Below are 55,455 nucleotides of genomic sequence, written 5' to 3'. Positions count from 1 at the left end.
AGGTCAAATAGATGCCCAGACTGTCCGGCGACGACAGCCCCGGCCGTTCGCCGATCAGCATCGCCACCGCCCGAGCCTGCAGGCATTCACCGATCTCATCCCCCAGCGCCACCCGCGCCTGATGCGCCAGCACCACCGGTGCCACGGTCAGCCCCAGCGTATCGAGATAGGGCCGCAGCGCTTGCAGCAACGGCAGCGCCTGGCGGTGCACCGCCTTGGAGGAGAGGCCGTCCGCCACCGCCAGCAGCAGATCGACGCGGCGCGGCGGTAAACCAAGCAGCAGGCTGCGGCTATCCGGCGCCAATCGCCGCCCCAGATCCGGACGGCGCAGGTAGGCGGCGCGGTCGCCAGCCTGGCTGTGCACCGCCAGCGTGGGCCAACCGGCATCGTGCAGATCCGCCGCCAGCCGCTCGCTGTCGAAAGGCTGATGCACCGCGTCGCGCGCCTGGGCATGGGCCAGGCCGAAGCGCAGCAGCTCGTCGGTCGGCAGACTGGCGCCGGTGCGCCCCAGCGCGATGCGCGCGTCGGTAAAGGCGCGCAGCGCATCCCAACTGTTGACGTGAACCGGTTTGCTCATGTCCGTTCTCCCTGCAGCGCCAGCAACAGCGGGTGATTGGCGGCGGCGTCGCGCAGCCGCCCGCGTTCGTCGGTGATGTTCATCGCCGCCAGCCAGGCGGCGAACTCCGGCGCGTGCTTCAGCCCCAGCAGCTCTCGGATATAGAGCGCGTCGTGGAACGAGGTGCTTTGGTAGTTGAGCATGATGTCATCCGCGCCCGGTACGCCGATCAGGAACGTCAACCCGGCGGCGGCCAATAGCGTCAGCAGCGTGTCCATGTCGTCCTGATCGGCTTCGGCATGGTTGGTGTAGCAGACGTCGCAACCCAGCGGCAGGCCGAGCAGCTTGCCGCAGAAGTGGTCCTCCAGCCCAGCGCGGATAATTTGTTTGCCGTCATACAGGTATTCGGGGCCGATAAACCCCACCACGGTGTTGATCAGCAGCGGTGAGAAATGGCGCGCCACCGCATAGGCACGCGCCTCACAGGTCTGCTGATCGACGCCGTGATGCGCGTTAGCCGACAGGCAGCTGCCCTGCCCGGTTTCGAAGTACATCACGTTATCGCCCAACGTGCCGCGCTTGAGGCTCAGCGCCGCCTGCTGCGCCTCCGCCAGCAGCGCCAGACTGATGCCGAAACCGCGATTGGCCGCTTCGGTACCGGCGATCGACTGAAACACCAGATCCACCGGTGCGCCGCGCTCCATCAGCCGCAGCGTGTTGGTCACGTGGGTCAGCACACAGGATTGGGTGGGAATGGCGAAGCGCTGGATCACGTCGTCCAGCATGTAGTTGAGCTTTTCCAGCAGCGGCAGGCTGTCGCTGGCCGGATTGATGCCAACCACCGCGTCGCCGCTGCCGTACAGCAGGCCGTCCAGCATGCTGGCGGCGATGCCCTGCAGGCTGTCGGTCGGGTGATTGGGCTGCAGCCGCACGCTAAGGTGGCCCGGCAGGCCAATCGTATTGCGAAAGCGCGTCACTACCCGGCACTTCTTCGCCACCAGGATCAGATCCTGATTGCGCATGATCTTGCTCACCGCCGCTGCCATCTCCGGCGTAATGCCGGCGGCCACCTGCGCCAGCATGGCGCTGTCGGCCTGCTCGCTCAGCAGCCAGTCGCGAAAATCGCCGACCGTGAGGTGCGAGATGGGCTCAAAAGCGGCGGCATCGTGATTATCGATAATCAGGCGCGTCACCTCGTCCTGCTCGTACGGCACCAGCGTCTGCTGCAGGAACGCCTTGAGCGGCAAATCCGCCAGCGCGATACGCGCCGCCATACGCTCTTCGGCGCTTTGCGCCGCCACCTCCGCCAGATAATCGCCGGAACGCGCAGGCGAAGCCTTCGCCATCAGCTGACGCAGATCGCCAAAGCGATAGCCGCGTTGGCCCACCGTTGCCTGATACATAGCCCCCTCCCTTGCCCCGAGTGACGAGATAACAGCCCTGCACCAAGTGTAGTCAGTGGGAAAAGAAAATTATTTTGCACGCGATCGCCGCCATCACGCCTCTCCCCATTTCACCCGCCGTCGCTTCAGGTTACAGTAGCCGCGAAAACAGGAGGGGTGATGGATCCGCAACGGCAAATTATCGACTGGCTGCAACAAGATAACGCGCGCATGGCCGCCCTGCGCACCGTGCGCCGGCTCGGCCTGAATGACTGGTGCCTCGGCGCCGGCTTCGTACGCAACCTGGTGTGGGATCGGCGCCACGGCTATAGGGAGCCCACGCCGCTCAACGATATCGACGTGATCCACTTCGATGCGCAGCGTGCGGACGCCGAACGCGATCGCATGCTGGAGGCGCGGCTGCAACAGTGGCTGCCGCAGCCGTGGTCGGTCAAGAACCAGGCGCGCATGCACCTGCGCGGCGGCCGGGCGCCCTACCGCAACAGCGAAGAGGCCATCAGCTTCTGGACCGAAGTGGAAACGGCGATCGGCGCGCGCCTGAACGCCGACGACAGCATCACCCTGGTGGCCCCCTTCGGGCTCGCGGCGCTGTTCGACGACACCATTACCTTCAACGTGAAAAACGGCGATCGCGCGGCCTATGCCCAGCGCGTGCTCGACAAAGGCTGGCTGTTGCGCTGGCCGCGTCTGCGGCAGGTAAAGATTTAGCCGCCGCTGCCGATACCCTGATCAGCGATATACCGACTCAGGGAGAGCATCCATGTCGACCACCATCACCATGATCGTACCGATCAAAAATACCGTTCCCGGCGTCAGCAACGTCTTTAGCGCGCCGGGCCATCAGGGCGAATTGCTGATGGCCAAACCGGTCAACAACCAGCCGCAAGGCGGCAAGATGGAGAAAAACGAACGCGCCAACGGCAATGACGAACCGGTTAACCTCAATGAAAGCCGCGCTTCGGCGCGCATCAAGGCGCTGAACCGGCAGATTCAGGCGCTGCAGCAAAAGCTGGTGGAACTGAAGGACTCCAGCGCCGACCCCAAAGAGATCGAAAAGCAGAAACAGCTGATCGAAGCGCAGATCAAGATGTTGCAGGCCGAGATCGCGCGCATCCAGAAAGAAGAAATGGAAAAGCAGCAGCAGGAGCAAATGGAAAAAGCCGCGGCGCAATCCGGCGACGGCGTAAACCGCCCAACGCCGCTCAACGCGGTGGACGTCTATATCTGAGTCAATATGCCGCGTTTTCCCGCCGGCGCTGTTGCAGCAGCGCCGCCTGCTGACGCGCCACCTGCCAGATGGCCTCCGCCGCCGGCGTCAGTGAGCGGTTCTTGCGCCGCACCAGCATCAGCGCGCGGTTAATTTCCGGCACCAGCCGCCGCACCCGGAGCCGCCCCCCTTCCGGCAACGGCAGCGCCAACGCCGGGAAAATGCTGATGCCAATCCCCTCCGCCACCATCGGGAACAGCGTGGCCGGATGGCCGATTTCCTGCACCACCTGCGCCTCCACGCCCTGCTGTCTCAGCGCACTGTCGATCAGCGGCCGGCTGCCCGACGCATAATCCTGCAACACCAGGCGGCAACCGTTCAACGCCGACCAACGCACCGCCGGCTGCGCAGCGAACGGATGATCGTCGCGGCACAGCAACAGGAAAGGTTCATGCAGCACCGCTTCGCACTCCAGATCCACCGCCTGTACCGGATCGACCACGATGCCGAAATCCACCTCGGCGTTGCGCACGCTGTGCAGCACCTGCTGCTGCGCCTGATCGCGCAGCATGATGCGGATCTCCGGGTATTCACGCTCGCCGGCGGCGATGCACTGCGGCATCAGATGGGCGGAAATGGTCTGGCTCGTCGCCACCCGCACCGTGCCGCTGCGCTGTACGCCAAAGCTGCGCGCATCCAGCAACGCGGCCTGCAGCTCGTCCAGCAGCCGTTCGACCCGGTTGGCTAGCCGCAGGCCGGCGTCGGTCAACGCCACCTCACGCGTGGTGCGATCCAGCAGGCGCACGCCGACCTCCGCCTCCAGCTCTTTCACGCTGTGGCTGACCGCCGATTGCGTCAGGCCGATCGCCTCCCCGGCGCGGCTGAAGCTGCCGTGGCGGGCGATGGCGACGAACACCCGCAGCTGTTTGAGTGAGTAATTCATGTGTTTTATTCATGGATGAATTAAATAAATCAATTTTATTATTATATGCCCGCGCGGGAGAATAGCCCCATCGATTTTCTACCCGAGCGCATCGCCATGAGATTCCTGCCCGATCGTTTTACCATGACGCTGATCGCCACCGTGCTGCTGGCGTCGTTCCTGCCGGCGCGCGGCGAGTTCGTCGGCTGGCTCAACGCCCTGACCATCGCCGCCATCGCCCTGCTGTTTTTCATGCACGGCGCCAAGCTGTCGCGCGAGGCCATCCTGGCCGGCAGCAATAACTGGCGGCTGCATCTGTGGGTGATGTTCAGCACCTTCATCATTTTCCCGGCGCTGGGGATGCTGTTCGCCTGGTGGGCGCCGATCGACGTCAGCCCCGAACTGTACGCCGGTTTCATCTACCTGTGCATTCTGCCCGCCACCGTGCAGTCGGCCATCGCCTTCACCTCGCTGGCGGGCGGCAACGTCGCGGCGGCAGTGTGCAGCGCTTCCGCCTCCAGCCTGCTCGGGATCTTCGTATCGCCGCTGCTGGTCGGCCTGTTGATGAACGTGCACGGCGATACCGGCGGCCTGCGGCAGGTCGGTTCGATCGTGCTGCAGCTGCTGGTGCCGTTTGTCGCCGGCCACCTGCTGCGACCGCTGATCGGCGGCTGGATCGAGCGCCATCGGCCGCTTATCGGTAAAACCGACCAGACCTCGATTCTGCTGGTAGTGTACGCCGCCTTCAGCGAGGCGGTGACGCACGGCATCTGGCATCAGGTGGGGATCGGTTCGCTGGCGTTTATCGTCGGCGGCAGCATCGTGCTGCTGGCGATCGTGCTGGTGGTGAACACTTACATGGCGCGTTGGCTGGGGTTCAGCAAAGCGGACGAGATCACCATCGTATTCTGCGGTTCGAAGAAGAGCCTGGCGAACGGCATTCCGATGGCCAATATCCTGTTCCCGGCGGCGACGGTGGGGATCATGGTGCTGCCGCTGATGGTGTTTCATCAGGTGCAGCTGATGACCTGCGCAGTGCTGGCCAAAAGATACCAGCGCAAGCAGCGAGCGCAACAGGCGGTGCCCAACGCCAACGCACAGGCGTCGCGCGGGTAAAAAAAAGACGGGCCAAGGCCCGTCAGTTCAGCTTTTCTTCAGCGGCTTGACCAGGTGGTCAAGCCCTTCGATTTTAATCGCCAGCGTCATCTCCATCAGCATGCCGAGCTTGCCTTTGGGGAATTCGCCCTTGCGGGCGAACCACAGCAGGTACTCTTCGGGCAGATCGATCAGCACCCGCCCTTGGTACTTGCCGAACGGCATCACTGTATTGGCGATCTCCAGCAGGTTTTCTTTTTCCATCACTCACCCAGCAAGCGGATCATCTCCGCTTCGTCGATCACGGCGATACCCAGCTCCTGCGCCTTCGCCAGCTTGGAACCGGCCGCCTCACCGGCGATCACCAGATCGGTTTTCTTCGACACGCTGCCGCTGACCTTGGCGCCCAGCGCCGTCAGGCGATCTTTGGCCTCGTCGCGCGACAGCTGGCTCAGCGAGCCGGTCAGCACCACGGTTTTGCCGGCGAACGGGCTGTCTATCTCTTCCGCCGCCACCACCACCGGCGCCGGCCAGTGGATGCCGATCTCGGCGCCCACCAGCTCGTTGATCACCTGCTGATTGAGCGCTTCATCGAGGAAATTGCGGGTGTGTTTGGCCACCACTTCGCCGACGTCCGGCACCTCTTTCAGCGCCTCGATGTCAGCGGCGAACAACTTCTCGAGCGATCCGAAATGCGCCGCCAGGTTGGCGGCGGTCGCTTCGCCGACCTCGCGAATGCCGAGCGCATACAGGAAGCGGGCGAAGGTGGTCTGTTTGGATTTCTCCAGCGCATTGACCAGGTTCTGCGCCGATTTCGGCCCCATGCGATCCAGACCGGTCAGAATGCCGGCGGACAGCCGGAACAGATCGGCCGGGTTCTTCACGTACTCCTTGTCCACCAGTTGCTCGATGATCTTGTCGCCCATGCCTTCAACGTCCAGCGCGCGGCGGGAAACGAAATGCTTCAACGCCTCTTTGCGCTGCGCGCCGCAGATAAGACCGCCGGTGCAGCGCGCCACGGCTTCGCCTTCCACGCGCTCAACGTCGGAGCCGCACACCGGGCAGTGCAGCGGGAACACCACTTCGCGCGCATCCTGCGGCCGGCGGTCTTCCAGCACCCCCACCACCTGCGGGATCACGTCGCCGGCACGGCGCACGATCACCGTATCGCCGATGCGCAGCCCCAACCGCTCAATTTCATCGGCATTGTGCAAGGTGGCATTGCTGACGGTCACCCCGGCCACCAACACCGGCTCAAGGCGGGCCACCGGCGTAATCGCGCCGGTGCGGCCAACCTGAAACTCCACTTCGCGCACCACGGTGATCTGCTCCTGGGCCGGGAATTTGAACGCCGTCGCCCAACGCGGTGCTCGCGCCACAAAGCCCAGCGTTTCCTGCAGATCGATGTCGTCAATCTTGATCACCACGCCGTCGATGTCGAAACCGAGCTGTGCGCGGTCCTGCTCGACCTGACGATAAAACGCCAGCACTTCCTCGCTGCCGGTGCGGCGCTGGGCGCGATCGCTAACCGGCAGGCCCCAGGCCTTGAACTGCATCAGGCGCTCAAAGTGGCTGCGCGGCAGCTCGCCGCCTTCCAGCAGGCCGACGCCGTAGCAGAAGAAGGTCAGCGGGCGTTTAGCGGTAATGCGCGGATCGAGCTGGCGCAGCGAACCGGCGGCGGCGTTGCGCGGATTGGCAAACACCTTGCCGTCTTTGCGCCGCGCCTCTTCGTTCATCTGTTCAAAACCGGCCTGCGGCATGAACACTTCGCCGCGCACTTCCAGCCGGCGAGGGATGTTGTCGCCGGTCAGGCGCAGCGGGATGGCGCGAATGGTACGCACGTTGGTGGTGATGTTCTCCCCGGTGGTGCCATCGCCGCGCGTCGCCGCGCGCACCAGTTCGCCGTCTTCATACAGCAGGCTGACCGCCAGGCCATCCAGCTTCAGTTCGCAGCAGAAGGTCAGCGGATCGCTGCTTTTGAGCCTGTCCTGCACGCGCTTGTAAAACGCCAGGAAACTTTCTTCGTCGAACACGTTGTCCAGCGACAGCATCGGCACTTCGTGACGCACCTGGTCGAACGCCGCAAGCGGCGCCGCGCCCACGCGCTGGGTCGGCGAATCGGCGGTGATCAGCTCCGGATGCGCGCTCTCGAGCTCGCGCAGCTCACGCATCAGGCGGTCATATTCCGCATCCGGCACTTCCGGCGCATCCAGCACATGATACTGGTATTCATGATGGCGCAATGTGGCTCGTAGTTGATTGATTTGTTGGATTATCGATTCCATGGCTCACCATCAAAGATAAAAAACCCCCGGCTAGCGGGGGCTTTGTTGTTACGGATGTTCAGTGCGCGCGGCAACCCGGTCAGGCGTTGTTTTCCAACACTTCACGGATACGCGCTTTGTAGGTTTCCAGCTTCTGCGGCGTCATCATGCGGCGCTCGTCGTCCAGCACCACGCCGCCCACGTCGTCGGCGATGCGCTGCGCCGACTGCAGCATCAGCTTGAAGTTCTGATTGGCGTCGCCGTAAGACGGCACCATCATGAACATCGACACGCCCGGCGTGGAGAAATCGGACATCATGTCAGGATCGAACGACCCCGGCTTGACCATGTTCGCCAGGCTGAACAGTACCGGGCCGCTGCCGGCCGGGCTGATATGGCGGTGGAAGATGCCCATCTCGCCAAACTGGAAGCCCGCCTGCAACACGCTCTGCAGCAGCACTTCGCCGCCGATCACGCCGCCCTGATGGGCCGCGACGTGCAGCACCAGCACGGTCTCTTTCAGCTTAGCCTGAATTGGCGCAGCCGCAGGCTGCGGTGCAGGTTCCGGCGCAGGCTTCACTTCCGGCGCTTGCTGCACAGGAGCCGGTTCGGCGTGGAATGCCGGTTCTGCCCCCTGCGGCGCCTCATGTTCATGCGGCAGATCGTCGACGCGCGGCTCACGGCGCACGGCCGGTTGCGGTTGCTGCGGTTCGGCCTGTTCTTCGTCCGGCGCGTAGTTGTTCAGCAGGATATCATCATATTCCGGCCGCTGAGACAGCGGAGGCGGCGTCTGATGGGCAGCCGGCTGAACGGCGTGGGGCGCTGGCGCAGCCGCCGGAGCGGGCTTCGGCGCGGCCACGGGTTCTTCGCGTGCGGCATCGAAATGGCCGAATGACGGCTCGTCTTGCGGGTGAGCGGCGCGTACGCGCACCTCACCGACGCCTTCTTCGAGATCGTCGATCGGAGTTTGTTCACGTTCCTTTTGGGAACGTTTGGCTGGGCGATCGCGGAAGAGCGCTGACCGTTCTTTGCGACTGGTCCACAGACCGTGCAATAACAGCGCTATTATGGCGATCGCGCCAACAACGATTAATATCAGACGCAAATCCTGCATCATTGCTATCTCTGTTGTTCCAATACATTGCCACCGCGGCAAACATTCACTCTTTAACTCTATTTGCCCGCGCACACAAGTGCAAGTCCGTGCTGAACTTTATGCCAATAAAGATGATTATACTGCCTTTTTCTGCTGGTTTTTCAGCCAACCCTACCCTAGCCAGTGGAAAATCATCCCTATATGATAATGATGCCTGTTCAGACAACGAGATAACTTAAGATATGTCCTATACGCAGCTCCCTTCCCGATCGACCAGCGGCATTCACTATTTCGCCGAAGGCTGGCGCCTGATTTCGCGCCCGGGGATTAAACGCTATGTGGTCCTGCCGTTGCTGGTCAACGTGCTGCTGATGGGCTCCGCTTTCTGGTGGCTGTTCAGCCGGCTTGGCGATTGGATCCCGGCGATGATGAGCCACGTTCCCGACTGGCTGCAATGGTTGAGCTACCTGCTGTGGCCGCTGGCGGTCATTTCGGTGCTGCTGGTGTTCAGCTATCTATTCAGCACTATCACCAATCTGATCGCCGCGCCGTTCTGCGGCCTGCTGGCCGAGCAGCTCGAAGGCAGCCTGACCGGCAAACCGCTGCCGGACACCGGCCTGCTCGGCATCGCCAAAGATCTGCCGCGCATCATGGCGCGCGAATGGCGCAAGCTAATGTATTACCTGCCGCGCGCGCTGCTGCTGCTGGCGCTGTACTTCGTGCCCGGCATCGGCCAGACGGTGGCGCCGGTGCTGTGGTTCCTGTTCAGCGCCTGGATGCTGGCGATCCAGTATTGCGACTACCCGTTCGACAACCACAAGGTGAGCTTTGCCGACATGCGCCGCGCTTTGCGCCAGCACAAAACCGACAATCTGCAGTTCGGCGCGCTGGTCAGCCTCTTTACCATGATCCCGATCCTCAACCTGGTGATCCTGCCGGTCGCCGTCTGCGGCGCCACCGCGATGTGGGTCGATCGTTATCGCACGCAATTCGTCCGATAATCGCCGTTTTTTACCGCCGACAGCGCGGGAATTTTCGACAGGGCGCGCATTTCGCGCCCTTATCATTGTGCTTAAAACTTATTTCCTAATAACATATAGATATACCAATTCTTTACTTCCCTGCCGGTACTGTTAGCGTATGCTTTCGATGTTCCCCACATTTTCATAGAGTTAAAGGACGGGCTATGAGCAAGATATATGAAGACAACTCATTAACAATCGGCCATACGCCGCTGGTTCGTCTGAACCGTATCGGCAACGGACGCATTCTGGCCAAGGTTGAATCACGCAACCCGAGCTTCAGCGTCAAATGCCGCATCGGTGCCAATATGATTTGGGATGCGGAACAACGCGGCGTGCTGACCGCCGGCAAGGAACTGGTGGAGCCGACCAGCGGCAACACCGGCATCGCGCTGGCCTTCGTCGCCGCTGCGCGCGGTTACAAGCTGACGCTGACCATGCCGGAAACCATGAGCATCGAGCGCCGCAAGCTGCTCAAGGCGCTGGGCGCCAATCTGGTGCTGACCGAAGGGGCGAAAGGCATGAAAGGCGCCATCGCCAAAGCCGAAGAGATCGTCGCCACCGATCCGAACCGTTACCTGATCCTGCAGCAGTTCAGCAACCCGGCCAACCCGGCCATCCATGAAAAAACCACCGGCCCAGAAATCTGGGAAGACACCGATGGGGAAGTCGACGTGTTCATCTCCGGCGTCGGCACCGGCGGCACATTGACCGGCGTCAGCCGCTACATCAAGAACACCAAAGGCAAGGCCATCACCACCGTGGCGGTCGAGCCGACCGACTCGCCGGTCATCAGCCAGGCGCTGGCCGGTGAAGAGCTGAAACCGGGCCCGCACAAGATCCAGGGCATCGGCGCCGGCTTCATTCCGGGCAACCTCGATCTTGACCTGGTGGATCGCGTCGAGAAAGTCTCCAACGACGAAGCCATCAGCATGGCGCGTCGTCTGATGGACGAAGAAGGCATCCTGGCGGGCATCTCCTCCGGCGCAGCGGTCGCGGCGGCGGTGAAACTGGCCGAAGAACCGGCGTTCGCCGACAAGACTATCGTGGTCATCCTGCCCTCTTCCGGCGAACGTTATCTCAGCACCGCGCTGTTCGCCGATCTGTTCACCGAGCAGGAATTGCAGCAGTAATTCCGCAACTGCACAAATCGCTAAAAAAGCACCCTGCGGGGTGCTTTTTTGTGGACTGGATCAAACTTTATAGCAGTCCAAGATTGCTTTTGCCCGTCGCCTTTAGTATTTAACGTTGCATTATTTCGATGCGCAAAATTAATCACTCTCCGAGCACGGTCAAGGCTGAATCGATTTACTCATCTGTCGCCGACGCGGCGAATCGGGCATAATGGGGAGCGGATTGGAACGACGTCTAAAGCCGAGTTTTTTGATCTGAAGTGCCTAACGCGTCGTTTTCTGTTGCATCAACGTTCGCCCCTGTCCATAGTCAGGCGCTATAACCAGACAAGTTAAAGTCAGGCCCCTGGGCTAAACTTTAACTCCACAACATTAATCCAATAAGTTGGGGAAACATCAATGTTCCAGCAAGAAGTTACTATTACCGCTCCGAATGGTCTGCATACTCGCCCTGCCGCTCAGTTCGTTAAAGAAGCCAAAGGCTTCACGTCTGACATCACCGTGACCTCCAACGGCAAAAGCGCCAGCGCTAAAAGCCTGTTCAAACTGCAAACTCTGGGGCTGACTCAAGGGACCGTAGTGACCATCTCAGCTGAAGGTGAAGACGAGCAGAAAGCCGTTGAGCACTTGGTAAAACTGATGGCAGAGCTTGAGTAATCGGCCCGTCTTTTTAGTTAACACCAGTCAAGAGTAAGGTAGGGTTATGATTTCAGGCATTTTAGTATCACCGGGCATCGCTTTTGGTAAGGCTCTCTTGCTGAAAGAAGACGACATCGTCATCAACCGGAAAAAAATCTCTGCTGATCAAGTAGAGCAGGAAGTCTCGCGTTTTCTGGCCGGCCGCGCAAAAGCGTCCGAACAGCTGGAAGCGATCAAGACCAAAGCTGGCGAAACCTTCGGCGAAGAGAAGGAAGCTATCTTCGAAGGCCACATCATGTTGCTGGAAGACGAAGAGCTTGAGCAGGAAATCATAGCCCTAATCAAAGACGATCTGGCCTCCGCAGACGCCGCCGCCTACACCGTGATCGAAGGTCAGGCAAAAGCGTTGGAAGAGCTGGACGACGAATACCTGAAAGAACGCGCCGCCGACGTGCGCGACATCGGCAAACGCCTGCTGCAAAACATTCTGGGCATGCCGATCGTCGATCTGGGCTCCATTCAGGACGAAGTGATCCTGGTGGCCACCGATCTGACCCCGTCCGAGACCGCGCAGCTGAACCTGGACAAAGTGCTGGGCTTCATTACCGATCTCGGCGGCCGCACCTCCCACACCTCTATCATGGCGCGCTCCCTGGAGCTGCCGGCGATCGTCGGTACCAGCGACGTGACCAAGCAGGTGAAAAACGACGACTACCTGATTCTGGATGCGGTTAACAACAAAATTTACGTTAACCCGACCGCTGACGTTATCGATCAGCTGAAAGCCGCCCAGAACCAATACATCACCGAGAAAAACGATCTGGCCAAGCTGAAGGACCTGCCGGCGATTACGCTGGACGGCCATCAGGTTGAAGTCTGCGCCAACATCGGCACCGTGCGCGACGTCGCGGGTGCAGAGCGCAACGGCGCGGAAGGCGTCGGCCTGTATCGTACCGAATTCCTGTTCATGGACCGTGACTCGCTGCCGACCGAAGACGAGCAGTTCCAGGCTTATAAAGCCGTGGCGGAAGCCATGGGCTCGCAGGCCGTGATCGTCCGCACCATGGACATCGGCGGCGACAAAGACCTGCCGTACATGAACCTGCCGAAGGAAGAGAACCCGTTCCTCGGCTGGCGCGCCATCCGCATCGCGATGGACCGCCGTGAAATCCTGCACGCCCAGCTGCGCGCCATCCTGCGCGCCTCGGCGTTCGGCAAACTGCGCATCATGTTCCCGATGATCATCTCCGTGGAAGAAGTGCGCGATCTGAAAGGCGAAATCGAGACGCTGAAGGCGCAGCTGCGCGAAGAAGGCAAGGCGTTTGACGAGAGCATCGAGGTGGGCGTGATGGTGGAAACACCGGCTGCGGCGGTCATCGCTCACCACCTGGCGAAAGAAGTCGACTTCTTTAGTATTGGGACAAACGATCTAACCCAGTATACTCTGGCGGTAGATCGCGGCAACGAGCTGATTTCTCATCTCTATAACCCGATGTCCCCATCAGTACTTAGCCTGATCAAACAGGTTATTGATGCATCTCACGCAGAAGGCAAGTGGACCGGCATGTGCGGCGAACTGGCTGGCGATGAGCGTGCTACACTGTTGTTATTGGGCATGGGGCTGGATGAGTTCAGCATGAGTGCGATTTCAATCCCGCGCATCAAGAAAATTATTCGTAACACGAATTTCGAAGATGTGAAGGCGTTGGCAGCGCAGGCCTTGGCACAGCCAACGGCACAAGACCTGATGAATTGCGTCAATAAATTCATCGAAGAAAAAACGCTCTGCTAAACTTCCACGACACTGGAACGCCGCCCAATTTAATGCTTAGGAGAAGATCATGGGTTTGTTCGATAAACTGAAATCTCTGGTTTCTGATGACAAGAAAGACACGGGCACTATCGAGATCGTCGCTCCCCTTTCTGGCGAAATCGTCAATATCGAAGATGTGCCGGACGTAGTGTTCGCTGAAAAAATCGTTGGCGACGGTATCGCCATCAAACCGGCCGGTAACAAAATGGTTGCTCCGGTTGACGGCACCATCGGTAAGATTTTCGAAACCAACCATGCATTCTCTATCGAATCCGACAGCGGCATTGAGCTGTTCGTCCACTTCGGCATCGATACCGTAGAACTGAAAGGCGAAGGCTTCAAACGCATCGCCGAAGAAGGTCAGCGCGTCAAGAAAGGTGACGTGGTTATCGAGTTCAACCTGCCACTGCTGGAAGAGAAAGCCAAGTCTACCCTGACGCCGGTCGTTATCTCCAACATGGACGAGATCAAAGAGCTGATCAAACTGTCCGGCAGCGTGACCGTTGGCGAAACCCCGATCATCCGCATCAAGAAGTAAGCGCGGATGAGCAAGAAAAACGGCGCCCTCGGCGCCGTTTTTTTATCCCCTTCGTCGTATCCCAATCTCGCTACGTTATGACGACCAGCGCGGGATACGCAGGGTAATGACCAGCCCCTCTCTGTCGCCGTTGCGCGCCTCAACCTGGCCGCCGTGCGCCAATACCACCTTGCGGGTGATCGCCAGCCCCAGGCCGTAGCCCTTGCCCGACTGCGCCGACTTCACGCGTACGAACGGATCGAAGATGCTCGACAGCTTCGCCTCTTCGACCCCCGGCCCCTGATCGCTGACGGCGATCTGGAACTGGTTATCGACGCGCGACAGCGCCACCGTCACCCGCTGGCCGTGGCTGGAAAAGCGCAGCGCATTGCGCACGATGTTGTCCACCGCTCGCCGCATCAGTTCCGCATTGCCCTTGACGGTGTACTCCACGTCCGACTCGGCCTGCAGCACGATATCCACGCCGGGCACCTGCGCCTCGTAGCGTGCATCGCTCACCACCGCATCCACCAGGCCGTACAGATCGAAGTACTCCTCGTCCGGCAGGCTACTGTGTTCGGTACGCGACAACGCCAGCAGCTCGCCGATCATTTTGTCCAGCCGCCCCGACTCGTGTTCGATACGTTTGAGCGAGGCTTCGACGTTACCGGCATTCTGCCGCGCCAGGCCAATCGCCAGCTGCAGGCGCGCCAGCGGTGAACGCAGCTCGTGCGAAACGTCATGAAGTAACTGCTCGCGGGCGCTAACCAGCAGTTCCAGCCGCTCGGCCATGGTGTCGAAATCGCGCGCCACGTCGGACAGCTCGTCATGGCGGCGCCGCATGTTCGGGAACAGCCGCACCGACAGATCGCCCTGCGCCACCCGATCCAGGCCGCCGCGCAGCTGACGCATCGGCCGGGTCAGGTTCCAGGCCAGCACGGCGCTGAACAGCAAACCGCCCAGCCCGCCGACCCACAGCATCGGCGCAGGAATGTTGAAGAAGTGGGAACGCCGCTCCGGCCGATACTCTTCCCGCAGCCCGCGCACGTCATAGCTCAGCCAGTAACCTTGCCCTTCTCCGGTCTGCACCCAGGCGGAAATCGCTTTCGGCATACGACGCCCTTCAAACACCGGTTCTTCCGGCGCGGGCGGCGGCGGTTGGGTCATCGGCGTAACCGACAGCAGACGCCTGTCGTCCTCGGGCCAGTCGCGCATCAGGGCTTCCAGCGCCGGCATACCGCCGCTGCGCAACTGGGTGGCGGCGGAGGTCAGTTGCAGGCCAATGACCCGCCGCGCCATGGCGTTCTCCGGCGGCACATAACGATCGCCATAAAGAGAAAACGCCACCCACAGCGCCTGCGTCATGATGAGGAAGGTCAACCAAAAGCCGAGTAAAATTTTCCAGAACAGTCTTCCGCGCATATCAGGTTACCGGATGCGATAGCCGATGCTGCGCACCGTCTCGATGCTGAGCTTACTGCCGGCCAACGCGCTCAGCTTCTGGCGAATATTGCTGATGTGCACGTCCACGCTGCGGTCATAGGCCTCACGCGGGCGCCCCAGCCCCTTCTCGGACAGCTCGTCCTTCGACACCACGCGATCCGGCGCGCGCAGCAACAGCTCCAACAGATTGAATTCCGAAGCGGTCAGATCAAACGCCTTACCGCGCCATTCGCTGCTGCGGGTTGAAGGGTTCAACGTCAGCTCGCCGAAGCTGATAGCGGCTTCGTCGTCCGCCTCTTGCGGCCGCTCTTCGAAACGGCGCAGCACCGCGCGCAGACGCGCCACCAATTCGCGCGGGTAGCACGGTTTGGGCATGTAATCGTCGGCGCCCATCTCCAGGCCAATCACCCGATCGATGTTGTCACCTTTGGCGGTCAGCATGATGATCGGCAGCCGGCTCTTTTTACGTACGTCCCGCAGCACGTCAATGCCGCTCATGTCCGGCAGCATGATGTCGAGGATCATCGCGGTATAGTCGCCCGACAGCGCGCCCTCTACCCCCGCCTTGCCCGTCAGCACTAGCGTGGCATCGAAGCCTTCGCCGGTCAGGTATTCGCTCAGCATGGTGCCAAGCTCCAGGTCATCGTCGACCAGTAAAATTTTCATGCCTTGCTCCTTCACCGATTTTCGTTATTTTCCCGCCAATTCCGCCGGCCCGCAGCCGGTTTTACTCAATCCTTACACATCGCTCTTTGCGTCTCGCCACCGTTATTGTGGCCGCTGCCGCGCAATTTCTCTACTTCAGTCATGGCATTGGCGCACGAGCAAGCGGCAGCTACCACGCAAGCGGGGCTGCCGTCTGTCGAAAGGAAAGGGGGAAAGATTCTCCCGACGGAACACACCGCCGGGAAGGAGCGATCAGTCGAACACGCCGGTAGAGAGGTAACGGTCGCCGCGATCGCAAACGATCGCCACCACGACGCTGCCAGGGTGGGCCGCCGCGATGCGCAAGGCGCCGGCTACCGCACCGCCGGAGCTGACGCCGCAGAAAATGCCTTCACGCTGCGCCAACTGGCGCATGGTCTGCTCGGCATCGCCCTGTTCGATATCCAACACCTGATCCACCAGCTCCGGGCGGAAAATCCCCGGCAGGTAAGCAGGCGACCAACGGCGAATGCCGGGGATGTTGCTGCCCTCCGCCGGCTGCAGGCCGACGATCTGCACCTGCGGATTCTGGCTCTTCAGGTAACCGCCCACGCCGGTAATGGTGCCGGTGGTGCCCATGCTGGAAACGAAGTGCGTGATGCGCCCTTCGGTCTGGCGCCAGATCTCCGGGCCAGTGGTGGTGAAGTGGGCATAAGGATTGTCGAGATTGTTAAACTGATCCAGCACCTTGCCCTGCCCCTGGCGCTGCATCTCCAACGCCAGATCGCGCGCCCCTTCCATCCCCTGCTCACGGCTGACCAGGATCAGTTCCGCACCGTAGGCGCGCATCGCCGCCTGCCGTTCCAGGCTCATGTTCTCCGGCATCAGCAGCTTCAGCGTATAGCCTTTCAATGCAGCGATCATCGCCAGTGCAATGCCGGTGTTGCCGCTGGTAGCCTCGATCAGCACGTCGCCGGGCTTGATCTCCCCGCGCAGCTCCGCCTGCTGGATCATCGCCAACGCGGCGCGATCCTTCACCGATCCCGCCGGGTTATTGCCTTCCAGTTTGACCCATACTTCGCTGCCCGCCTGGGCGGCCAGCCGTTGCAGTTTTACCAGCGGGGTATTCCCGATGCATTGTTCGAGCGTTGTCACGATCTTTGCCTGTGTGTTGGTGTGCGTAAAGTAAAAAGGCAACCCTGGGGTTGCCTTGAAAAAAAGGGCTGTTAAAACCTATCAGGCGCTTTTGGCTAACGCAACAGGTTGCAGCAGTTGATCGCCGGCATACAGCCGCGCATTGAGGCTGCCGACGTAATAACGGCCGCCGCGCACCGGCGTGGCGTTGCCTTCCGGCAGCACTATGCTGATCGGTTCCTGATGCCAGCCGATCGGCTGCACCGTCAGCTGCCAGAAATGGCCGCGCGGGCTGACTTCCAGCACCTGAACCGGCAGCGGGCAACGTTCGCTGCTTTCGGTCGCCACTTCCATTTCCCACGGGCGCAGGAACAGATCGACGCTGCCCTGGTGCATCGGCTGGAACGACAGCGGCCACTGATGCGCGCCGACGAACAGCTGGGAGCCGCGAATTTCGCCGTTCAGGCGGTTCACTTCCCCCATGAATTCCAGCACGAAGCGGCTGGCCGGCTCGCGCATAATCTCCTCCGGCGAGCCAACCTGTTCGATATTACCCTGGCTCATCACCACGATGCGGTCGGCCACTTCCATCGCTTCTTCCTGATCGTGGGTGACGAATACGCTGGTGAACTTCAGCTCTTCGTGCAGTTGGCGCAGCCAGCGACGCAGCTCTTTACGCACCTGCGCATCCAGCGCGCCAAACGGCTCGTCCAGCAGCAGAATTTGCGGTTCCACCGCCAGGGCGCGCGCCAGCGCCACGCGCTGTTTCTGGCCGCCGGACAGCTGCGACGGGTAGCGATTGGCCAAATGGCCAAGCTGCACCATGTCCAGCAACTGAGTGACTTTCTGTTTGATCGCCGCGGCGTTCGGCCGCTCGCGGCGTGGCAGCACGGTCAGGCCGAAGGCGATGTTGTCGAACACCGTCATGTGGCGGAACAGCGCATAGTGCTGAAACACGAAACCCACGCGCCTGTCGCGTGCATGCATGTGGCTGACGTCGGTGCCGTGGAAGCCCAGCTTGCCGCCGCTCTGGCTTTCCAGCCCGGCGATGATGCGCAGCAGCGTGGTCTTGCCGGAACCGGACGGCCCGAGCAGCGCCACCATCTCGCCGGAAGCAATATCGAGCGAGATATCGTTCAATACCTTGGTGCGACCGAAGTACTTGTTGATGCCGTTAATCTCAATGCTCATGATTTTCCTCCCGCTCGAGACGCGCGTTTTGACGTTCCAGACGCCACTGCAGCGCACTCTTCAAAAATAGGGTAACGATCGCCATCAGGGTCAATAGCGCGGCAGCGGTAAAGGAACCGACGGTGTTGTAATCCTGCTGCAACAGCTCGACCTGCAGCGGCAGACTGTAGGTTTCGCCGCGAATCGAACCGGACACCACCGACACCGCGCCGAACTCGCCGATGGCGCGTGCGTTGGTCAGCACCACGCCATACAGCAGCGCCCAGCGAATGTTGGGCAGCGTCACGCGGCGGAACATCTGCCAGCCGGACGCCCCCAGCAGAATGGCGGCCTCGTCTTCCTGGCTGCCCTGGCTGAGCATCATCGGCACCAGCTCGCGCACCACGAAGGGACAGGTGACGAAAATAGTCACCAACACCATGCCCGGCCAGGAGAACATGATCTGGATGTTATGCGCATCCAGCCAGCCGCCCAGCAGGCCGTTGCTGCCGTAAAACAGCAGGTAAATCAGCCCCGCCACCACCGGTGAAACGGCGAACGGGATATCGATCAGCGTCAGCAGCAGCTGGCGGCCGGGGAAGGTGAAACGCGTCACCAGCCACGCCAGCAACGTGCCGAACACCAGGTTAAACGGCACGGTAATCAGCGCGATCAAGACCGTCAGCCAAATGGCGTGCAGCATGTCCGGATCGAGCAAGTTGCTCCACATCGCGCCGAATCCTTTGGAAAAGGCCTCGGCGAAAATCGACATCATCGGCACCACCAGCAGCAGCACCGAGAACAGCGTTCCGATGGCGATCAGCGTCCACTTGCCCCAGTTAACGCGTGGGCGCTCGGCGCCGTTGAAGGCGGAAACATCAGCCATCAGTGCCCTCCTCCCAAACGTCTGCCGAAGCGGCTTTGCAATACGTTAATGCTGAACAGCAGCAGCAGCGACGCCGCCAGGATCACCGAGGCGATGGCGCTGGCCGCCGGGTAATCGAACTCCTGCAAACGCACAAAAATCATCAGCGAGGTCACTTCCGTCTTCCAGGCGATGTTGCCGGCGATGAAAATCACCGCGCCGAACTCGCCCAGGCTACGGGTAAAGGAGATGGCGGTGCCGGCCAGCAGTGCCGGCGCCACCTCGGGCAGCACCACGCGGCGAAAACTCTGCCAGCGCGTGGCGCCCAGCGTCTCGGCCGCCTCTTCGTATTCCGGCCCCAGCTCTTCCAGCACCGGCTGCACGGTGCGCACCACAAACGGCAGGCTGGTGAACGCCATCGCTACCGCGATCCCGAGCCAGGTAAAGGTAACCTTGATGTCGAAGTGCGCCAGCCACTGACCGTACCAGCCGGTGTTAGAAAACAGCCCCGCCAGCGTCAGGCCGGCCACCGCCGTCGGCAGCGCGAACGGCAGATCGATCAGGCCATCCAGCAGCGAACGGCCGGGAAAACGGTAGCGCGTCAGGATCCAGGCCATCAGCATGCCGAACACCGCATTGAACAGGCTGGCAACGCCGGCCGCCAGCAGCGTCACTTTATACGCCGCCACCACCTGCGGGTTGGCTATCACTTCCCAATATTGCGCCAGGCTCATCTGCGCCAGCTGCATCACCAACGCACTGAGCGGCAGCAGCAGGATCAAACAGGTATAAAACAGGCTGCTGCCGAGGCTGAGGCCAAATCCGGGCAGCACCCGCTTACTGGACGACAACGCCAACATTTACTTGCGCCCTGCCGCTAACAGCTGATCCAGCTCGCCGCCGGTGGCGAAATGGGTTTTCATCACCTGCGGCCAGCCGCCAAATTGATCTTCCACCCGGAACAGTTGGGTGTCCGGGAATTGCCCCTTGGCCGCCGCCATCGCTTTCTGGTCATACACGCGGTAGTAGAAGCTGGTGATCACCTGCTGCGCCGCCGGGCTGTAGAGATAGTTCAGATAGGCTTTGGCCGCCTGTTCGGTGCCGTTGCGCTCGACGTTTTTATCGACCCAGGCCACCGGGAACTCCGCCAGAATATCGACCGGCGGCACGATCACGTCGTACTTGTCTTCACCGTATTGCTTGCGGATGTTGTTCACTTCGGACTCGAAGCTGATCAGCACGTCGCCCAAACCGCGCTCGACGAAGGTGGTGGTCGCGCCGCGGCCGCCGGTATCGAACACCAGCACGTTCTTCAGGAAACGGGTCATGAAGGCGCGAGTCTTGGCCGCATCATTGCCGTCGGCCTGGCTGGCGGCGCCCCAGGCGGCCAGATAGGTGTAACGGCCGTTGCCGGAGGTTTTCGGGTTCGGGAACACCAGTTTCACGTCGTCACGCACCAGATCGTTCCAGGTGTGGATGCCCTTCGGGTTGTCCTTGCGCACCAGAAACGCCATGGTGGAATAGAACGGCGAGCTGTTGTTCGGCAGGCGCGCCTGCCAGTCCGCCGGGATCAGCTGACCGCGATCGTGCAGGATCTGCACGTCGGTGACCTGGTTGTACGTCACCACGTCGGCCCGCAGGCCCTGCAGGATCGCCAGCGCCTGCTTCGAGGAGCCGGCGTGCGATTGTTTGATGGTCAGCTTGTCGTTCGGATGCTGCTGATTCCACTGCTGTTCAAAGCCGGGATTCAGCGCGACGAACAATTCACGGGAAACGTCATAAGAGCTGTTCAGCAATTCCGCCGCCGACGCGGCGCCGCTCGCCAACAGCGCAGCCGCCAGCCAACCTTTCAGCACGAGATTTTTAACCCGGTTTTGTTTCATTCTGCACCTTATCACTGAGTCATTCCTTCAGGCTTTCGCCTTATTGACGACCAGTGTATTTATAACTCGGTGCGGAGCTGTAACGCTTTTATATACCGTTTAGTGATTTACAAGCATCAAACGCTATAAGGCAGGGAATGCGAGGCGTTTTAGGGGCGGAAAAACGGGCCGAAGCCGGGCGCGCCGGCTTCAGCAACGGCGTCAAAGTGACAGCAGGCGCGTCAGCGATGGCGCAAAGTAGTAGCTGCCGGTGACCGCACGACTGAAACGCAGCATCGCGTCGCGTTTACCGTCCAGATCGCCGAACATGCTCAGCAGCTGCTGCTCGATATTGTGCAGGCGCGCGCAATAGGCAATGAAGAACAGGCCATGCTTGCCGCTGGCGGTGCCGTAAGGCAGGCTCTGGCGCAGAATTTTCAGGCCCTTGCCATTCTCTTTCAGATCGACGCGGCTGACGTGCGAGGTATCCGGGCGCTGATCGGCCGGCAGCTCTTCGCTGTCGTGCTTGGTACGGCCGATGATCTGCTCCTGTTGCTCGGTGGTAAAACGCTGCCACTGGCGCAGATTGTGCTCGTAGCGTTGCACCAGCACGTAGCTGCCGCCTGCGTCCTCTTCGCCTTCGGCGATCGTCGCCACTGCCGGGCGCTGATCGCCCTGCGGGTTTTCAGTACCGTCGATGAAGCCGCTCAGATCGCGCTCTTCCACCCAACGGAAACCGTGGGTTTCCTCTTCAATCTTGATGGCGTTGCCGAACGCCGCCAACGCAGCCTGCGCCAGCGTGAAGTTGACGTCGTGACGCAGCGACTGGATGTGGATCAGCATATCGCGTTGGGTGGCCGGCGCCAGCCCTTTGCCGAGCGGCGTGAACGGCTTCAGCTCTTTCGCACCCTGGCCGCTGGAGAGATCGTGCCAAACGTCGTAGCCGAAAGCGATCACCGCGCCGAGGCGCGCATCGGGAAACTGCTGCTGCAGCTCGCTCAGCGTCTGACAAAACTGCTTGCAGCCCTGGCGCAAGTCGGCGAATTCGCCCTGTACGGTGGCTTCCATAAAAATGGCGAAACGGCAATGCTCCAGCAGAATACCGCTCTGAACCTGTGTCATGTTGTTATCCTCAATACCAGAATCCGGCAACAGGTAAGGTATGGCGGTTGACGCGCGGGTTCCCTGTTACAAACGCGCGCTATCATACCGCAAGCACGGGCGATTGCCTTGCAGCAGCGCAAAGAAAATAGGGGTAATGGCTTGAAAAGGCAGGCGCCGCGAACCGGCGCCCGTTGAACGCATTACTGCTGCGGCTTGGCGTGCCAGATGATTTTGCTGACCGTCCAACTTTTCAGGGTGTCGTCCGGCGGAATGATATCCTGCGCCCCGGCCCACTTGCCGCTGAAGATGTAGGTGACGTACTTGCTCTGCTCCGCCACGCACTCCACTTTACCGGCGTCTTCGCCGCTGCCCGGTTTACAGGAGCCGAACGCCTTGCTGTACATGTCGCCGAACGGCGTGCCGAGCTTGTTGCCCCACTCCGTCGCCACTTTCGGATCCAGCACGTCCACCCGCTGCAGGCGCCCCTTCGGTTCGCCGGTGATCACCAGCTTCACCTCGTCGCCGGACAGCGCCTGGTAGTAAGAGACGATCTGGCCGTTGTTGGTCGCCATGCCGCCGCGCAGACGGTAGTTGCCGTCCAGCCCGTCGTTGATGGCGCTTTCCGACATCGGCGTGCCGGCGTTGAGCTTGCCGACGCCCTTGGCGCCGACCTCCAGGCTGCTGCCGAACCAGTTGAACGGCGACAGGCTGGACCAGGAGAAATTGGACATGCTCGAACAGCCGGTCAATAACAGCGGAAGCCCTAACAGCAGGGGGCGAATATTCATCTCTAGCTCCTTAAACATCAATGGCACGGGGCGGTAACCCGCCCCTGCCGCACTCGGCGTTTTGCTGCGTGCCAGCCTCTCACAACGGCCCGCACTACGCCAACGGTTGCCAGCTTGGAGTGCGGAAAATGCGAAAAGTGCCGCACTTCTCGGCAATTAGTCGGCGTGCTCCGCCGGCGCGAAACAGGCTTTCAGACGCGCATTCAACAGCAGATAGCTCAGCGCGAGCGCATCGAGCAGCGCCAGCGTCAGTTCCAGCCCCGGCGCATCGCCGTCCTGGCGCCACAGGCTGAACAACGCGCCGCAGAGCGACGCCAGCACGGAGATAACCAGCCCCCAGCGCCAGCCGCGCCACAGCCGCGGCCATTGATGGCGACGGCCGCTCAGCAAAAACGCCAGCGCTGCCGGCAAGCCGAGCAACATGCCGTACCAAAAACGTTGGGTATCCGGATAAAACAGCGCCAGCAAGCTTTCGCCCTGTTCACGCGAAACGCCGGCCATCACGAACAGCAGCCAGGTGCGCGCCTGCAGAATCAGCACGGCCCAAAATCCCAGCGGCAGTCGCAGCGCGCCGTGCTGGTCGTAATCGTCCGGGGAAAACCGGGGTGAGAATGGCTTCAACGATCGTTCCTTGCCAACAGAATAAAGACTATGGCTACAGATGGGCGCCGGCGATGGGAATTTCAATATGTCGGCTTAAGAAGCTCTTAAGATCGGCGTGTTTTAATGCTTATCACTAAGCAAGCAACCCGATATCAGCGGGATGTGATTTTCGATAACAATAAGGAAGCGCAACATGAAAAAACTGACTCTGGCCGCTCTGATCGCGCTGTGCAGCGCACCGGTACTGGCGCAACAAGGCGGGTTCCTCGATCCGGCCGCGCCGCAGGCCCAAACGCAAACCACCGCACAAGGTGGTTTCGCCGGCCCCAGCGCAGCGCTGACCACCGTGGACAAGGTGAAATCGCTGAGCGACGACACCTGGGTGATGCTGCAGGGCAACATCGAGCAGCGCATCGGCGACGAAACCTATACTTTCCGCGATGCCACCGGCACCCTGACGGTCGATATCGATCGCAAACGCTGGAACGGCCAAACCGTTACGCCGAAAGACAAGGTACAGCTGGAAGGCAAAGTGGATAAAGACTGGAACAGCCTCGAAGTGGACGTGAAAACCGTCAAAAAGCTGCCGTAATGCACTGCGTCGGGCGGTGCAACACCGCCGCCCGACGCGCGATCAATATTCCTGATCTTCGATCAGCCGCTTGCCCAGGCTGGTGATGCCCTGGATCTCGTAGCCGAGCTTCTCGTACATCTCGACCACCGTGTCGTTGTCTTCGCGCACCATAATCTGGATCTTCGGGCAGCCGCGGGCGATCAGCTTCTTCTCCAGACGATTGATCAACGCATTGGCGATGCCGCGCCCGCGATAGTCGGGATGCACCCCGAGGTAATACGCCGAGCCGCGGTGGCCGTCATAGCCGCCCATCACCGAACCGACCACTTCGCCGCCGACTTCCGCCACCAGGAACAGCTCCGGATCGTGGTTCAGCTTGCGCTCGATGTCCATTTCCGGATCGTTCCAGGGCCGCAGCAGATCGCAGCGCTCCCACAGGGTAATGACTTCTTCAAAGTCGTCTTGTCGAAATACGCGAATTTCCATCGATGTTGGCCGCTGTTAATTAAGGTGTTTATCTGATTATCGCGTGATTATTCACTTACGCAATATCAAACTGCGATTTACCGCGCTATTTACCCGGAAATCGCCGGTAACAGGCGTAATAAATGGAAATAGTTATCGGGTCGATTAATGATTATCAATACGATATAACGTCGCAAAATAGAAACGTCGATGGAGCGTTGCGTAATGAAAAAGCAGGGTAAACAATTCCTCAATTTTAAACCGCTTGCCGTTTCCCCGACGCGACGCCAACTTTTGCTTTCCGGCCTGGCGGTCGCGCTGTTCGGCGTGAAAAACCAAAGCGCCAGGGCGGAAGGCCTGCTGCGCAATCAGCACAGCAAACCGGCGGCGAAACCGGCCGGCGGCAAAAAGCGGGTGATGATCGATCCCGGCCACGGCGGCATTGACTCCGGCGCGGTCGGCCACGAAGGTTCGCAGGAAAAACACATCGTGCTGGAAATCGCCAACCACGTGCGCCGTTTCCTGCATGAGCACGATCACGTCGAGGCGCGCCTGACGCGCGAAGAAGACGAGTTCATTCCGCTGTTCCAGCGGGTGGAGATCGCCCACCAGCACCAGGCCGATCTGTTCATTTCGATTCACGCCGACGGTTTTACCAGCCCGTCGGCCTCCGGCGCTTCGGTGTTCGCCCTCTCCAACCGCGGCGCCAGCAGCGCCATGGCGCGCTACCTGTCCAACCGTGAAAACGCCGCCGACGACGTGGCGGGCGGCAAGTACAAGGATCAGGACAACTACCTGCAGCAGGTGCTGTTCGATCTGGTGCAAACCGACACCATCAACAACAGCCTGACGCTCGGCCGCCACGTGCTCGGCCAAATTCGCCCGGTGCACCATCTGCACAGCGACAGCACCGAACAGGCGGCGTTCGCGGTGTTGAAATCCCCGTCCATTCCCTCGGTGCTGGTGGAAACCTCGTTCATCACCAACCCGAACGAAGAGCGGCTGCTGGGCACCACCGCGTTTCGCGAGAAAATCGCCCGCGCCATCGCGGACGGCATCGTCAACTTCTTCGACTACTTCGACGCCCACCAGCGCAAACCCCGCTGATGCCGCGGGCGGCGAATAAGAGTATACTCAGCGCCTTGTTCAGCCAGACGCTATAAAGACCCCGCATGAGTTTACCTAACATCGCTGAAGTAAAATCCTTCCTGCTGGCGCTGCAGGATCATATCTGCGCGCAGCTCGCCCAGGCCGACGGCGGCGCCGTGTTCACCGAAGACCAATGGACGCGTGAAGAAGGCGGCGGTGGCCGCAGCCGCGTGTTGACCAACGGCGCGGTGTTTGAACAGGCGGGGGTCAACTTCTCGCACGTCTCCGGCGCCACCCTGCCGGCCTCGGCCACCGCGCACCGTCCGGAACTGGCCGGGCGCAGCTTCCAGGCGATGGGCGTCTCGTTGGTTATCCATCCGCTCAGCCCTTACGTGCCCACCAGCCACGCCAACGTGCGTTTCTTCATCGCCGAAAAACCGGGCGAAGCGCCGGTGTGGTGGTTCGGCGGCGGCTTTGATCTGACGCCGTTCTACGGCTTCGAAGAGGATGCCGTGCACTGGCACCGCACCGCGGCCGATCTGTGCGCGCCGTTCGGCGACGAGGTCTACCCGAAATATAAACAGTGGTGCGACGATTACTTCTTCATCAAGCACCGCAACGAAGCACGCGGCATCGGCGGCCTGTTCTACGACGATCTGAACACCCCGGACTTCGACCACTGCTTCGCCTTCACCCGCGCGGTGGGCCAGGGCTTCCTCGACGCCTACCTGCCGATCGTCGAAAAACGTAAGGCCTTGACCTGGGGCGAGCGCGAGCGCCAGTTCCAGCTGTACCGCCGCGGCCGCTACGTGGAGTTCAACCTGGTGTGGGATCGCGGCACGCTGTTCGGGCTGCAAACCGGCGGGCGCACCGAGTCCATTCTGATGTCGATGCCGCCGCTGGTGCGTTGGGAGTATAACTACCAGCCGGAAGGCGACAGCCCGGAAGCGGCGCTGGAGCGCGATTTCCTGCCGGTGCGCGACTGGCTGCAGGAGGCGAAATGATGCAGGTTTGGGTCGATGCAGACGCCTGTCCGAACGTAATCAAAGAGGTACTGTTCCGCGCCGCCGATCGTACCGCCATCACCGTGACGCTGGTGGCGAACCAACCGCTGCGCACGCCGCCGTCGAAGTACATCCGTTCGCTGCAGGTGGCGGCCGGCTTCGACGTGGCCGACAACGAGATCGTGCGCCGCTGTGAAGCGGGCGATCTGGTGATCACCGCCGACATTCCGCTGGCGGCGGAGGTGATAGAGAAAGGCGCGGTGGCGCTGAACCCGCGCGGCGAACGCTATACGCCGGACACCATTCGCGAGCGCCTCAACATGCGCGATTTTATGGATACCCTGCGCGCCAGCGGCATTCAGACCGGCGGCCCGAATGCCCTGAACCAGCGCGACCGCCAGCAGTTCGCCAACGAGCTGGACAAATGGCTGCTGCAGGCGAAACGGGCGCAATGAGAGTCTCCCCAAGAATAGGCGCTTTACTTTAAAACTTACTGCGCCTCAATCTTTATACTACGCAATCCAACGTAACATATTTCACGGCAAAGGATGAGGTTATCGCATCGTTCAAATAGCAATGGTCCATTTCGCCTTCTTTCCCTACATCCCACAGTAACGCCCACGACTCACCATCAGGACACTTTATTACCCGAAAGTTTTGTCTCCTCAACCACACAAATGAGAATAGCTCTCAACAATTGACACATCAAAGCCCAACCGATAGAGTCAAATCACTGTGTAAATAACCATGTTTATATACACAGCCATTGAATGAAGTTTCTTTTACAGTTCTATTTCGGAAATAAGAGGTTTATATGAACAATGAAACATTGGTTTCTAAACACTATTTTATGTTTATCCTAAAAAACAATAATGGTAGTGACATCAGTTGCGTTTCAGAAGTTATCGCAACTAAAGAACAAGCCCTAAGCTATTTTTCATCCGCTGTAGAAGGATTAAATATTGAGATTATAGAAATATCAAATGAGGACAACTGGAAAGAAGAACATAACCATTGAAATAAATAACATTTTTTTAAATCATAAAATTATATTCTATCGATAAAAGTCAAACAGGAGAATTTATGAGCTCAATCGTTATCTGGGCACCACCAATGTTTTGGGGGCCTTGGATGAAACTAGGTGGCCACACTGGCGAAATCACATATAATGTAAACTTTGATACGGTTTCCAATGCCCCCTCGGCCTGTGTTATTCGTGTTAAATGGGCTAAGTTGGGTCCTAGAATCACTGAGATTTTAGGCCCACCAGGAAGTGCGACGATTACATGCTATGGAACAGGAACAGATATGGTTCAAGCAAAGAGTTTCTCTTTAGGGCAAATGCTCAGGGTTGACTCTGGTTTGCCAAAACAATTTTAATTTATTAATGAAACCCATCGGGGCTCTATAATCCCCGATGGGTTTTTATTATAATTAATTTTATAACTTATTTTTACATACGTATTCATTTCACTGATGGTGTGATCCGCAGGTAGTCTGCGGTGTTCGCATCGACTTGTACGCCTAGCTCCGCCAGCATCAGCACCGCCGGCTATGCATTCCATTGAAAAAGCATTGCGGGTATAACCAATAGCCATTCAGATATTTAGGTGCCTATATGGTTAGATTATTATGCAACCATCGGCACCCGCTGCTGAACAATTCAAACGCAGCATGAAGGCCCGGCACCTGGCGATGCTGTCGCTGGGCGACATGATCAGTATCGGACTGTTTTTCAACACCGGCCACATCATTTCCACCATCGGCACGCTGCCTATCCTGATGACCATGATGGCGGTGAACTTCGCCTTCTCCGGCACGGAGCTGATCGGCATCGTCGCCTGTGAAACCGAGAATCCGGAAAAAGTCGTGCGCTGGCGAGCCGCACCACGATGATCCGCCTGATGCTGTTCTACAGTCTTCGTGCAGGTATTTGAACACATCGGCGTGCCTTACGCCGCCGATATCTTCAACTTCGTGATCCTGACCAACATCCTGTCGGCGACCAACTCCGGCCAGTATTCTTCTGGGCGCATGCTGTAGCCGCTGGTCCACCAGCGCCACCTGCCAGCCTACTTTGCGCGCGCCACCGTGCGCGGCATTCCGAGCAACGCCCTAACCTTCAGCATAAGAGACGAATAATCTTCTGCTCAACCTCGTCGGACTGCGTGATCTGGTACTTCTTCACCAGTTGAGGTTCGAAGGCCCCATTACGACTCTCACATCGTCCAACTTATGGGGTGCAGTTCATGACTGCACCCTTCTCCGCTGCGGTTTAGAAGCGCACCTCCCCGCCGAAGATATAAGTCCGCCCACGGGCGGTGTTGGCGGCCGTCGCGTCATCCCCTTGGATCGGCAACATATTCAGTTTGTTCAACGCCTCGGAATAGCTCTTGTTCATCACGTTTTGCACGCTGAATTTCAGCATGACGTTGCGGTTGATCTGATAAGTGCTGTACAGGTCGATAACGGTAGGAATATTCGGCATTTCCTGCTTGAGGATTTCACCGGTCGATTCACTCTGCTCATAATCCGGCGACAGGCGACGCGTCTTGCCCGTATATTTCACGATGCTGCCGACGGTTAGCGATTCATCAAGAAAACGCACCCCGGTATCCAACGTAAAGTACATGTCCGGCAGTTCATTGATATCCCCGGCGCCGAAATAGGTGCTAGCGATGGAGGTCGGCTGCTCGGTGTGCTGTTTGCTGAAAGAGACGCGCGCGAAGGCTCGGCCGGCATCATAGTTGGCTTCAACCTCAACACCATGCATACGCACCGGCGTCAGAGAGTTGACGTAGATATACATATTGTCCGAGTAATCTTCGCTCGCATCGGCCCAATCGTTTTCCAGATTTTCGCGATAGCTGCATTTCCGTCCATTGCGGCACACCATGTAAGATTCACTGAAGATGTAATTGCGCACTTTACTGGTATAGCCCACGACCTTGAGGCGTAAAGAGTCTTCCTTCACCAGCAGATCGTGTCCGTTGGCGTTGAAGCCGGCCTGCCAGGTTTCCGCTCGTTCACCTTTGAGGAACGGGTTCATCGATGCGCCACCCGAGTTGGAATAGAACACTTCTTGAATGTTCGGCGCACGCATCGACTTGCTGTAGCTGACGAATGGCTGCAACCACGGCGTCACCTGTGCCGATAGCATTACCGAAGGATTGAACCCTTGCTCTTTCAAATTGATGCTAGCGGCCCCTTGCGGGAAGCACTCCACGCGATAATCGCATTCAGGCTTGTAACCGGTCAGCTTGTTGCTGGTGTAGTTCAGGTTGAGATCGAGCTGATAGATATCCCGGTTAAGCTGCAGGCCGGTATATAAACTGCCGATTCGCTGCTCGCCGGATGGCGCAAAGGTATTATTTTCTATTGCTTCCTGCGCCGTCTGCGAATTCTCTATAGCCGATTCTACATGCTTGCGGTATTGGTTGCGCATCAGTTTGCCGCCATAGCTGAAGGCTACATCGGTATCCAGCAGGCTGAATCGGCTGGTGTTATTGATATCCAGCGCATCGGAGCGGTTTTCCGCGTTGGTGTTAAAGAAGGTGAACAGCGAACCGCCGTCGTATTTTTGATTGCCTTTACTGGTGCTGACGGTGAGGTTTAAATCCACCAGCTCCGAAAACGGCGCATAGTGATATTTGAGGTAGAGGTCATGGCTATCGATATCGCGCCGAGAAAAGCGGTTTTGGTAGTTTCTGGCGGAAAACTCAATGCTATTGAACTCGTTCGGTTTGATATCCAGTTTGAACAGCTGTGACTTGGGATTTTGCTTCATAAATTCATCGTACCCAAAATCTTCGCTGCTGATACCGTCGCCATTGTTGAAGTTCGAGTAAATGGAGCTCCCACTGACCGCGGCCATCGCGCCAATGCTGCCGGTATCGGTAAACGCCTGCCCCTTACCGGCGACGGCGATCATGCCGCTGCGGCCAATGCCGTTGCTGCCGACCGAGAATTTGGTTCTCACCCCGAAAGGATTGCCAGAAAAGATCACATCATCGACACCGATTGTGCGGAAGTTAGCACTGCCTGCCAACGCATTTACGCCGCTGCCGCCACTGTTCTCACCGCGCGCCACGTCCACTCCGACGATAAAATTGGGATCTATCAAGACCCCCGCCTGGTTATTGGTCGAACCATGTGACATCACACCAGACGTGGAAGTACCGTAATAGTTCTGGGTAATGCCGTCGACCATGGTATTGACCCGGCCGAAACCGCTCAGGCCGCGAATATTGACGCTGACGGCCCCCTGACTGGGATCGATCTGGGTATAGGTGCCCGGCATGCTGCGCAGAATGCTGTCCACCGACTCCAGATTCTTGTTTTCGTCGCGCGAGCTGAACGCGCCCGGCCGGGCCAACGCCTCTTTTTCGCTGCTTTTGCCGCTGTCGGCGGCCGAGACGTTGAGCGGGCTGAACGCCACGCTGCCTTTATTATTTTCCGCCTGTTCCTGCGCGGCCGCAGCCTGCCCGTACAGCGCCAGTCCCGCGCCGATCAGGCTCGCTATCATTTTGATTTTCATATATCCCCAGAAATAGCCAATAAGGTTTGATGGCCGACAATGCCCAGCAAAAAGCCCGCCGAAAGCGCGGTAAAAGGTTGTTATTGTTTTATTGCGCCGCAGCGTGCTGCGGCGCTGAAGGTTATTTCTGCGCCTGCCGGTCCGCCGCCAAAATAAAGGCGTACTCCAGCGCGCCGTTTTCCAGCCGCGCCAGGCGGCCCGATTTGCCACCGTGGCCGGCGGTCATGTCGGTGGAAAGCAGCAGCAGCGAATCGCCCTGTTTGAAACGCCGCAGCTTCGCCACCCATTTGGCCGGTTCCCAATACTGCACCTGCGAATCGTATAAACCGCTGGTGACCAGCAGGTTCGGGTAACGCTGTTTGCGCACATTGTCATACGGGCTGTAGGACTTCATCAGCGCATAGGCGGCCGGCTGGTGCGGGTTGCCCCACTCCTCGTATTCGCCGGTAGTGAGCGGAATGCTGTCGTCCAGCATGGTGGTCACCACGTCGACGAACGGCACCTGCGCCACCACCGCGTTGTACAGCTGCGGCGCCTGATTGATCACCGCCCCCATCAGCAATCCGCCGGCGCTGCCGCCCATGGCGTAGATGCGCCCCGGTTGGCCGTAGCCGTCTGTGATCAGCGCCTGGGTAGCATCGATGAAGTCGTTGAAACTGTTCGGTTTGTGCGTCAGCTTGCCCTGTTTGTACCAGCTCTGCCCCAGCTCGCCGCCGCCGCGCACGTGGATCAGCGCATAGACGAAGCCGCGATCCAGCAGGCTGATGCGGTTGGCGCTGAACGCCGGATCCATGCTCATGCCGTAAGCGCCATAGCCGTAGACCAACAGCGGGTTATGGCCGTTCTTGAACAGCGACTTGCGATACACCAGCGATACCGGCACCTTCACGCCGTCGCGCGCCGCGACCCAGATGCGCTCGCTGTGATACAGGCTCGGATCGACGCCTTTCACTTCCTGCTGCTTGAGCAGAGTGCGCTCGCCCTTGTTCAGGTCCCACTCATAGGTGCGGGTCGGCGTGGTCATCGCCGAATAGCCGTAACGCAAACGATCGCTGTCCGGCTCCGGGTTATAGCCCAGCCAGGCCATGTAGCTGGCGTCGTCGAACGGGATGGCGCGTTCGGTTTTGCCGTCCCAGCTGATTTGCCGCAGCTGCACCAGCCCGTTGGCGCGCTCCTGCACCACCAGCCAGTCGCGGAACAGGCTGAAGCTCTCCACCTCGTGCTGCGCCTGCGGCGCGATCAGCGTCTGCCAGGGTTTACCCGCCGCCGCCGTGTGGTACAGGCCGAAGTTCGGGTCCTGATGGTTAGAGCGCAGGTAGAACTCGCCGCGGTAGTGATCGAGATAATACTCGCGGCCGTTCTGCCGGGCGGCGAACAGCTGCGGCTCGCGCTGCGGCTGGTTGGCGTCGATCAGGCGCACCTCAGAGGTGGTGTTGCCGCTGATGGTCAGAATCAGGTAATCGCGCGAGGACGAGCGGCCGAGGCTGAGGTAGAACGCCGGGTCGTTTTCCTGGTACACCAGCTTATCTTCCGCCGTCGGCGTGCCGTACTGATGGCGATAAACCTGGTATGGCAACAGCGTTTGCGGGTGGTTGCGCACGTAGAACAGGGTTTGGTTATCGTTGGCCCACACCATATTGCCGGAGGTGTTTTCCAGCGTTTCCGGCGACCAACGCTCACTGTCTATCTCGCGCAGGGAGATGCGGTATTGGCGACGGCCCTGCAGATCTTCGGCTACCGCCAGGCGGCGGTTGTCCAGGCTGACGTCCATCGCCCCCAGGCGGTAATAGGCGTGGCCGGCCGCGCGCTGATTGGCGTCCAGCAAGGTTTGCCACGGCGCGTCGGCGGTGAGCGCCTGGCGCTGATACAGTGCGAAATCTTTACCGGCGGCGTAGCTTTCCTGGTAGCGATAGCCGTTGAGCTGATACGGCACCGAACGATCGTCAGGGTTCATGCGGCCCAGCATCTCCTTATACAGCGTGGCGCGCAGCTTCTGGTACGGCGCCATCATCTGCTCGGTATAACGGTTCTCCGCCTTCAGGTAGTCCAGCACCTTCGGTTCTTTTCGGCTGTCGTCGCGCAGCCAGTAGTAATCGTCGGTGCGCGTCTCGCCATGCGCCGTCAGCGCTTTCGGCGCGCGTTCCGCCAACGGCGGCTGCGGTTGCGCCAGCGCGGCGCCGGCGAGGCCTAAAGAAAGCCAGAGCGCGGCCGCGATGCGACGGCGCGGGGTGAATAACAGCGGATTCATAATCCCTCACGAAGTTTGAAAAGGCGCACGACGGCGATGCGGCGCCTGCGGGCATTAACGGCGGGCATTCAGCTCCGCCAGATTGAAATCGATCGGCATCGTCACCTTGACGGCCCCCTGTTGCAGCATCTCCGGCGGCGGCGGCGGCAACGGCTGGGCGCGCGACACCACCGCCACCGCTTCCCGATCCAGCGACGCGGTGCCGGAACGCACCTGCAGCATGACGTTCGAGACCCGTCCCTGCGCGTCAACGCTGAAACTGACCTGCGGCATGCCGCTGCGCCGCCGGCTGCGGGCATCCAAAGGGTAATCCTTGATGCGGTTCAGTTTGCCTTTCACCAGGCTCTCCCACGACAGTTTGGCCTGCGCATCGCTGTTGGCGTCGCTGTTGATCGGGGCGGCGGTCTGGTGGGAGATCGTCTGCGCCTGCGGCGCGGCGGCGCTGGACGCGGCGGCATTGCGCGTCTCTTTGGCCTGTTCCTGCGGCTTCGGCTGCGCTTTTTGCGGGGGACGGTGTTCGGCGCGCTTCTTCTGCGCCGTCACGATTTTTGCTTTATCGGCGCGCGCCAGCTTGGGCAGATCCGGCTGTTGCTGCTGCTCCGCGGGCTGCGCCGCGGCGGATTCCGCCTGCTGCACGCCCAGCGGCAGCGGCTTGCTTTCCGGCGCTTCAATCTGCGCCGCCCAGCTCATCATCACCGCCGGCGGCGGCAACACCACCGGCTCCAGCGCCGTCTGCGGCCAGTAAAACAGCAGCACCAACGCCGCGTGCGCCGCCAGGGCGAGCAGCAGGCCGCGCGCCCAGCGCGGCTGCGGCAGTTCAAAGGCCGGGAGGGAGTAAGACTGACTTAACATAGGGGCATTAGCTTGCTTAATTGCGAATGATTGCAGATCACATTTACTAATGATAATCATTTGCAACTATAATTAACACCCCTTTTCACTCTCTTAACGTATTCATTTCACTGATGGTGTGATCCACAGGTAGTCTGCGGTGTTCGCATCGACCTGTACGCCCGGTTCCGCCAGCATCAGCACCGTCGGCACCGCCGCCGGTTGCAGATCCCGCATGTGCAGCGGCACGCCCACCGATTTGGCGGCGTGATAGCCACCGGCGATCAACAACGCGGGCGTCGGTGCCGCCAGCAAGCGCTCAGCCATGCGCCGATCGCGCTGCTGCTGGATCGCCAGCATCGCGTGCAGTTGGTCGGCCTCAATCTTGCCGCCGTGCGAAGTGCGGATGGTCTCTTCCAGCGCCTTGCGCACCGCCGGCTGCGCCGATAGCTGCCCCGCCGGGAACTGCGGCTGCTGATAGAACGCCGTAATCTCGCTGCGATCCAGGTTGGCCGACCACAGTGGGTAAGGCGCGCGCATCGCCGCCATCGTCACCCCGCCATACAGCTCCCACTTCCAGCCCGGCTGCCAGGCGATCAGTTCCGCTACGCGGCCGTCACGCACCGTGGGATCGCTCTGCAGCCACTGTTTGACCTTGTCGACCTGCGCCTGCTGGTTCGGGTTGATCATCTCCATCAGCACGCTGCCCTGCGGCCGCCGTTGCGGCAGCTGCTGCACCAGCCATTGCTCAATCTGATGGTGGTAAGGATTGTCATGCTTCTCCCCCAGGATCACCCGCGGCTGCTGCGCCAATCGCGTCAACAGCTGCTCCGGCGTCAGGGTCGCGCCGCTGTGCAGATCGGTGATGCTACCCAGACTCACGACGTCGCTGGCCGGCGTCTTAACCGGCGTTTGGCTGCAGGCGCCAAGCGCCAACGCCGCCAATAAAATCAGATATCTCATCATGTTGCCCCATTATCGAAAATGGCGACATTATAGATAATAATTATCATTTGCATATAGATTTGGCTTAACGATTTTTTTACGCGGCGATCGCCGGCTGCGCATTGCGTTGAAAAAGCATTGCGGGTATAACCAATAGCCATTCAGATATTTAGACGTCTATACGGATAGATTATTATGCAACCATCGGCACCCGCCGCAGGACAGTTCAAACGCAGCATGAAGGCCCGGCACCTGGTGATGCTGTCGCTGGGCGGCGTGATCGGTACCGGGCTGTTTTTCAACACCGGCTACATCATCTCCACCACCGGCGCGCTCGGCACGCTGCTGGCCTACCTGATCGGCGCGCTGGTGGTGTATCTGGTGATGCTGTGCCTGGGCGAACTGTCGGTGGCGATGCCGGAAACCGGCGCCTTTCACGTCTATGCTTCGCGCTATCTGGGGCCGGCCACCGGCTATGCCGTCGCCTGGCTGTATTGGCTCACCTGGACGGTGGCGCTCGGCTCCAGCCTCACCGCCGCCGGATTCTGCATGCAGTACTGGTTCCCGCAGTCGCCGGTGTGGCTGTGGTGCCTGATCTTCTGCGCGGCCATTTTCCTGCTTAACGTGGTGACCACCCGCTTTTTCGCCGAAAGCGAATTCTGGTTTTCGCTGATCAAAGTGGTGACCATTCTGGCGTTCATCATACTGGGCGGTGCCGCCATGTTCGGTCTTCTGCCGATGAAAGACGGCACGCCGGCGCCGTTCCTGCATAACCTGACCGCTTCCGGCTGGCTGCCGCACGGCACGCTGCCGATCCTGATGACCATGGTGGCGGTGAACTTCGCTTTCTCCGGCACGGAGCTGATCGGCATTGCCGCCGGTGAAACCGAGAACCCGGAAAAAGTCGTACCGCTGGCGATCCGCACCACGGTGATCCGCCTGATGCTGTTCTTTATCGGCACGGTCTTCGTGCTGGCGGCGTTGATCCCGATGGATCAGGCGGGGATCGTCAAAAGCCCGTTCGTGCTGGTGTTTGAACGCATCGGCGTGCCTTACGCCGCCGATATCTTCAACTTCGTGATCCTGACCGCCATCCTGTCGGCGGCCAACTCCGGCCTGTACGCTTCAGGGCGCATGCTGTGGTCGCTGGCCCACCAGCGCACCCTGCCGGCCTACTTTGCGCGCGTCAATGCGCGTGGCATTCCGATCAACGCCCTGACCTTCAGCATGCTCGGCGGCGTGCTGGCGCTGTTGACCAGCGTGATCGCGCCGGACACGGTGTTTGTTGCCCTGTCGGCGATCTCCGGTTTTGCGGTGGTGGCGGTGTGGCTGAGCATCTGCGCGGCCCACTATGCTTTCCGCCGCGCCTACCTGCGCAGCGGCCAGCCGATAAGCGGCTTGAAATACCGCGCGCCTGGCTACCCGCTGACGCCGATCCTCGGCTTTGCGCTGTGCCTGCTGGCCTGCATCGGGCTGGCGTTCGATCCGGAGCAGCGCATCGCGCTCTACTGCGGGCTGCCGTTCGTCGCCCTGTGCTACCTCACCTATTTCCTGACCCGGCGCGCCGGGCAAAAAAACGCTTTGGGAGAACAACATGTCGGTTAACAACCCTGTCGCCCGCCTGCTGGCCGAACACCCCACGCTGATCCTGGACGGCGCGCTGGCCACCGAGCTGGAAGCGCGCGGCTGCGATCTGACCGATCCGCTGTGGTCGGCCAAGGTGCTGATTGAAAATCCCGAGCTTATCTATCAGATACACCTCGATTATTTCAACGCCGGCGCCCAGTGCGCCATCACCGCCAGCTATCAGGCCACGCCGCAGGGCTTCTTGCGCCGCGGCCTGGATCAGGATCAATCGCTGGCGTTGATCGCCAAAAGCGTGCAGCTGGCGCAACGCGCGCGCCGCGATTATCTGGCCGCGCACCCGCAGGCGGCGCCGCTGCTGATCGCCGGTTCGGTGGGCCCGTACGGCGCCTATCTGGCCGACGGCTCGGAATACCGCGGCGACTACCGGCTGGCGCAGGATGACATGATTGCCTTCCACCGGCCGCGCCTCGCAGCCCTGGCCGCCGCCGGCGTCGATCTGCTGGCCTGCGAAACGCTGCCGTCGTTCACCGAACTGCAGGCGCTGCTGACGCTGCTGCAGGAGTTCCCGACGCTCGGCGCCTGGTTCGCCTTCACCCTTCGCGACAGCCAACATCTCAGCGACGGCACGCCGCTGACGGAGGTCCTGTCCGCGCTGCGCGGCAATCCGCAGGTACTGGCGATCGGCATCAACTGCATCGCGCTGGACAAGGTCGCCCCGGCGCTGCGCCAACTGGGCGCGCTGGCCGACAAACCGCTGCTGATCTACCCCAACTCCGGGGAGCACTACGATGCGATCAGCAAAACCTGGCACGCCTGCGGCGGCGAGCACGGCAGCCTGGTCGATCAGGCGGCGGAGTGGCGCGCGCTCGGCGCACAATTGATCGGCGGCTGTTGCCGCACCACCCCGCAGGATATTCGCGCCATCGCCGCGCGCTGCAAGAAATGAGCAGGGGGGTTATTCGGTTAGCCGGCGTAAGTGTTCAGCGGCTTGTTCAACGTTGAGGCGGCCTTGAGCTGCTTCAACCGTAATTTCGACCAGTTCTGCGTCTTCCCGCAGTGCAATGCCATTAATACCGAGAAATAGCGCCATGCTTTGGAAGGCCGTACGTTTGTTGCCATCAAGAAAAATGTGACCGTGGCTGATGGCGATGAGATAGAGCGCGGCCAAGCGGTAAACGTCTGTGACGTTCTCGTAGTGGTAAGCATTGAGCACGCGGTTGGCTACAGCCTCAACTTTGCTGCCTTCCTGGCGGCCGTGAGGCACAATTTCAGCATTGAACTCCGCAATATCCTCTGCGGTCAAAAAGATCATCTATTCGCCAGCGCCTTAATCGTATCCGCGTGTTTAGCCTGAATGCGCGCTTTCACTTTGGCTTTGACCAAAACCTCATAGTCGGCCTTACTGATGATGTAAACCTCATCGTGTCCGCGGCGCGTCACTTCCACCGGCTGTTTTTGCGCTTCCAAAAGCACCTCGGCCAAATTGTTTCTCGCCGCCGTGTAGCTAATCGTAGTCATTTTCTTTACCTGTACATGTACATATTTGACGATTATTTGTACCACGTCCACTGGAAATAAAAAAGCCCCCGGCGCCAACAGCGCAGGGGGCCAGTCACTCAACCCGGGCTTACAGTGGTTCGGTCTGGGCTTCCACTACCGCCAGCGCCACCATGTTGACGATGCGGCGCACCGAGGCGATCGGCGTCAGGATGTGCACCGGCTTGGCGACCCCCATCAGCACCGGTCCGACGGTCACCCCTTCCGAGCAGGAGACGCGCAGCAGGTTGTAGCTGATGCGCGCCGCTTCCATGTTCGGCATGATCAGCAGGTTGGCTGAGCCTTTCAGCGGGCTGTCCGGCATCAAATCGTGACGGATGCTTTCCACCAGCGCGGCGTCGCCGTGCATTTCGCCGTCGATCTCCAGCTCCGGCGCCAGCTCATTCACCAGCTCCAACGTTTTACGCATCTTGCGCGCCGCCGGGCAATCAGACGAACCGAAGCTGGAGTGAGACAGCAGCGCCACCTTAGGTTCGATGCCGAAGCGGCGCACGGTTTCCGCCGCCATCAGGGTGATCTCCGCCAGCTGTTCCGGCGTTGGATCGTCGTTGACGTAGGTGTCGGCGATGAAAGTGTTGCCGCTCGGCAGCAGCAGCGCGTTCATCGCGCCGGCGACGTGCGCGCCTTCACGGAAGCCGAACACGTTCTTCACCACGTCGTAATGCTCGTGGTAGCTGCCGATGGTGCCGCAGATCATCGCATCCGCTTCGCCGCGGTGCAGCATGATGGCGGCGATCAGCGTCGGGTTGCCGATCACCGCGCGGCGCGCCTGTTCCTGCGAAACGCCGCGGCGTTTCATGATCTGGTAGTACTCTCCCCAGTATTCGTTGAAGCGCGGGTCCGACTCGTTGTTCACCACTTCGAAATCTTTACCCGGCGTCAGCTGCAGACCCAGCTTTTTCAGGCGCATCTCGATCACGCTCGGGCGGCCGACCAGGATCGGGAAAGCCAGCCCCTGCGACACCAGCTCTTGCGTGGCGTGCAGCACGCGCTCTTCCTCGCCTTCCGCCAGCACCACCCGCTTCACCTCTTTGCGCGCCTGCGAGAAGATCGGCTTCATGAACAGGTTGGTTTTGTAGACGAACTCCGCCAGCTTCTCGACGTAGGCGTCGAAGTCTTCGATCGGGCGCGTCGCCACGCCGGAATCCATCGCCGCCTTGGCCACCGCCGGCGCGATCTTGACGATCAGGCGCGGATCGAACGGTTTCGGAATGATGTATTCCGGGCCGAAGGAGAGATCCTGGTCATCATAGGCGGAAGCCACCACGTCGCTCTGCTCCGCCAGCGCCAGATCGGCGATGGCATGCACGCAGGCCAGTTTCATCTCTTCGTTGATAGTGGTGGCGCCCACGTCCAGCGCGCCGCGGAAAATGAACGGGAAGCACAGGACGTTGTTCACCTGGTTCGGGTAGTCGGAACGGCCGGTACAGATGATGGCGTCCGGGCGCACCGCTTTGGCCAGCGGCGGCAGAATTTCCGGTTCCGGGTTGGCCAGCGCCATGATCAGCGGATCGCGCGCCATGGTTTTCACCATATCCTGCGTCAGGACGCCCGGGCCGGAGCAGCCGAGGAAGATGTCGGCGTTCGGGATGGCGTCGCCCAGCGTGCGCTGGCCGTTATCCTCGATGGCATAGGCGGCTTTGGTCTGCTCCATGTTGGCGTCGCGGCCTTTATAGATGACGCCTTTGGAATCGCAGACGGTGATGTTCTGTTGACGCAGCCCCAGCGCCACCAGCAGGTTCAGACAGGCGATAGAGGCCGCACCGGCGCCGGACACCACCAGCCGTACGTCGGAGATGTTCTTCTTCACCACGCGCAGGCCGTTGAGCACCGCCGCAGTGGTGATGATCGCCGTGCCGTGCTGGTCGTCGTGGAACACCGGGATCTTCATGCGCTCACGCAGTTTCTGTTCGATGTAGAAACACTCCGGCGCCTTGATGTCTTCCAGGTTGATACCGCCGAAGGTCGGTTCCAGCGCGGCAATAATGTCGATTAATTTGTCAGGGTTATGCTCATCCACTTCGATATCAAATACGTCGATACCGGAAAACTTCTTGAACAAAACGCCCTTGCCTTCCATCACCGGCTTACCGGCCAACGCGCCGATATTGCCCAGACCCAGTACCGCCGTGCCGTTGGAAATCACCGCCACCAGGTTGCCGCGCGCGGTGTATTTGTAGGCCGCCAGCGGATCTTCGGCGATCTCGAGGCAAGGCGCGGCGACGCCCGGCGAATAGGCCAGCGCCAGATCGCGCTGGGTCGCCAACGGTTTGGTAGGGGAAACCTGGATCTTCCCTGGGACAGGAAACTGATGGAAATCAAGGGCACTCTGTTTGAGCTGTTCGTCCATTATGGATTCCTTTGTTTTTTGCTTTTATGTTGAGGTAAGGCTTTGAGGCTGCGCCCTGCCGTGGGCCATGGCGCCCAAGTACAATGACAGGGCACAGCCTTGAAGTATAGTGAGAGAAACATCACAAACTTTGAAGCGCGCCATAACCTTGGTCGAAATTCCGTTTTAAAAGTAAAAAAAAGAAGGTCTGCGGGACGAGCAAAGAAACGCCGCCGTCAGCGCGGCGGCAGCATGGCGCGCCAGGCGTTGAGCGTATCCACCTGGCCGGCGCAAATGTGTAACGAGGTTTGTAACGCCAGGGCATAGCTTACCGCATCGCCCCAGGTCTTCCCCTGCAACTGCGGCTGCTCACAGGGAGCGAATACCGATTCAGGGGGCAACAGCGGCACGGCCTGCGGCGCCGGCGGCCGGGCGCAGGAGCTCAAACACAGCGCCAGGCAGAGGCTGAGCGGCGCAGGGATCGTTTTTAATCGCTTCACGGTATTTCCTCTGATAAGCCTCGTGTTGTTGGCGTAGCTGCTGTTCCTGCCGCTGCTGCGCCGCCATCAGCGCACGGTTTTGCGCATCCTGAGTCTGCAGGGTGGCGATCAGCCCCGCCTGCTGCGCCAGGCTTTTTTGCAGTTCCTCCGCCTGCTGGCGCACAGACGCCAACTGGTGCGACAGCAGCGAGCTGTAGCCGCCGAGGCAGATAGCCGCCAGCAACAGCAGCAGCAACCCGCCCTGCATCAGTTTTTGCAGCCAACCGCTCATGCCGGGTAGTCCCGGAACGTCAGCTGGAAGTGCGGACCATCCTTGAGGGTTTTCCATTCGCCGCCCCATTCGACGATGATGCCGCATTCACGCGCCGCGCGCCGCACCGCCACCGCAATCTGCGCGTAGTAATCCCACTCCCAGGAGACCACACCCGCCGGCATCGCCACCACATCCACCGCGTGACCGGTCAGATGGCGGCTGCGCAGCGTTTGGCTGCTGCCGGCGCGCACCATTTCCCGCTGGCGCGCCATACTGCGCAGCCCCTCGCTGACGGAAAACGGCACCAGGGAATAACGCAGCGCCAGACGAATAACGCGCACCAGATCCGGGTGCACGCCGCGCAGGTTTTCTTCGCTGCGGGCAGTAAAGCGAATCTCTTCGATGTCATTTAACATTTTTAAACCCCGTCTTTTTGCCGATGAATTTTTTAATTAAGGCGTTGATGTAATCCGCCCCCATAAAACCAATCAGTACGCTGGCCAAATTCGCCCACTTTAATTCCAGGCCCATCAACGCCAGCGCATCGCGCACCGTCCAGGCCAATAACGCGCACATCGCCGCATTCAATAAACGGCGCCGAATACCCACGTTGCGATAGGCACCGTGCAATAGCGCCATCACGCCGGCCAGAATGGCGTTCAATACCGGCTGAAGATATTCACATACTCGCTGGACTATTAAGCCAACAGCGTCAGGCTCTATGCTGGACATAGCTCATCTCCTTTTTTATTTTTAATTAAATGCCAATCACGGCCGGTGGGACATCGGATATTCAGAATCTAATTAAGGATGCTATTACAAAGCAAATGAATAAATACAGCCCCTATGGTCGAATTCATTCATGCTGAGCGCTGGCACAACTCATCAGCGCCAATTTGTGCAGCAGTGAATAAAAATTCATTGTCATTGTGATTTATTTCGACTTTTGTTTTCACTAAAAATAAACATTAATGGCAACGGGAAATATTTCCCCATCATAAAAACATCCACTCTGGAGAAATGCCATGTCCACACGTAAAGCGGTTATTGGGTATTATTTTATTCCGACCAACCAAATCAATAATTACACCGAGACCGATACGTCTGTCGTGCCGTTCCCGGTTTCCAACATCACGCCGGCCAAAGCCAAACAGCTGACGCACATCAACTTCTCGTTCCTGGATATCAACAGCAATCTGGAATGCGCCTGGGATCCGGCCACCAACGACGCCAAGGCGCGCGATGTGGTCAATCGTCTGACCGCGCTCAAAGCGCACAACCCCAGCCTGCGCATCATGTTCTCCATCGGCGGCTGGTACTATTCCAACGATTTGGGTGTGTCGCACACCAACTACGTCAACGCGGTGAAGACCCCGGCGTCGCGCACCAAGTTTGCCCAATCCTGCGTGCGCATCATGAAGGATTACGGCTTCGACGGCGTGGACATCGACTGGGAGTATCCGCAGGCGGCGGAAGTAGACGGTTTCATCGCCGCGCTGCAGGAGATCCGCACCCTGCTGAACCAGCAAACCGTCACCGACGGCCGCCAGGCGCTGCCGTATCAATTGACCATCGCCGGCGCCGGCGGCGCTTTCTTCCTGTCACGCTATTACAGCAAGCTGGCGCAGATCGTCGCGCCGCTCGATTACATTAACCTGATGACCTACGATCTGGCCGGCCCTTGGGAGAAGGTAACCAACCACCAGGCGGCGCTGTTCGGCGACGCGGCCGGGCCGACCTTCTACAACGCGCTGCGCGAAGCCAATCTGGGCTGGAGCTGGGAAGAGCTGACCCGCGCCTTCCCCAGCCCGTTCAGCCTGACGGTCGACGCTGCGGTGCAGCAACACCTGATGATGGAAGGCGTGCCGAGCGCCAAAATCGTGATGGGCGTCCCCTTCTACGGCCGCGCCTTCAAGGGCGTCAGCGGCAGCAACGGCGGCCAGTACAGCAGCCACAGCACGCCGGGTGAAGATCCGTATCCGAATACCGATTACTGGCTGGTGGGTTGCGAAGAGTGCGTACGCGACAAGGATCCGCGTATCGCTTCCTATCGCCAGCTGGAGCAGATGCTGCTGGGCAACTACGGCTATCAGCGGCTGTGGAACGACAAGACCAAAACCCCTTACCTGTATCATGCGCAGAAAGGGCTGTTCGTCACCTATGACGATGCCGAGAGCTTCAAATACAAAGCGAAATACATCAAGCAGCAGCAGCTGGGCGGCGTGATGTTCTGGCATCTGGGGCAAGACAACCGCAACGGCGATCTGCTGGCCGCACTGGATCGCTATTTCAACGCCGCGGACTACGACGACAGCCAGCTAGATATGGGCACCGGGCTGCGCTACACCGGCGTCGGCCCCGGTAACCTGCCGATCATGACCGCGCCGGCCTACGTGCCGGGCACCACTTACGCGCAGGGGGCACTGGTGTCCTATCAGGGTTACGTCTGGCAGACCAAGTGGGGTTACATCACCTCGGCGCCCGGCTCAGACAGCGCCTGGCTGAAGGTGGGCCGCGTGGCGTAAGCCGTAAAAAAACCCCGTAGCCGAATGCTGCGGGGTTTTCATTGAGTTAACCGTTTGATTTTCGCGTCCCTTCGTCTCTATTCCATCAGTTGTGGCACCACGGATAGCCGCCATCCCGTACCACTTCGCGGCCCATCAGGCTGTAGACATCGCTTTTGCGCGTCAGCCGCTCATGCCACCAGTTAAACCCGGCGCCCTTGCTGGCCGGGTGCCACGCCAGCCAAATCATTTCGTCGCCCTTTTGCATTTCCACCGGCACCGTCACCAGTTCGCCGCTAGCCAATTCCTTTTCGATCAAAGCAGGCGGCAGAAAAGCGTGGCCGATGCCGCGTTTGAGCAGCGCCAGGTTGCTTTCCACGTCGCATACCACCAACTGACGCTGCAAGGGCAGCGTGCCGTGATTGCGCTTGGGCAGCTCGTGGCTGCTGTCGGCGATCACCACCACGATGTCGTTCAACCGCTGTTTCTTACACACCGGTTTTCTCTGCGCCGCGAACGGGTGCGAAGGCGACACGCATAGCACAAAGTTGAGCTTGCCGAGCATCAGGGTTTTGGCCTGTACACTGTCGGGAATTTGGCCGATGGCGATGATCAGATCCGCCCGGTTGTTCTTCAGCGCATCCCAGGTACCGTTCAACGCTTCCCGCTGCACCGAGATACTGGCGTTCGGGCAATGCTGAATATAGTCGCGGATATCCTGCGTCAGGGTTTCCAACGGGAAGAAGGTGTCTACCGCCAAGCGGATATTATTGTCCAGCTTGGGGATGTTGCGCACCCGGCTTTCCAGATCCTGCACCGCATTTAATATCCAGCTGCCCTCCTGCAGGAGAAACTCCCCTTCATCCGTCAGGGTAATCATGGGGCCATTGCGATGAAAAAGTTTCACGCAGAGTTTGCTTTCAATATTGGAAACCCGATAAGAAATCGCCGAAGGCGTTTTATGCAGTGCCTCCGCCGCCATAGAGAAAGATCCGGTGCTCTTGATGGTGCTGATTATTTTAATCGCGTCCAGGGATAATCTAGTCATACAAATTCCTCTTTAAAATAAAATAAGAAAAATGACACTAAATTCCCAAGGTGGTGGCGCACAAAAATCGATCAAATCGAACAAGGGTACTCATAGCAACAAGCAATATACTTCATAAATGAGAGCGCTATCTTAAATACTATTCATCACGACCTGATATAAAATTCATCATAGCGCCCTACTTTTACACAGCGACAGTTAAATAAATTCAGCCTAACGATCAAAGATCGTCATCATAATAATTTTCGTTAATAGCCGTTAAAACATTCCGCTCTATCGCATGACCAGAATGATAAAAATAAAACAAGCCGACAAGAAGGGTTATTTCCAATTGCGTTATTACTCTCTCATTTTGTCGGTGAAATACGCTCAACTTACAACATTATTTCAGTCAGGAGTGACTTATGAACAAAACTTCCCGTACCCTGCTCTCTCTGGGCCTGCTGAGCGCGGCCATGTTCGGCGTTTCGCAACAGGCGAATGCTCACGGTTATGTCGAGTCGCCGGCCAGCCGCGCCTACCAGTGCAAACTGCAGCTCAACACGCAGTGCGGCAGCGTGCAGTACGAACCGCAGAGCGTCGAAGGCCTGAAAGGCTTCCCGCAGGCCGGTCCGGCTGACGGCCACATCGCCAGCGCCGACAAGTCCACCTTCTTCGAACTGGATCAGCAAACGCCGACGCGCTGGAACAAGCTCAACCTGAAAACCGGCCCGAACTCCTTTACCTGGAAGCTGACCGCGCGTCACAGCACCACCAGTTGGCGCTATTTCATCACCAAGCCGAACTGGGACGCTTCGCAGCCGCTGACCCGCGCTTCCTTTGACCTGACACCGTTCTGCCAGTTCAACGACGGCGGTGCCATCCCTGCCGCGCAGGTCACCCACCAGTGCAACATACCGGCAGATCGCAGCGGTTCGCACGTGATCCTTGCCGTGTGGGACATAGCCGACACCGCCAACGCCTTCTATCAGGCGATCGACGTCAACCTGAGCAAATAATCGGTCAAATGAGGAGATCGTTGAGGGTTCAGCCTGGCGCTGAACCCTTTATTTTTGCAGGTGCCGCTATTGCGACATGTTGAGGATAGTGCGCACATTGAGCGCGCTGGTGGCGATAATGTCGATGGCACCGGTACGCAAAGCGCCCAAAATCGCCAACGCCTTGGTATTCTCGGAAGCAATGGCGATCACGCAAGGGATTTTGCGCAGCTCATCGATGCTTAGCCCGATCACTCTGTCATTCATTACCGTGTCGACATGCTGCCCCTGGGCATTGAAAAAGTCATAGCCGGCGATGTCGCCGATCACGCCCTGATTAAGGCTGGCGTCGATAATCTCGTGCGGCGTGAACCATCCCAATTTCACCATATAGCTGTTTTCATTCATGTCGCCAATGCCGACTAACGCCACATCGGCCTTACGCGCGCGATCCAGGGTTTCCTTAATCGTGCCGTTCTGCATGAAGGCGTCTTTCAGCGCGCGATTTTCGACGTAGGCCGGCGCGTAAAGCGTCTCGCTGCTGCCGCCGAACTTCTTCGCCAAGCGCCGGCTGATATGGTCGGCATTGATCGCATCGCCCGGACGGTGAGTACCGCCGATGCCGCAGATGAACTTGCAGTTGCGCTCCGTCACGTTGCCGACGTGATCGGCAATCGCCGCCACGTTGCGTCCCTGGCCAACCGCCAACACCATATCGTCTTTCAGCGACATCGCCAGATAGTTGGACACCAGCGCCGCCACTTGCCGACGCTGTTCCTCTTCGTCCTGATGGTCGAGCGCGATCAGCGCGCGGCTGATGGGAAAACGTTCCATCATCTGCTGTTCCAGCCGGGTGCTGAATACCGGGTGATAACGCACGTTGATCTCGACGATGCCTTCTTCCTTGGCGCGCTTGAGCAAACGACCGACTTTGATCCGTGAAATGCCGAATTTTTTGGCGATCTCTTCCTGCGTGATCTCATCCTGATAATAAGCAACGGCGATTTCGGTCAGCAGTTCGTTATCCTGGGACACAGTTTGTTTTTCCATCCGTTAGACGTTTCCCCACGGCAGGCCGGTTAATCATGGCGGAGGGACGATACACGCCCCTCCGACAATGCTGAATGCCCGCTAGTATAACGCGATCAGGCGGCAACGGTATTCAGTCGTTGCTCCACCTCGTCCGCCAATCGGGTCAAGAGCAGACAGCAAGATACCGCGCCGGCATCCAATACGCCGCGCGAACGCTCGCCCAGACGGCTGGCGCGGCCGATTTTCGCCACCAGCTCGCGCGTGGAATCGCGCCCGCGCGCCGCGGCGCTCCTCATCTGTTCCAGCGCAGCGGCGAAGTCGTCACCGCACCCCGCCGCCTGCTCAAACGCCGCTACCGCCGGTATCAGCGTATCCATCAGACACTTGTCCCCCACGCCCGCGCTGCTGATGTCCTGCAGTTCGCGCAATCCGCCGTGCAACATCGCCAAAAATGCCTGCTTATCCAGCACGCTGCGCTCGCGCACGCTCTCCGCCATGCCCATGAACAGGCTGCCGTACAACGGCCCCATCGAACCGCCGATGCCCTCCATCAGCGCATCGGAAACCGCATCGAACGCCTGCGCCAGCGTGAGCGTGCGGCCGCGAATGGCATCGCCGCACATCGCGAATCCCTTCGACATGTTAATGCCGTGGTCACCGTCGCCGATGGCGCCGTCTATTTCGCTCAGGTATTCGCGGTTGCTGACAATGGTGTCTATCAGCCCCGTAACGATCTCACTGCCGTACCGGGTTGAAATTTGTTCCGTCATGATTCAATCCACCTGGGTTAAGCCTAAAGATTGCGCCGGCATGTCCAGCAGCGTTTTCAGTTCGTCATCCAGCGTCATCAGCGTCAGCGTCACGCCCATCATTTCCAGCGACGTGAAGTAATTGCCGACGTAGCGCCGATGCACCCGCACGCCTTTCGCCGTCAATCGGCGCTCTATTTCGGCATAATAGATATACAGCTCCATCACCGGCGTGGCGCCAAGCCCGGAGATCAGCAACGCCACCTCCTGCCCCTGTTCCAGCGGCATGTCGTTGAGCACGAAATCGAGCATGGTGCCGGCCATCGCCGACGCCGACTGGATCGGCGACACCTCAATGCCCGGTTCGCCGTGATGGCCAATGCCGATCTCCATCTTGCCGTCTTCGATATGAAAATTGGGTTTGCCGACCGCGGGAATGGTGCAGGAACTGAGGCCGACGCCGATCGAACGACACCGGTCGATGGCTTTTTGCGCCGCGCCGATCACGCCGTCCAGATCGTATCCCTTGGCCGCCGCCGCCGCGCCGACCTTCCACATCAGAATTTCGCCGGCCACGCCGCGCCGTTTATCGATCTCACTGGCCGGCGCCGAGGCGACGTCATCGTTGGCCACCACGGTTTTCACCCGTATGCCGGCCGCCGTGGCCTTCTTGATCGCCATCTTGACGTTCATGTTGTCGCCGGCGTAGTTGCCGTACAGGCAAGCGACGCCCGCACCGCTGTCCGCCGCCTTGAAAGCGTCGAGAAAAGCCCCCGCCGTAGGGGATGAAAAAATCTCGCCAATCGCGACGGCATCCAGCATGTTTTTGCCGACATAGCCCAGGAACGCCGGCTCATGGCCGGAACCGCCGCCGGTGACGATGCCGACTTTGCCGGCGATCGGCGCCGGCGGATATTTCAACACCCGCGCATTGTCGGTGGCGGCGTAATAGTCTGGGTGGGCCAGCCTATAGCCCTGAATGGCGTCTTCCACTACGTGATCGGGATCGTTAATGATTCTGTTCATCGCGGCCTCTCTGTCGCCTGAATAAGAAATTATTGAATGGTGTAACCGCCGTCGACCACCAGGTTGGCGCCGGTGATCATCGCCGCCGCGTCGCCGGCCAAAAACAGGGCGCTGGCGGCGATATCTTGCGGCTCAGCAAAGCGCCGCAGCGGGATTTTCTGCTTCATCTGCTCAGCCACCTCGCCAGACCAGGCCTTACGGCCCAGCTCCGTCAAAACGACGGTGGGTGAAATGGCGTTGACCCGCACGTTGTGCGGCCCCCACTCCAGCGCCAGCACCTGAGTCAACCCGATCACGCCCGCTTTGCTGGCGCAATAGGCCAGGTGATTCGGCAATGCCACCACCCCCGCCTGCGAGGCGAGATTGATGATGCTGCCGCCGCGCTGACTAATGAAACGGCGCCCTACCGCCTGGCAGGTAAGAAACACGCCTTTCAGATTGACCGCCAGGGTTGCATCCCACGCCGTTTCCGGCAGTTCCTCAGCAGGATGCAGCGCGACGATGCCGGCGCTGTTGACCAGCACGTCCAGCCGCCCGAAATGCGCCTCAATCTGCGCCACCGCCCGCTCCACCGACGCGGCATCGGTGACGTCGGCCACGACGCCCAACGCCGCCTCGGCGTCCAGCTGTCGCGCCACTTCCGCAACCTGTGGCGCCCGATCGAGCAGCGCCACGCACGCGCCGTTTTGCAGATAGCGTTCGGCGATAGCGAGGCCGATCCCCGCAGCGCCGCCGGTAATCAGCGCCACCTTGCCCTGCAGCGAGAGCTCGCGCGGCGCCGTAGTTTGATGATTAATCATATATTTCCCCTTAAAACTGTGAACTTCACCCTCGGTCAGGATATTTTCGCCAAACTCGCGCCGCGTTCTTCCGACGCCGTCGCGCTTTCCTTCGGCAGCGTGACAAATTTCATCAGCACGCCGCTGAACAGGTACAAGCCGGTAAAGATCCAGATCACGCCAACGGTGCCGAGACTGCCGATAAACAGCCCCACCACCGCCGGGCCGACAAAGGTGCTCAGGCCAGCGCCCAGATTGAGAATCGACATCGCCGCGCCCTTATTGTCCGGCGCCAGCGACGGCATGATGGCCGACAGCGGCACGAACGCCGCCAGGCAGGCGCCGAACAAACCGGCGGCACAAACGGTCAGCAGGTAGTTGGCGCCAAAGAATTGCGGCACGTAGTAGAACATCAGCGTGGTCAAGGCGCAGCCGACGCAGCCGAACCACATCACCACATTGCGCCAGCCGAGACCGTCGCTGATCACGCCGAAAATCAGGTTGAAAATGATGTTGACCGTCCACAGCGCGGCGTACATCTGCAGCCAATGCGTGCGGGTGAATCCCATATCCATCATGTACATGGGCATGAATACGACGAAGCCGTAAGCCGCAGAGGTATTAATGGTGCGTACGATGCCGCCCAGGCCGATCTTCGGGTTTTCAAACGCGATGGTGATGCCTTTTAAGACGTAACCCAGCGACGCTTTTTCCCGGTTGCCGCTCTGTGCCGCGCCGTCGTCGCGATTGAGCATCAGCGCAATCACCGCGCCCAGCACGACGAAAATCAGCGCGCTCCACAGCGTGTGGATCTCGCCGAGATAAGGCAGCATGATGCTGGAATACAGCACGCCCAGCACGCTGAGCCCGCCGCTGTAGACGAACCAGAAAATCCCCACCGCCGACCCCAGCCTTTCCGGCGGCGCCTCATACGCCACCCACACCAGAAAACCGTAGGCAAATAGCGGATAGCCCAAGCCACGCAGCGCATAGGTCGGCACCATGATCGCCAGGTTGTTGCTCGGCAGGCCGAACGTCAAAAAGCACACCGAACCGAACAAGAACAGCAGCAGGCCGGCCAACATCACCCGCCGGGCGGTAAAGATTTCCGCCAGCACGCCGGAAAACCAGGCGGCGATCGCGGCCGCAAAGCCATAAACGCTGAACAGCAGCGCCGATTCCTGAATGCTCAGCCCTTTGCCAATCAAATAAGGCGACAGCCATCCTTGTTCTAGCCCTTCGCCCATCATGAACACCAACACGCCGGCATAGCCCAGCAGCAGTTTCGGTGACAGACCAATGCGATGAATCAGTCCATGCAACATAGAACACCCCAGCACATGTGATTATGGAGGCGCAGGCTCGCCCGCACCCGAAGAACGATGCAGGTTTCAGAGGTTTGGATTAAGCACCACTTTGATTGAACCGATGCCGCGCTTCATCAGCTCGAAGCCCTCGGCGAACTGTTCCAGCGGCAGCGTATGCGTCACCACGCCTTCGGTCGGCAGATCGCCATTGGCGATGCCTTCGATCACCAGCGGGTAGCAGTAAGGGCCGAGGTGCGAACCGAGCACGTCCAGCTCCTTGCGGTCGCTGATGATGCTCCAGTCGACGGTCACCGGATCCTTGAACACGGAAAATTCGACGAAGGTGCCGAGTTTGCGGATCAGCGTCAGGCCCTGTTCCACGGACTTTTGGGCGCCGGTCGCCTCGATGTAGATGTCGCAGCCGTAGCCGTCGGTCATCGCTTTAACCGCCGCGGGCACGTCGTCACGGGTCGGGTTCAGCGTCACATCCGCGCCGAAGCGCTTCGCCAGCGCCAGACGCTCGTCGGACAGATCCAGCACCACCAGCTTCGAGGGCCCGGACTTTTTGATCGCCCCGATCATGCCCAGCCCCAGGGTGCCGGCGCCAGCCAGCACCACGACATCGCCCAGTTTGATATTGGCGCGTTGCACCGCATGGAAGGAGCAAGCATAGGGTTCGATCAGAATGGCTTTTTCGATCGGCAAGTCGGCCGGCACGTGATAGTTAATCGCCTCTTTGGTGAACTTCATGTACTCGGCCATGCCGCCATTGACGTTTTTCTGGAAACCGTACAGGTCATGCTTTTCGCACATCCAATACTGACCGCGGTTGCAGAAGCGGCATTGCCAGCAGGGAACGATTTGTTCTGATATCACGCGATCGCCGAGATTGAAGCCCTCGACGCCTTCGCCGTATCCCACCACGTGGCCGATAAATTCATGGCCGGGGATCATCGGCGCCTTGATGTATGCCGGTTGTTTTTCATCGCCCCAGAAGCTGGGCGCCCCTTCGAACGCTTTAACATCGCCGGCGCAGATGCCGCAGGCCTCGATCTTCACCAGGATCTCTTTCGGGCCAATCTTCGGTACCGGCACCTGTTCCAGGCGGTAATCTTTCGGGGCGTACGCCACAACCGCCTTCATGATCTCGGGGATAGCGGCCGCCATTTTCGCCTCTGTCATGCAGGTCTGACACATAGCACTCTCCTCTGGTAGGGGAACTTATTTTGATCATTAACACACTCAAAGAACAAATGAACACTAACGCCACGCGTTCAATTTGCCCACAGTGAACTTATCAAAGTGTGATATCGCTCAAAAACCCGTCTACATGAGGATGAATAACGATTAAAACCTCTTTTTTAGTGACGAAAGTCACCTTTTACAGGCGCAAACAGAAAACACGACGAAAAAACAAAAGAACATAGATTGAACATTTGATTAAACAGAGATACGGTAATGAACGTGGCGCCATCGAGGATCGCCGCCCTTTTCGTTACCAATCAGGAGACCGCTATGCTGCCTATCGCCATCGGCGCCGACGATGCCGCCATTGAACTGAAGGATCTGATCGTCGCCCACCTGCAACAACGGGACATTCCCGTCATTGACTACACGACGGATCGCACCGCAGAAACGGGGATCTATCCCGATATCGCCTATCGCGTCGCACAGGCGATACGGGAGGAAAAACATCGGCGGGGCATCCTGCTGTGCGGCACCGGCATCGGTATGAGCATCGTGGCCAATAAAGTGCCCGGCATTCGCGCGGCGCAATGTCACGATACCTACTCCGCCCAACGGGCGCGCAAAAGCAATGATGCTCAGATCATCACGCTGGGCGCGCGGGTCATCGGTGCCGAGCTGGCGAAAACCATCGTCGATGCCTGGCTGGAGTCGGAGTTTGAAGGGGGAGGTTCGGCGCCGAAAGTCGAGCGAATCGGCTATTACGAAAACGCGGTCGGTCGGCGTTAAATCGCCTGCAGCCATGATGGCGGTCGTGCATAAGCCGCGCTCCGCCTGGGTTTACTCGGCATTCATTGTTATTATCCATCGCAACAATCAGAAAAAGCGCATTTTCATTCTCGACCCGATGATGCAGTGTGTTCCCCCTATGATGAAAAAGGTTCTCATTTCCCTACGTTGAGCTTGGTCAAGGAGCTTATCAATGAATCAATTAGACGCACTCAAGCAGCTGACCACGGTGGTCGCCGACAGCGGCGATATCGAATCCATCCGCCAGTTCGAACCCCAGGACGCCACCACCAACCCTTCGCTGATCCTGAAAGCCGCCGCGCTGCCGCAGTACAAAGCGCTGATCACCGAAGCGCTGGAGTATGCCCGCCGCCAGGGCGGCAGCAAGGAAACCCAGCTGATCAACGCCAGCGATAAACTGGCGGTCAACATCGGCGTCGAGATCCTCAAAAGCGTGCCGGGCCGCATCTCCACCGAAGTGGACGCCCGCCTGTCGTTCGACCGCGGCATGTGCGTCGCCAAAGCGCGCAAACTGATCGGCATGTATCAGGAACAGGGCATCGACAAATCGCGCATCCTGATCAAGCTGGCTTCCACCTGGGAAGGCATCAAAGCCGCCGAAGAGCTGGAAAAAGAAGGCATCAACACCAACCTGACGCTGCTGTTCTCCTTCGCACAGGCCCGCGCCTGCGCCGAAGCCGGCGTGTATCTGATCTCGCCGTTCGTCGGCCGCATCTATGACTGGTACCAGGCCAAACAGCCTGCCGCCGACTATGACGCCGATCAGGATCCGGGCGTGAAATCGGTGCGCACCATCTATGAATACTACAAGCGTCATCGTTACCAGACGGTGATCATGGGCGCCAGCTTCCGCAAAGTTGAGCAGATCCTGGCGCTGGCCGGCTGCGATCGCCTGACCATCGCGCCGAACCTGCTGGAGCAGCTGAAAAACAGCGAACAGCCGGTCGAGCGCAAGCTGACCCCGTCGACCGAGGGCTTCCACCAACCCGCTCCGCTGGCCGAAGCGGAATTCCGCTGGCTGCACAATCAGGACGCCATGGCGGTAGAAAAACTCGCCGAAGGCATCCGCCTGTTCGCCGTCGACCAGCAGAAGCTGGAAGACATGTTGGCCGCTCAACTGTAACCGCACTGGAGTTTCGTTATGTCTTCTCGTAAAGAGCTTGCCAACGCCATCCGCGCACTCAGCATGGACGCCGTACAAAAAGCAAATTCCGGCCACCCGGGGGCCCCTATGGGCATGGCGGACATCGCCGAAGTCCTGTGGCGTGACTACCTCAACCACAACCCGACTAACCCGCACTGGGCTGACCGCGACCGTTTCGTGCTCTCCAACGGCCACGGCTCCATGTTGATTTACAGCCTCCTGCACCTCACCGGCTACGACCTGCCGATGCGCGAGCTGGAGAACTTCCGTCAGCTGCATTCCAAAACCCCGGGGCACCCGGAGTACGGCTACACCCCAGGCGTTGAGACCACCACCGGTCCGCTGGGCCAGGGTATCGCCAACGCCGTCGGCTTCGCCATCGCCGAACGCACCCTGGCGGCGCAGTTCAACCGCCCTGGCCACGACATCGTCGACCACCACACCTACGCCTTCATGGGCGACGGCTGCATGATGGAAGGTATCTCGCACGAAGTCTGCTCCCTGGCCGGCACCCTCAAGCTCGGCAAGCTGACCGCCTTCTACGATGACAACGGCATCTCCATCGACGGCCACGTCGACGGCTGGTTTACCGACGACACCGCCCTGCGTTTCGAAGCCTACGGCTGGCACGTGGTGCGCAACGTCGACGGCCACAACCCGGACGCCATCAAGGCCGCGATTGAAGAAGCCCGCAAGGTGACCGACAAGCCGTCGCTGCTGATGTGCAAGACCGTTATCGGCTTCGGTTCGCCGAACAAGGCCGGCACCCATGACGTGCACGGCGCCGCGCTGGGCGCCGCCGAAGTGGCCGCCACCCGCGAAGCGCTGGGCTGGAAATACGCCGCCTTTGAAATCCCGCAGGACATCTACGCCCAGTGGGACGCCAAAGAAGCCGGTCAGGCCAAAGAAGCGGCCTGGAACGACAAGTTCGCCGCCTACGCCAAGGCCTTCCCGGAACTGGCTGCCGAGTTCAAGCGCCGCATGAACGGCGAGCTGCCGGCGGACTGGAAAGCCGACGCCAAGGCGTTCGTGGAAAAACTGCAGGCCAATCCGGCCAACATCGCCAGCCGCAAGGCGTCGCAGAACGCGCTGGAAGCGTTCGGCAAGGTGCTGCCGGAGTTCCTGGGCGGCTCTGCCGACCTGGCGCCGAGCAACCTGACCATGTGGTCCGGCTCGAAAGCGCTGAACGTTGACCCGGCGGGCAACTACATTCATTACGGCGTGCGCGAGTTCGGCATGACCGCCATCACCAACGGCATCGCGCTGCACGGCGGCTTCCTGCCGTACTCGGCGACCTTCCTGATGTTCGTGGAATACGCCCGCAACGCGGTGCGCATGGCGGCGCTGATGAAGCTGCGCAATGTGTTCGTCTACACCCACGACTCCATCGGTCTGGGCGAAGACGGCCCGACCCACCAGCCGGTGGAGCAGCTGGCGAGCCTGCGCGTGACCCCGAACATGAGCACCTGGCGCCCGTGTGACCAGGTGGAATCGGCGGTGGCGTGGCAGTACGGTATCGAGCGCAACGACGGCCCGACCACCCTGGTGTTCTCGCGCCAGAACCTGACCCAGCAGCCGCGCAGCGCAGAGCAGCTGGCGAACGTGTACCGCGGCGGCTACGTGCTGAAAGACTGCGCGGGCACGCCGGACGTCATCCTGATTGCCACCGGCTCCGAAGTGGGCATCACGGTGGA

56 protein-coding genes and 1 pseudogene (1 of these 57 only partly in view) are annotated in these 55,455 nt (G+C 59.8%); 22 read left to right on the top strand and 35 right to left on the bottom strand.

From position 1 onward, the window contains the following. A protein-coding gene (gene eutC / locus ACJ8HA_RS00285; protein ID WP_043140316.1) for an ethanolamine ammonia-lyase subunit EutC crosses the window boundary here: on the bottom strand, positions 1-577 show its 5' portion. Its footprint begins 215 nt before the window's first position; the window shows 577 of its 792 coding nt (coding positions 1-577); its start codon is at positions 575-577; its stop codon lies beyond the left edge, outside the window. Then, positions 574-1,959: an ethanolamine ammonia-lyase subunit EutB gene (locus ACJ8HA_RS00280; RefSeq protein ID WP_043140320.1), complete on the bottom strand. Its 1,386-nt coding sequence runs from the start codon at positions 1,957-1,959 to the stop codon at positions 574-576. The genes eutC and ACJ8HA_RS00280 overlap by 4 nt, the downstream gene beginning before the upstream one ends. Positions 1,960-2,118: 159 nt before the next feature. On the opposite strand from ACJ8HA_RS00280, the gene ACJ8HA_RS00275 reads away from it, so the two are divergent. Both ACJ8HA_RS00275 and ACJ8HA_RS00270 read left to right on the top strand, forming a co-directional pair. Further along, entirely contained in the window at positions 2,119-2,667 is a 549-nt protein-coding gene (locus ACJ8HA_RS00275) for a nucleotidyltransferase family protein (RefSeq protein ID WP_127146826.1), read from the top strand. A 52-nt stretch (positions 2,668-2,719) separates the two neighbouring features. After that, positions 2,720-3,187 (top strand): FlxA-like family protein, encoded by a 468-nt coding sequence (locus ACJ8HA_RS00270; protein ID WP_164068661.1) that lies wholly within the window; start codon positions 2,720-2,722, stop codon positions 3,185-3,187. Between the two features lies 1 nt (position 3,188). Here the strand turns inward: ACJ8HA_RS00270 and ACJ8HA_RS00265 are convergent, their stop codons facing one another. After that, positions 3,189-4,109: a LysR family transcriptional regulator gene (locus tag ACJ8HA_RS00265; RefSeq protein WP_164064337.1), complete on the bottom strand. Its 921-nt coding sequence runs from the start codon at positions 4,107-4,109 to the stop codon at positions 3,189-3,191. A 96-nt stretch (positions 4,110-4,205) separates the two neighbouring features. Between ACJ8HA_RS00265 and ACJ8HA_RS00260 the strand changes: the two genes are divergently transcribed. Further along, the gene (locus ACJ8HA_RS00260) at positions 4,206-5,204 is read left to right on the top strand and encodes a bile acid:sodium symporter family protein (RefSeq protein ID WP_442515152.1); all 999 of its coding nucleotides are present in this window, start codon (positions 4,206-4,208) and stop codon (positions 5,202-5,204) included. Between the two features lie 27 nt (positions 5,205-5,231). Here ACJ8HA_RS00260 and ACJ8HA_RS00255 read toward each other — a convergent pair whose 3' ends face one another. The 3 genes from ACJ8HA_RS00255 to zipA all read right to left on the bottom strand — a co-directional run bounded on the left by ACJ8HA_RS00255 (position 5,232) and on the right by zipA (position 8,564). Next, positions 5,232-5,447, bottom strand: coding sequence for a DUF3820 family protein (locus tag ACJ8HA_RS00255; RefSeq protein WP_004936441.1), 216 nt, complete (start codon positions 5,445-5,447; stop codon positions 5,232-5,234). Then, complete coding sequence (gene ligA / locus ACJ8HA_RS00250) at positions 5,447-7,468, bottom strand: NAD-dependent DNA ligase LigA (RefSeq protein WP_025303779.1); 2,022 nt, start codon at positions 7,466-7,468, stop codon at positions 5,447-5,449. The genes ACJ8HA_RS00255 and ligA overlap by 1 nt, the downstream gene beginning before the upstream one ends. A gap of 79 nt (positions 7,469-7,547) precedes the next feature. Further along, complete coding sequence (gene zipA, locus ACJ8HA_RS00245; RefSeq protein WP_043140339.1) at positions 7,548-8,564, bottom strand: cell division protein ZipA; 1,017 nt, start codon at positions 8,562-8,564, stop codon at positions 7,548-7,550. 221 nt (positions 8,565-8,785) lie between these two features. On the opposite strand from zipA, the gene cysZ reads away from it, so the two are divergent. From cysZ to crr, 5 genes are all read left to right on the top strand, one after another. After that, positions 8,786-9,544 (top strand): sulfate transporter CysZ, encoded by a 759-nt coding sequence (gene cysZ, locus ACJ8HA_RS00240; RefSeq protein WP_025303781.1) that lies wholly within the window; start codon positions 8,786-8,788, stop codon positions 9,542-9,544. Positions 9,545-9,729: 185 nt separating this feature from the next. Beyond that, complete coding sequence (cysK, locus tag ACJ8HA_RS00235) at positions 9,730-10,698, top strand: cysteine synthase A (protein WP_004936453.1); 969 nt, start codon at positions 9,730-9,732, stop codon at positions 10,696-10,698. Between the two features lie 399 nt (positions 10,699-11,097). Beyond that, on the top strand, positions 11,098-11,355 hold the full coding sequence (gene ptsH / locus ACJ8HA_RS00230; RefSeq protein WP_004936458.1) for a phosphocarrier protein Hpr: 258 nt from the start codon (positions 11,098-11,100) through the stop codon (positions 11,353-11,355). A gap of 46 nt (positions 11,356-11,401) precedes the next feature. Beyond that, positions 11,402-13,129, top strand: a complete 1,728-nt coding sequence (gene ptsI / locus ACJ8HA_RS00225) for a phosphoenolpyruvate-protein phosphotransferase PtsI (protein ID WP_025303782.1) — start codon at positions 11,402-11,404, stop codon at positions 13,127-13,129. A 49-nt stretch (positions 13,130-13,178) separates the two neighbouring features. Then, positions 13,179-13,688: a PTS glucose transporter subunit IIA gene (gene crr / locus ACJ8HA_RS00220; protein WP_004936467.1), complete on the top strand. Its 510-nt coding sequence runs from the start codon at positions 13,179-13,181 to the stop codon at positions 13,686-13,688. Between the two features lie 75 nt (positions 13,689-13,763). Here crr and ACJ8HA_RS00215 read toward each other — a convergent pair whose 3' ends face one another. The 10 genes from ACJ8HA_RS00215 to ACJ8HA_RS00170 all read right to left on the bottom strand — a co-directional run bounded on the left by ACJ8HA_RS00215 (position 13,764) and on the right by ACJ8HA_RS00170 (position 23,299). After that, positions 13,764-15,089, bottom strand: a complete 1,326-nt coding sequence (locus ACJ8HA_RS00215; protein WP_025303783.1) for an ATP-binding protein — start codon at positions 15,087-15,089, stop codon at positions 13,764-13,766. Between the two features lie 6 nt (positions 15,090-15,095). Further along, positions 15,096-15,776 carry a response regulator transcription factor gene (locus ACJ8HA_RS00210; RefSeq protein ID WP_025303784.1) on the bottom strand — a complete coding sequence of 227 codons (681 nt, stop codon included), beginning with the start codon at positions 15,774-15,776 and terminating at the stop codon, positions 15,096-15,098. Between the two features lie 252 nt (positions 15,777-16,028). Then, a complete protein-coding gene (gene cysM, locus ACJ8HA_RS00205; protein ID WP_197826384.1) occupies positions 16,029-16,910 on the bottom strand; it encodes a cysteine synthase CysM in 882 nt (293 codons plus the stop codon). Positions 16,911-16,991: 81 nt separating this feature from the next. Next, positions 16,992-18,080 (bottom strand): sulfate/thiosulfate ABC transporter ATP-binding protein CysA, encoded by a 1,089-nt coding sequence (cysA, locus tag ACJ8HA_RS00200; RefSeq protein WP_025303786.1) that lies wholly within the window; start codon positions 18,078-18,080, stop codon positions 16,992-16,994. Continuing rightward, positions 18,070-18,945 (bottom strand): sulfate/thiosulfate ABC transporter permease CysW, encoded by an 876-nt coding sequence (gene cysW / locus ACJ8HA_RS00195; RefSeq protein WP_025303787.1) that lies wholly within the window; start codon positions 18,943-18,945, stop codon positions 18,070-18,072. The genes cysA and cysW overlap by 11 nt, the downstream gene beginning before the upstream one ends. Then, a complete protein-coding gene (cysT, locus tag ACJ8HA_RS00190; RefSeq protein WP_442515151.1) occupies positions 18,945-19,784 on the bottom strand; it encodes a sulfate/thiosulfate ABC transporter permease CysT in 840 nt (279 codons plus the stop codon). Before cysT ends, cysW begins: the two co-directional genes overlap by 1 nt. Next, entirely contained in the window at positions 19,785-20,807 is a 1,023-nt protein-coding gene (locus ACJ8HA_RS00185; RefSeq protein WP_265536244.1) for a sulfate ABC transporter substrate-binding protein, read from the bottom strand. Between the two features lie 201 nt (positions 20,808-21,008). Further along, the gene (locus ACJ8HA_RS00180) at positions 21,009-21,908 is read right to left on the bottom strand and encodes a Dyp-type peroxidase (RefSeq protein ID WP_151428849.1); all 900 of its coding nucleotides are present in this window, start codon (positions 21,906-21,908) and stop codon (positions 21,009-21,011) included. A gap of 182 nt (positions 21,909-22,090) precedes the next feature. After that, positions 22,091-22,678: an RpoE-regulated lipoprotein gene (locus tag ACJ8HA_RS00175; RefSeq protein ID WP_004936494.1), complete on the bottom strand. Its 588-nt coding sequence runs from the start codon at positions 22,676-22,678 to the stop codon at positions 22,091-22,093. 156 nt (positions 22,679-22,834) lie between these two features. Continuing rightward, complete coding sequence (locus ACJ8HA_RS00170; protein ID WP_025303790.1) at positions 22,835-23,299, bottom strand: DUF2919 domain-containing protein; 465 nt, start codon at positions 23,297-23,299, stop codon at positions 22,835-22,837. Positions 23,300-23,474: 175 nt separating this feature from the next. On the opposite strand from ACJ8HA_RS00170, the gene ACJ8HA_RS00165 reads away from it, so the two are divergent. Continuing rightward, the gene (locus tag ACJ8HA_RS00165) at positions 23,475-23,873 is read left to right on the top strand and encodes a YgiW/YdeI family stress tolerance OB fold protein (RefSeq protein ID WP_025303791.1); all 399 of its coding nucleotides are present in this window, start codon (positions 23,475-23,477) and stop codon (positions 23,871-23,873) included. A 42-nt stretch (positions 23,874-23,915) separates the two neighbouring features. Here ACJ8HA_RS00165 and ACJ8HA_RS00160 read toward each other — a convergent pair whose 3' ends face one another. Continuing rightward, positions 23,916-24,341 (bottom strand): GNAT family acetyltransferase, encoded by a 426-nt coding sequence (locus ACJ8HA_RS00160; protein WP_004936504.1) that lies wholly within the window; start codon positions 24,339-24,341, stop codon positions 23,916-23,918. A 204-nt stretch (positions 24,342-24,545) separates the two neighbouring features. On the opposite strand from ACJ8HA_RS00160, the gene amiA reads away from it, so the two are divergent. The 6 genes and pseudogenes from amiA to ACJ8HA_RS00130 all read left to right on the top strand — a co-directional run bounded on the left by amiA (position 24,546) and on the right by ACJ8HA_RS00130 (position 28,456). Then, positions 24,546-25,427: an N-acetylmuramoyl-L-alanine amidase AmiA gene (amiA, locus tag ACJ8HA_RS00155; protein WP_238969555.1), complete on the top strand. Its 882-nt coding sequence runs from the start codon at positions 24,546-24,548 to the stop codon at positions 25,425-25,427. 65 nt (positions 25,428-25,492) lie between these two features. After that, positions 25,493-26,413 carry an oxygen-dependent coproporphyrinogen oxidase gene (hemF, locus tag ACJ8HA_RS00150; protein WP_025303793.1) on the top strand — a complete coding sequence of 307 codons (921 nt, stop codon included), beginning with the start codon at positions 25,493-25,495 and terminating at the stop codon, positions 26,411-26,413. Next, entirely contained in the window at positions 26,413-26,868 is a 456-nt protein-coding gene (locus ACJ8HA_RS00145; protein WP_025303794.1) for a YaiI/YqxD family protein, read from the top strand. Before hemF ends, ACJ8HA_RS00145 begins: the two co-directional genes overlap by 1 nt. A gap of 359 nt (positions 26,869-27,227) precedes the next feature. Then, on the top strand, positions 27,228-27,431 hold the full coding sequence (locus ACJ8HA_RS00140) for a hypothetical protein (RefSeq protein WP_072271550.1): 204 nt from the start codon (positions 27,228-27,230) through the stop codon (positions 27,429-27,431). Positions 27,432-27,496: 65 nt separating this feature from the next. After that, on the top strand, positions 27,497-27,793 hold the full coding sequence (locus tag ACJ8HA_RS00135) for a colicin Z C-terminal domain-related protein (RefSeq protein WP_072271551.1): 297 nt from the start codon (positions 27,497-27,499) through the stop codon (positions 27,791-27,793). 252 nt (positions 27,794-28,045) lie between these two features. Further along, a pseudogene (locus ACJ8HA_RS00130) lies at positions 28,046-28,456 on the top strand (hypothetical protein). 232 nt (positions 28,457-28,688) lie between these two features. Here ACJ8HA_RS00130 and ACJ8HA_RS00125 read toward each other — a convergent pair. The 4 genes from ACJ8HA_RS00125 to ACJ8HA_RS00110 all read right to left on the bottom strand — a co-directional run bounded on the left by ACJ8HA_RS00125 (position 28,689) and on the right by ACJ8HA_RS00110 (position 34,992). Next, positions 28,689-30,950, bottom strand: a complete 2,262-nt coding sequence (locus tag ACJ8HA_RS00125) for a TonB-dependent receptor domain-containing protein (RefSeq protein WP_038629812.1) — start codon at positions 30,948-30,950, stop codon at positions 28,689-28,691. A 121-nt stretch (positions 30,951-31,071) separates the two neighbouring features. Continuing rightward, positions 31,072-33,198 (bottom strand): prolyl oligopeptidase family serine peptidase, encoded by a 2,127-nt coding sequence (locus ACJ8HA_RS00120; protein WP_197826382.1) that lies wholly within the window; start codon positions 33,196-33,198, stop codon positions 31,072-31,074. Between the two features lie 54 nt (positions 33,199-33,252). Further along, positions 33,253-34,050, bottom strand: coding sequence for an energy transducer TonB family protein (locus ACJ8HA_RS00115; RefSeq protein ID WP_142591516.1), 798 nt, complete (start codon positions 34,048-34,050; stop codon positions 33,253-33,255). A gap of 102 nt (positions 34,051-34,152) precedes the next feature. Next, the gene (locus tag ACJ8HA_RS00110) at positions 34,153-34,992 is read right to left on the bottom strand and encodes a ChaN family lipoprotein (RefSeq protein ID WP_049294918.1); all 840 of its coding nucleotides are present in this window, start codon (positions 34,990-34,992) and stop codon (positions 34,153-34,155) included. A 177-nt stretch (positions 34,993-35,169) separates the two neighbouring features. On the opposite strand from ACJ8HA_RS00110, the gene mmuP reads away from it, so the two are divergent. Beyond that, positions 35,170-36,579 carry an S-methylmethionine permease gene (mmuP, locus tag ACJ8HA_RS00105; RefSeq protein WP_025303799.1) on the top strand — a complete coding sequence of 470 codons (1,410 nt, stop codon included), beginning with the start codon at positions 35,170-35,172 and terminating at the stop codon, positions 36,577-36,579. Beyond that, positions 36,569-37,507: a homocysteine S-methyltransferase gene (gene mmuM, locus ACJ8HA_RS00100; RefSeq protein WP_442515150.1), complete on the top strand. Its 939-nt coding sequence runs from the start codon at positions 36,569-36,571 to the stop codon at positions 37,505-37,507. Before mmuP ends, mmuM begins: the two co-directional genes overlap by 11 nt. A 9-nt stretch (positions 37,508-37,516) precedes the next feature. On the opposite strand, the gene ACJ8HA_RS00095 is transcribed toward mmuM, so the two are convergent. From ACJ8HA_RS00095 to ACJ8HA_RS00065, 7 genes are all read right to left on the bottom strand, one after another. Continuing rightward, positions 37,517-37,873, bottom strand: coding sequence for a type II toxin-antitoxin system death-on-curing family toxin (locus ACJ8HA_RS00095; protein ID WP_025303801.1), 357 nt, complete (start codon positions 37,871-37,873; stop codon positions 37,517-37,519). Continuing rightward, positions 37,870-38,181: a type II toxin-antitoxin system Phd/YefM family antitoxin gene (locus ACJ8HA_RS00090; RefSeq protein ID WP_226905689.1), complete on the bottom strand. Its 312-nt coding sequence runs from the start codon at positions 38,179-38,181 to the stop codon at positions 37,870-37,872. The genes ACJ8HA_RS00095 and ACJ8HA_RS00090 overlap by 4 nt, the downstream gene beginning before the upstream one ends. Positions 38,182-38,188: 7 nt before the next feature. Continuing rightward, on the bottom strand, positions 38,189-40,468 hold the full coding sequence (gene maeB, locus ACJ8HA_RS00085; RefSeq protein WP_016926766.1) for an NADP-dependent oxaloacetate-decarboxylating malate dehydrogenase: 2,280 nt from the start codon (positions 40,466-40,468) through the stop codon (positions 38,189-38,191). A gap of 215 nt (positions 40,469-40,683) precedes the next feature. Beyond that, the gene (lysC, locus tag ACJ8HA_RS00080) at positions 40,684-40,857 is read right to left on the bottom strand and encodes an Rz1-like lysis system protein LysC (protein ID WP_049205380.1); all 174 of its coding nucleotides are present in this window, start codon (positions 40,855-40,857) and stop codon (positions 40,684-40,686) included. Continuing rightward, the gene (locus ACJ8HA_RS00075) at positions 40,838-41,218 is read right to left on the bottom strand and encodes a DUF2570 family protein (RefSeq protein WP_043140376.1); all 381 of its coding nucleotides are present in this window, start codon (positions 41,216-41,218) and stop codon (positions 40,838-40,840) included. The genes lysC and ACJ8HA_RS00075 overlap by 20 nt, the downstream gene beginning before the upstream one ends. Continuing rightward, a complete protein-coding gene (locus ACJ8HA_RS00070; RefSeq protein ID WP_025303803.1) occupies positions 41,215-41,616 on the bottom strand; it encodes a M15 family metallopeptidase in 402 nt (133 codons plus the stop codon). The genes ACJ8HA_RS00075 and ACJ8HA_RS00070 overlap by 4 nt, the downstream gene beginning before the upstream one ends. Continuing rightward, on the bottom strand, positions 41,606-41,932 hold the full coding sequence (locus ACJ8HA_RS00065) for a phage holin, lambda family (protein ID WP_004936551.1): 327 nt from the start codon (positions 41,930-41,932) through the stop codon (positions 41,606-41,608). Before ACJ8HA_RS00065 ends, ACJ8HA_RS00070 begins: the two co-directional genes overlap by 11 nt. Positions 41,933-42,225: 293 nt before the next feature. On the opposite strand from ACJ8HA_RS00065, the gene ACJ8HA_RS00060 reads away from it, so the two are divergent. After that, complete coding sequence (locus tag ACJ8HA_RS00060; RefSeq protein ID WP_049209351.1) at positions 42,226-43,725, top strand: glycosyl hydrolase family 18 protein; 1,500 nt, start codon at positions 42,226-42,228, stop codon at positions 43,723-43,725. A gap of 85 nt (positions 43,726-43,810) precedes the next feature. On the opposite strand, the gene ACJ8HA_RS00055 is transcribed toward ACJ8HA_RS00060, so the two are convergent. Further along, entirely contained in the window at positions 43,811-44,752 is a 942-nt protein-coding gene (locus ACJ8HA_RS00055; protein WP_025303805.1) for a LysR family transcriptional regulator, read from the bottom strand. A gap of 404 nt (positions 44,753-45,156) precedes the next feature. On the opposite strand from ACJ8HA_RS00055, the gene ACJ8HA_RS00050 reads away from it, so the two are divergent. Then, positions 45,157-45,750, top strand: coding sequence for a lytic polysaccharide monooxygenase (locus tag ACJ8HA_RS00050; protein ID WP_004936574.1), 594 nt, complete (start codon positions 45,157-45,159; stop codon positions 45,748-45,750). Positions 45,751-45,816: 66 nt separating this feature from the next. On the opposite strand, the gene ACJ8HA_RS00045 is transcribed toward ACJ8HA_RS00050, so the two are convergent. The 6 genes from ACJ8HA_RS00045 to ACJ8HA_RS00020 form a co-directional block, all read right to left on the bottom strand. Continuing rightward, positions 45,817-46,779 carry a sugar-binding transcriptional regulator gene (locus ACJ8HA_RS00045; protein ID WP_025303807.1) on the bottom strand — a complete coding sequence of 321 codons (963 nt, stop codon included), beginning with the start codon at positions 46,777-46,779 and terminating at the stop codon, positions 45,817-45,819. 95 nt (positions 46,780-46,874) lie between these two features. Next, positions 46,875-47,531, bottom strand: coding sequence for a dihydroxyacetone kinase subunit DhaL (dhaL, locus tag ACJ8HA_RS00040; RefSeq protein ID WP_049205376.1), 657 nt, complete (start codon positions 47,529-47,531; stop codon positions 46,875-46,877). A gap of 3 nt (positions 47,532-47,534) precedes the next feature. Continuing rightward, positions 47,535-48,536 (bottom strand): dihydroxyacetone kinase subunit DhaK, encoded by a 1,002-nt coding sequence (locus tag ACJ8HA_RS00035; protein WP_442515149.1) that lies wholly within the window; start codon positions 48,534-48,536, stop codon positions 47,535-47,537. A gap of 29 nt (positions 48,537-48,565) precedes the next feature. Next, complete coding sequence (locus ACJ8HA_RS00030) at positions 48,566-49,336, bottom strand: SDR family oxidoreductase (protein ID WP_025303809.1); 771 nt, start codon at positions 49,334-49,336, stop codon at positions 48,566-48,568. A gap of 35 nt (positions 49,337-49,371) precedes the next feature. Next, positions 49,372-50,640 carry an MFS transporter gene (locus ACJ8HA_RS00025; protein WP_025303810.1) on the bottom strand — a complete coding sequence of 423 codons (1,269 nt, stop codon included), beginning with the start codon at positions 50,638-50,640 and terminating at the stop codon, positions 49,372-49,374. A 66-nt stretch (positions 50,641-50,706) separates the two neighbouring features. Further along, positions 50,707-51,819: an MDR/zinc-dependent alcohol dehydrogenase-like family protein gene (locus ACJ8HA_RS00020; RefSeq protein WP_049209353.1), complete on the bottom strand. Its 1,113-nt coding sequence runs from the start codon at positions 51,817-51,819 to the stop codon at positions 50,707-50,709. A gap of 318 nt (positions 51,820-52,137) precedes the next feature. On the opposite strand from ACJ8HA_RS00020, the gene rpiB reads away from it, so the two are divergent. The 3 genes from rpiB to tkt all read left to right on the top strand — a co-directional run. Beyond that, a complete protein-coding gene (gene rpiB, locus ACJ8HA_RS00015) occupies positions 52,138-52,596 on the top strand; it encodes a ribose 5-phosphate isomerase B (protein ID WP_025303812.1) in 459 nt (152 codons plus the stop codon). A gap of 193 nt (positions 52,597-52,789) precedes the next feature. Continuing rightward, entirely contained in the window at positions 52,790-53,740 is a 951-nt protein-coding gene (tal, locus tag ACJ8HA_RS00010) for a transaldolase (protein WP_016926754.1), read from the top strand. Between the two features lie 18 nt (positions 53,741-53,758). After that, positions 53,759-55,455, top strand: a 1,697-nt coding sequence (tkt, locus tag ACJ8HA_RS00005) for a transketolase (RefSeq protein WP_442515148.1), incomplete at its 3' end; no start/stop codon positions are given.

This window comes from Serratia sp. CY33802 (assembly GCF_052169095.1).
Taxonomy (GTDB): Bacteria; Pseudomonadota; Gammaproteobacteria; order Enterobacterales; family Enterobacteriaceae; genus Serratia; species Serratia bockelmannii.
This window is presented reverse-complemented; position numbering and strand designations above follow the sequence as displayed.

What these genes read in the sequence shown, in the direction of transcription:
- ACJ8HA_RS00280 (WP_043140320.1), bottom strand. Translation starts at nt 1,959, where the DNA reads ATGTATCAGGCAACGGTGGGCCAACGCGGCTATCGCTTTGGCGATCTG.
- ACJ8HA_RS00275 (WP_127146826.1), top strand. Translation starts at nt 2,119, where the DNA reads ATGGATCCGCAACGGCAAATTATCGACTGGCTGCAACAAGATAACGCG.
- ACJ8HA_RS00270 (WP_164068661.1), top strand. Translation starts at nt 2,720, where the DNA reads ATGTCGACCACCATCACCATGATCGTACCGATCAAAAATACCGTTCCC.
- ACJ8HA_RS00265 (WP_164064337.1), bottom strand. Translation starts at nt 4,109, where the DNA reads ATGAATTACTCACTCAAACAGCTGCGGGTGTTCGTCGCCATCGCCCGC.
- ACJ8HA_RS00260 (WP_442515152.1), top strand. Translation starts at nt 4,206, where the DNA reads ATGAGATTCCTGCCCGATCGTTTTACCATGACGCTGATCGCCACCGTG.
- ACJ8HA_RS00255 (WP_004936441.1), bottom strand. Translation starts at nt 5,447, where the DNA reads ATGGAAAAAGAAAACCTGCTGGAGATCGCCAATACAGTGATGCCGTTC.
- ligA (WP_025303779.1), bottom strand. Translation starts at nt 7,468, where the DNA reads ATGGAATCGATAATCCAACAAATCAATCAACTACGAGCCACATTGCGC.
- zipA (WP_043140339.1), bottom strand. Translation starts at nt 8,564, where the DNA reads ATGATGCAGGATTTGCGTCTGATATTAATCGTTGTTGGCGCGATCGCC.
- cysZ (WP_025303781.1), top strand. Translation starts at nt 8,786, where the DNA reads ATGTCCTATACGCAGCTCCCTTCCCGATCGACCAGCGGCATTCACTAT.
- cysK (WP_004936453.1), top strand. Translation starts at nt 9,730, where the DNA reads ATGAGCAAGATATATGAAGACAACTCATTAACAATCGGCCATACGCCG.
- ptsH (WP_004936458.1), top strand. Translation starts at nt 11,098, where the DNA reads ATGTTCCAGCAAGAAGTTACTATTACCGCTCCGAATGGTCTGCATACT.
- ptsI (WP_025303782.1), top strand. Translation starts at nt 11,402, where the DNA reads ATGATTTCAGGCATTTTAGTATCACCGGGCATCGCTTTTGGTAAGGCT.
- crr (WP_004936467.1), top strand. Translation starts at nt 13,179, where the DNA reads ATGGGTTTGTTCGATAAACTGAAATCTCTGGTTTCTGATGACAAGAAA.
- ACJ8HA_RS00215 (WP_025303783.1), bottom strand. Translation starts at nt 15,089, where the DNA reads ATGCGCGGAAGACTGTTCTGGAAAATTTTACTCGGCTTTTGGTTGACC.
- ACJ8HA_RS00210 (WP_025303784.1), bottom strand. Translation starts at nt 15,776, where the DNA reads ATGAAAATTTTACTGGTCGACGATGACCTGGAGCTTGGCACCATGCTG.
- cysA (WP_025303786.1), bottom strand. Translation starts at nt 18,080, where the DNA reads ATGAGCATTGAGATTAACGGCATCAACAAGTACTTCGGTCGCACCAAG.
- cysW (WP_025303787.1), bottom strand. Translation starts at nt 18,945, where the DNA reads ATGGCTGATGTTTCCGCCTTCAACGGCGCCGAGCGCCCACGCGTTAAC.
- cysT (WP_442515151.1), bottom strand. Translation starts at nt 19,784, where the DNA reads ATGTTGGCGTTGTCGTCCAGTAAGCGGGTGCTGCCCGGATTTGGCCTC.
- ACJ8HA_RS00185 (WP_265536244.1), bottom strand. Translation starts at nt 20,807, where the DNA reads ATGAAACAAAACCGGGTTAAAAATCTCGTGCTGAAAGGTTGGCTGGCG.
- ACJ8HA_RS00180 (WP_151428849.1), bottom strand. Translation starts at nt 21,908, where the DNA reads ATGACACAGGTTCAGAGCGGTATTCTGCTGGAGCATTGCCGTTTCGCC.
- ACJ8HA_RS00175 (WP_004936494.1), bottom strand. Translation starts at nt 22,678, where the DNA reads ATGAATATTCGCCCCCTGCTGTTAGGGCTTCCGCTGTTATTGACCGGC.
- ACJ8HA_RS00165 (WP_025303791.1), top strand. Translation starts at nt 23,475, where the DNA reads ATGAAAAAACTGACTCTGGCCGCTCTGATCGCGCTGTGCAGCGCACCG.
- ACJ8HA_RS00160 (WP_004936504.1), bottom strand. Translation starts at nt 24,341, where the DNA reads ATGGAAATTCGCGTATTTCGACAAGACGACTTTGAAGAAGTCATTACC.
- amiA (WP_238969555.1), top strand. Translation starts at nt 24,546, where the DNA reads ATGAAAAAGCAGGGTAAACAATTCCTCAATTTTAAACCGCTTGCCGTT.
- hemF (WP_025303793.1), top strand. Translation starts at nt 25,493, where the DNA reads ATGAGTTTACCTAACATCGCTGAAGTAAAATCCTTCCTGCTGGCGCTG.
- ACJ8HA_RS00145 (WP_025303794.1), top strand. Translation starts at nt 26,413, where the DNA reads ATGCAGGTTTGGGTCGATGCAGACGCCTGTCCGAACGTAATCAAAGAG.
- ACJ8HA_RS00140 (WP_072271550.1), top strand. Translation starts at nt 27,228, where the DNA reads ATGAACAATGAAACATTGGTTTCTAAACACTATTTTATGTTTATCCTA.
- ACJ8HA_RS00135 (WP_072271551.1), top strand. Translation starts at nt 27,497, where the DNA reads ATGAGCTCAATCGTTATCTGGGCACCACCAATGTTTTGGGGGCCTTGG.
- ACJ8HA_RS00125 (WP_038629812.1), bottom strand. Translation starts at nt 30,950, where the DNA reads ATGAAAATCAAAATGATAGCGAGCCTGATCGGCGCGGGACTGGCGCTG.
- ACJ8HA_RS00120 (WP_197826382.1), bottom strand. Translation starts at nt 33,198, where the DNA reads ATGAATCCGCTGTTATTCACCCCGCGCCGTCGCATCGCGGCCGCGCTC.
- ACJ8HA_RS00115 (WP_142591516.1), bottom strand. Translation starts at nt 34,050, where the DNA reads ATGTTAAGTCAGTCTTACTCCCTCCCGGCCTTTGAACTGCCGCAGCCG.
- ACJ8HA_RS00110 (WP_049294918.1), bottom strand. Translation starts at nt 34,992, where the DNA reads ATGAGATATCTGATTTTATTGGCGGCGTTGGCGCTTGGCGCCTGCAGC.
- mmuP (WP_025303799.1), top strand. Translation starts at nt 35,170, where the DNA reads ATGCAACCATCGGCACCCGCCGCAGGACAGTTCAAACGCAGCATGAAG.
- mmuM (WP_442515150.1), top strand. Translation starts at nt 36,569, where the DNA reads ATGTCGGTTAACAACCCTGTCGCCCGCCTGCTGGCCGAACACCCCACG.
- ACJ8HA_RS00095 (WP_025303801.1), bottom strand. Translation starts at nt 37,873, where the DNA reads ATGATCTTTTTGACCGCAGAGGATATTGCGGAGTTCAATGCTGAAATT.
- maeB (WP_016926766.1), bottom strand. Translation starts at nt 40,468, where the DNA reads ATGGACGAACAGCTCAAACAGAGTGCCCTTGATTTCCATCAGTTTCCT.
- ACJ8HA_RS00075 (WP_043140376.1), bottom strand. Translation starts at nt 41,218, where the DNA reads ATGAGCGGTTGGCTGCAAAAACTGATGCAGGGCGGGTTGCTGCTGCTG.
- ACJ8HA_RS00070 (WP_025303803.1), bottom strand. Translation starts at nt 41,616, where the DNA reads ATGTTAAATGACATCGAAGAGATTCGCTTTACTGCCCGCAGCGAAGAA.
- ACJ8HA_RS00065 (WP_004936551.1), bottom strand. Translation starts at nt 41,932, where the DNA reads ATGTCCAGCATAGAGCCTGACGCTGTTGGCTTAATAGTCCAGCGAGTA.
- ACJ8HA_RS00060 (WP_049209351.1), top strand. Translation starts at nt 42,226, where the DNA reads ATGTCCACACGTAAAGCGGTTATTGGGTATTATTTTATTCCGACCAAC.
- ACJ8HA_RS00055 (WP_025303805.1), bottom strand. Translation starts at nt 44,752, where the DNA reads ATGACTAGATTATCCCTGGACGCGATTAAAATAATCAGCACCATCAAG.
- ACJ8HA_RS00050 (WP_004936574.1), top strand. Translation starts at nt 45,157, where the DNA reads ATGAACAAAACTTCCCGTACCCTGCTCTCTCTGGGCCTGCTGAGCGCG.
- ACJ8HA_RS00045 (WP_025303807.1), bottom strand. Translation starts at nt 46,779, where the DNA reads ATGGAAAAACAAACTGTGTCCCAGGATAACGAACTGCTGACCGAAATC.
- dhaL (WP_049205376.1), bottom strand. Translation starts at nt 47,531, where the DNA reads ATGACGGAACAAATTTCAACCCGGTACGGCAGTGAGATCGTTACGGGG.
- ACJ8HA_RS00035 (WP_442515149.1), bottom strand. Translation starts at nt 48,536, where the DNA reads ATGAACAGAATCATTAACGATCCCGATCACGTAGTGGAAGACGCCATT.
- ACJ8HA_RS00030 (WP_025303809.1), bottom strand. Translation starts at nt 49,336, where the DNA reads ATGATTAATCATCAAACTACGGCGCCGCGCGAGCTCTCGCTGCAGGGC.
- ACJ8HA_RS00025 (WP_025303810.1), bottom strand. Translation starts at nt 50,640, where the DNA reads ATGTTGCATGGACTGATTCATCGCATTGGTCTGTCACCGAAACTGCTG.
- ACJ8HA_RS00020 (WP_049209353.1), bottom strand. Translation starts at nt 51,819, where the DNA reads ATGTGTCAGACCTGCATGACAGAGGCGAAAATGGCGGCCGCTATCCCC.
- rpiB (WP_025303812.1), top strand. Translation starts at nt 52,138, where the DNA reads ATGCTGCCTATCGCCATCGGCGCCGACGATGCCGCCATTGAACTGAAG.
- tal (WP_016926754.1), top strand. Translation starts at nt 52,790, where the DNA reads ATGAATCAATTAGACGCACTCAAGCAGCTGACCACGGTGGTCGCCGAC.